Source organism: Paenibacillus sp. JT31N11, from assembly GCF_056269285.1.
In genome coordinates, this window is sequence record NZ_JBWDNQ010000010.1 from 229,061 (window position 1) to 286,731 (window position 57,671).

Below are 57,671 nucleotides of genomic sequence, written 5' to 3' on the forward strand. Positions count from 1 at the left end.
ATAGCGGATTAAGCGGCTGCTTGCGGCCAAAGCTGTATACATCCTTCAAGTCGGAGTCAAATGCGATGGAAGCGTGATTGCGGGGCGCCTTCGTGACGAATTTAATCATTCTTGTAAAAAGTGTTCCAGTGTCCGTCATCAGGACATAAATCGTTTTCTGATCATTCATAATCCATTTTCCCCCGTACCCTTATATGTTTCATTTCTGTTATCTTAAGAGTACGGGAGAACGCCGTATGACGAAACATGCTCGAGGTTGGTTTCTTACTGGACCTGCGGCGGGGATGTTAATAATTGGATGTCCCGTTCAGGCGCTTACTGGAGGTTGAACCGGTTCAATTGTGACAGCGGGTAAAGGGCAGCAGTTTGAGAACGGTATCCGTGGATGTTATCATATTGATATGTTCGGCGACTGCCAAAACGAAACGCCTGCTTTCTGTGCTTTCTGATCATTTTTTTTGGATGAAACCCGCCTCAGCCGCCCAATTGGCGGCCTTTTTCCGTTTTCCTAACTTATTGATTGATCGCGCTTCACATGGCTTATATTTATATAAGTTCAAAGGGAGGAACGCTGCCAAAAGGATGGCGAAGCCGTTTCTTCTTATCAAACCGTCTTCTGTCCGAAGCCGCGCTTGAACAAAAGCCCTGTCGACCCTCTGGCGCAGAGCAGCGAGAAGGCCATAAACAGGAGCGCCCAGACGATTGTCGGGATAAATGTTACTCTGCCGAGGCTGGCTGCATCCCCGGCAGTTCCCCATGCCATAAAAGCGTTTGACAGAATGGTGAAAGGGCTGATGATGGATTCCACCAGCACAATGAAGGCAATGAGCAGATAATAGCCATGCCGCAGCCATGCCGGGGCTATCGCGGCGATGACGAAAGTTGCGGCGGCAAAGACGGCGCACCATGCCATCCCGTAGCCATTGCGGACAAACAGCGCCAAGCCGATAAGGGCAAGCGCCGCGGCAATGTTCAGACCGGTCCGCTCTTTGCGGCTGGCATACAGCCGAAATAAGAACAGGGCGAAAAGGGCGGAGCCCATATAGCCGGCAAGGGCGATTGGAATCGCCGCCCACGTATCCGCATAGGAGGAGAAGGTAACGCCGCCGCCATTGGAGAACAAATGAATCGATCTCACCTTGCCTGACAGCACCAGCGTGACCAAAGCATGAGACAACTCGTGGACCAGCGTATCCACATTGCGGAAGTAAGCGGAGAACGGAATAAAGCGTGTAAGAAATATCGTAATAAGCATGAAGATTCCCATTTGCAGCCAGGCTTTAATAATAATCCCCCACTTTCTTTGTATTGCGAGTATAGCCGTTACTGCGCGATATTTTTATACTAACCTGTACGTTTCTATTTCGCAAAAGGATTCCAATATCAAGTAATTCCGCCAAACCACAGCGCTGGATGCGAAAGCGGCGACCGGCATTATTTTGCCTGGAGGCATAATTTGGTAGATAATAGAGGGGCATAGGCTTTGATATGAGATTCTATTCAGCAGAATGACAGGAAGGGAGCCGGGGAGCTAATGGGTGATCTGAGCAAGCAGTCGTTTTCCTTTTCATTAGGTGAGAATTTATATTTGCGCGGCGATGTGAGAGTGATCGAGGATGGTCGGAGGAAGCCGGTCATCATTGCCGTTCATGGGTTCAAGGGGTTCAAGGATTGGGGCTTCTTCCCGTATCTGTGCGAACAATTGGCAGGGAGGGGCTACGCGGTCATTTCCTTCAATTTCTCCTGCAACGGGGTAGGGGAAACGGATTTCGACGAACTGGACAAGTACCCGTTGAACACCTACTCCAGAGAGCAATCCGACCTGAAAGCGCTGCTCGACTATCTGATGAATGGCAAGCTGCCCTTCTCCCAGGATATCGATCTTTCGCGGATCAGTCTGATTGGACACAGCAGAGGCGGAGGCAACAGCATTATTTATGCCGCTCAGGATCAACGGATCGGAGCAGTTGTCACCTGGAACGGCGTCGCCAAGGCGGATTTGTTCGATGCGGCTTTTCGTTCAGAGGTTATGGAGCGGGGTATAGGTTATGTGATCAATGCGAGGACGAATCAGGAGATGCCGGTCAGCGCTGATTTTTTTCACGATCTCGATGCCAACCGGGAGCGCTTTAATATTCCTTCAGCATTGGCTGGACTCCCGATTCCCGTACTGGTGCTGCAGGGAGATCAGGATGCGGCTCGCCTGCTCACTGGTTTCAGGAAGCTTCAGACAGCCGCGCCTAATCAGCATTATGCCACCGTTGCAGGCGGGACGCATACCTTCGGAGCAGTCCATCCGTTTGCCGGGACGACAGAGGAGCTGGAGCAGGCCATAGCCATAACCGATCATTTTCTTGCCCGGCATCTGCCGGGTGTACGATCTGAATAATCGGCAGTGCCATCTGTAAAATAAAGCCGTGAACCTTCAACACCCGTTGAAATTCACGGCTTTATTTGTTTGCGGTACTGCCTGCGCGCTGCCGATGAAGGTTCATATCGGGCAACGCTTGCTCCATAGTGGATTTTATTTACGCCTGCTGCTCGAACTTGCTGATAATCGAGGTAATCACCTGAACGGACTTCTCCATATTGTCCACGGAGATGTATTCATACTTGCTGTGAAAATTTTCGCCGCCGGTAAAAATATTCGGTGTGGGCAGTCCCATGTAAGACAGCTGGGAACCGTCGGTCCCGCCGCGGATAGGTTTGATAATAGGTTCGATATCAAGCCCAAGCATAGCCTGGCGGGCGATTTCCACGATCTCCATGACCGGCTCGATTTTGGTTCTCATATTGAAATACTGGTCTTTCAGAGTGAGGGCGATGCTGTCTTCGCCGTATATTTCGCGAAGCTCGCTCACAATGTTGATCAGATTTGTTTTTCTGGCTTCGAACGCGGCGGAGTCGAAGTCGCGGATAATGTAATGAAGCTTCGTCTGCTCGACGCTGCCGCTGATGGAGATCAGATGGTAGAAGCCTTCATAGCCTTCCGTGTATTCCGGCGCTTCCTCCTTCGGAAGCCGGCTTTGAATCGCCATGGCGATTTTGGCGGAGTTGACCATTTTTCCTTTGGCCGTCCCGGGATGAACATTGGTTCCTTTGCAAATAATGGTGGCTGCTGCGGCGTTGAAGCTTTCGTATTCCAGCTCGCCCAGCGGGCCACCATCCACCGTATAGGCATATTGGGCACCGAAGGCAGCCACATCGAACCGGTGCGGGCCTCTGCCGATCTCCTCATCGGGCGTGAAGGCTACCCGGACGCGTCCATGCTTGATCTCGGGATGCCCGATCAGATAGGCCATCGCGGTCATGATTTCGGTAATGCCCGCCTTGTTGTCCGCGCCAAGCAGCGTCGTTCCATCTGTTGTAATCAGGGTGTGTCCCTTATAAGTGCTGATTTCCGGAAAATCCCTGGTGGTCAGAATGACAGGACCGGCTTCATTCAGTACAATATCGCCGCCTTGATAGGATTCAATCACCTGTGGTTTGACATTCGTTCCCGTAAAGTCCGTGGCTGTGTCCACGTGAGCCAGAAACCCGATGGTGGGCACCTGCTTATCGGTATTGGCAGGCAGTGTTGCCATGACATAACCGTTATCATCGATGGTAACCTCGCTCATGCCGATCCGTTTAAGCTCGGCGACCAGCTGGTTGGCTAATATGAGCTGCCCCGGCGTCGAAGGGCATGTCTCATTGGCGTCGTTCGATTGCGTGTCGACTATGGCGTAAGAGATAAAACGGTCGATTATTTCCTTTTTCACTATTCTCAAATCCCTTCATCCATCGATATTGGTAAAGACATAACGTACATTTGCTTCCATTATATACTGCCTGGGAGTGTTTTGAAAAATTCCTTAATTGCAAGCCGACTTGAGCATGACTTATATATTACATGTAATGTTAGGTATAAGAAAGCCCTGGTCAAGAAAAATGAGCTAACAAATAAAGTGTGTTATCATGGATTGAAGATTGTTAGCTACCTATTTTATGCGACGGGGTTGAGTGTTGATTATGACCAAAAAAATCACCATGCAGGATATAGCCGATCATGTGGGCGTTTCCAAATTCGCCGTCTCGAAGGCATTGTCGGGCAAGAGCGGCATCAAGCCGGAGACAAGAGACAGAATCGTTCAGGCGGCTGCCCAGCTGGGTTACCGCTTCATCACGAAGGAAGAGCCGGCAGCGGAGGAGCAGCCCAAGGCGGCTGCATTCGGGGAGACGGACCACCGGCAGGTCATTGTGCTGGTCCCGAACGTACGGTACCAGACCAGGCATTCCTATTATTGGGGACGCATTATTGAAGGAGTCCAGCTGGAGCTGGAGGAGCGCGGCATCGGCATGATTCTGGTGACCGAGCAAATACGAAGCCAGTTCGCCAATATGATCAATCCGAGGGGGGTCATGGGCATTATCGGGGTCGGTGTCGTATCGTACCAGATTCTGCTGGAAATCCGCAATCTAGGGATTCCATTCGTGCTCATCGACCACGAGGACCCTTTGATCCCGTCGGATGTGCTGTCCATGAACAATTTCGAATGGATGCGCAGAATTACGCATTATCTGGTCGGTATGGGCCACCGAAATCTGCAGTTTGTGGGCAATCTCCGCTATTCCCGAAGCTTCTACGACCGCTGGTTCGGCTACCGCTCCATGACGGAGGAGCATGGACTTGGGGTCAACCAGCATGAGGGGCTGCTGACCATCAGGGGAGATAACCGCTCGGAGATGACCGAGGCGCTGGAGACAATTCTCCAGGAGCTTTCGCGTGAATCCAGAATGCCGACTGCTTTTGCCTGCGCCAATGATTCCATCGCCATGTGCGTCATGACCATTCTGGCGAGGATGAATATCCGCGTTCCCGAGGAGGTATCGGTGACCGGCTTTGACGATATCAAGGATGCGGCATTATCCAGCCCTACGCTGACAACGGTGCATGTGCATAAGAGGGGTATGGGCGTTCGCGCAGTAGAGGCGCTTCTGCGCCGGCTGGAGCATCCGAACAGTCCGAAGGAGAAGATTCTGCTGACCGGGGAACTTGTCGTGCGGCAATCGACTGGGCCCAAGACGGCCAAAGCCTGATATACATTAAGATAGGAGAGATTACGTTGATGCGAATAGCAGTTATTGATGACGAAGAGCTCATCCGGCTCGGCCTCGCAAAAATCATCGGACGGATCGATCCGTCCTATCAGGTGGTCGGCATCTGGAGCAGCGGACGGGAAGCGCTGGGTCATCTGGAGGAGATGGAGGCGGATCTGATCATCACCGACATTCGTATGCCGCAGATGGACGGACTGGAAATGATCGCAGAGCTGAGAAGGCGCGGCAGTACGGCGCGGATCGCCATTCTCAGCGGCTACAATGATTTCGGCTATGCCCGCGAGGCGCTGCGTCACGGCGTGGAGGATTATTTGCTGAAGCCGGTCAATCAGGATGAGCTGATCCGGCTGCTTGCCCGCGTTGCGGAAAAAGTGGAGGAGGAGCAGAGCCGTCAGCCCTTCGGCCTGGAGTCGCTGATCGAGCTGATGCTGGGAGTGGATGCTGCGCATATTGCCAAGCCCGTTTGGCAGGGAGCTTGCGATCAGCTTGACGAGCTGCCTTTGTTCCGTAACCTGTACACCGTTATGCTGGTCCACAGCGAACCGGAATGCGGTGAGGAAAGGCTCAGGGGCATTGTCGCCGATTGGAAGCGGGAGCACCGCATTCTTATCCGCGAAGGGAAGCTGGCGGCGGTCGTTCTGGCTATACGACCGGGCGATCATGCGGATACGGCAAGGGAGCTTGCGCTGACCATGCTGGGCAAGCTGCCCATCGCAACGCGTGTGCGCATCGGCACAAGCGGTGTATACGCCGGCGGCGAGCAGCTGGCGCAAGCGTACGGAGAGGCATCGGCTGCCTGCCAGCATGCCTGGTATGAACCGGACGGTCATCCGGTTATGGTTTATTCAACGGATTTTGCACAGCTGCAGCATGAGAAGAAAAGCCTTCACCGCCTGCTGCTGAACGAGCTTGGCCCGGCAATTGCGGGCGGCGATTCCGATCGCGCCGAGGCGGCACTGCAGCGGTGGCTTGGAGAAGCGCAGCAGCTTCGCCTCGCATGGAGTGCCCTGGAATCGGCTGCCGTGGAGCTCTTGCGTGCAGTGGATGAAGGCTTGGAGGATCAGCCGGAGCCATTTCGCAAAGGAAGTGTTCCCAAGCCGGATCAATTTGGGGACTATCGTACATATGCGGCGGAGCTGTCGCGGACGGTGATGGACCGTTTGCAGCTTGTCAAGGAATCCCGTCACGCCAGCCGTGCGGTGGAACGAATCAAAATGTACCTCCATGAACAATATAAAGAAGAATTGGACCTGCAGCGGCTGGCGGAGCATGTTCATTTGACCCCGAGCTATTTGAGCAAGCTGTTCAAGGGAGAGACGGGAGAGACAATTACCGACTTTGCGATTTCTGTGCGGATTCATCATGCCAAGCGTTTGCTTCGCGAAGAGCATGGGCTGAAGACTTATGAGGTGGGAGAACGGGTCGGCTATCCCGATCCCGCTTATTTTACCAAGGTGTTCAAGCGCATGACCGGAAAGACGCCCAAGGAGTACCGCGATTCTGTTAGGTGACCGTTAGCATAATACAGGACAACAAAAAGAAACACGGTCCATTATCCGCTTCCTTGACCGGCGTTATAATGATGGTATTGATAAAGGTCCATTCATCAGCAGCGCAGAAAGGGAGGGAGGCCTCTTGCAACGATTTAATTACAAAACGCAGCGTATGATTATTCTCTTCGGTTTCTTGACGATCCCCGTGCTCTTATCCTTGACCTTTTCCTATTATCCGGCCCTGTCTCTGTTTTATTACAGCTTCACGGACTGGTCGGGCCTGGGATGGGATATGAACTGGATCGGCCTTGATAACTACAAGGAGATCTTCACCAAGCCCGATGTCTTTATGTCCCTGAAGAATAATGCTTATTATTTCGTTGGCGGCCTCCTTCAGACGGCATTTTCATTGTGGTTCGCCGTTATTCTCACGAGCCGGTTGAAAGGACGGAATATTTTCCGCTCGGCCTTGTTTCTGCCTTATGTCCTTCACAGCGTCGCGACGGTGATTATGTTCAAGAATGTGTACCATCTGGACTATGGCTCGCTTAATGCGCTCCTGCGTGAAATCGGGCTCGCTTCCTGGCAGCAGAAATGGCTCGGCAATCCGCATCTGGTGAACATCTCGCTTGCCTTCATCTCGATGTGGAAGTACATGGGCCTGAACATGGTTATCTTCATTGGCGCGCTTCAATCCATCCCCGGTGATATATATGAAGCCGCTTCCATTGACGGGGCTACGGCCTGGCAGAAATTCCGCTACATCACCATGCCAAGCATCAAAAGCGTTCTGTCGCTCATGCTCATCCTGACGCTTACGGGAGCGCTGGAGGCATTCGATATTCCGTATGTCATGCTGCTGGGGGCTAACGGAACCTCAACCTTTGTTATTAAAACGGTCGACACCGCATTCAAATACCAGAACTTCGGTCTGGCCTCCGCTATGGCGGTTGTGCTGCTGGTCATTGTGCTGATCTTCATCGTCATACAGCGCAAAGTTCTGTTCCGGGAGGAGAAATAAGCGATGGATAATGAGAAACAGTCACCGCTGTTTACCACCCTGAAATATGTCACCATTGCACTCGCCCTGTTCGTCGTGTTCTTCCCGATCTATTCGGTGGTGATTGGCGCGTTCAAGACGCAGGTTGAATATTATCAGTCCTCCGTCCTCTCGCTGCCAAGCAATTTTCTGAACTTCGACAATTTCAAGAAAGTGTACGACGTTGGAGATTTGGGGCTCGGCTTCCGCAATACGCTGATCATCCTGGTGAGCGCGGTGGCAGGCAATGTGCTGATCGGCACGATGGTTGCCTATGCGCTGGGCCGGTTCGATTTTGCCCTGAAAAAGCCGATTATGGGGATGTACCTGGTCGCCCAGGTCATTCCGATGGTCACAACGCAGGTTGCTACTTTCTCCGTTATTCAGCATTTGGGGCTTTACAACACGATGGGGGCTCCTATCCTGATCTACCTGGGCGCCGATGTGCTGCAAATCGTCATTTATCTGCAGTTCGTCAACAGCATTCCCAAGGATCTGGACGAGAGCGCCATGATGGAAGGGGCATCGCTGTTCCGGATTTACCGCTCCATCATATTCCCGCTGCTGCAGCCGGCGACGGCGACGTTGATTATTCTGAAAACCATCTCCATCTATAATGATTTTTACACGCCTTACCTGTATATGCCGAGCCAGAAACTGAAGGTCGTGTCCACGGCGATATATTCCTTCGTCGGACCGAATGCGGCCCAGGTTAACGTTATCTCGGCAGGCATCCTGATTATTTTCATCCCGACCGTTCTCCTGTTCCTGTTCTTGCAGCGGTATATTTTCGCAGGGGTCACGAATGGGGCGGTCAAATAAGATGGCGGCGCAAGCCGCCTTCCTTCTTATCTTCATCATTTCATGTCCGGAGAGGGGTTAGACAAGCGATGAATATCGAGCAGTTCAACAAGGAAACGGTAAATGGCATGACCTGGGGCTGGACAGGCGTGCGGGGCACCTGGGAAGGATCCGATGCGGAATTCTCGATGAAAGCAATGACGGCTCTGAACGTCAATTGGGCTGCTCTGAGCCTGGGAGCGCTGCAGGCGACTGCCCAATCCACGACGATTTCTTATAAGGAAGAACCGACGGTCACGGACAGCGAGGTGCGGAGCGCTATCCGCCGTGCCAAGGAGCTGGGGCTTAAGGTTTGCCTGAAGCCTGTTGTCAACTGTGCGGACGGAACCTGGCGCGCCCATATTAATTTTTTCGATCATGAGGTTCCCGGAGAGCCAAGCTGGTCCGAGTGGTTTGCTTCCTATGAGGAATTTATCCTGCATTATGCGGTGATTGCCGAAGAGGAAGGCTGCGAGATGCTGTGCATCGGCTGCGAAATGGTGCAGACGGACAAACGCGAAGCGCATTGGCGTGCGCTTATTGCCAAGGTCCGTGCGGTGTACAGCGGACTTATTACGTACAATTGCGACAAATATCAGGAGGGCAATGTGGCCTGGTGGGATGCGGTGGACATTATATCTTCCAGCGGCTATTACCCTATTGACGAGTGGGAGCAGCAGCTGGACAGAGTTGAGGCAAGTATAGCGGGCTATAAGAAGCCGTTCTTCTTCATGGAGGCCGGATGTCCGAGCCGTGAGGGTTCACCGCAGCGTCCCAATGACTGGTCGCTGCCTGGCGCTCCCTCGGGAGTGGAGCAGGATCGTTACTATAAGGCGATGTTCGAGGCTTGCTCCCGTCGCCCGTGGATGCAGGGATTCATGCTGTGGGACTGGCCTGCCCGGCTGTATGCGCCGCAGGATGCACCGCAGAATGATGATTACTGCATGTACGCCAAGCCTGCTGAAACCACCGTCAGTGAGTATTATGGCAGAGGAGGCGCCATATGACACTGACATTATCGCAGTGGAGTGATGAGCTGGAGAGGGAGGTCAAGGATAATATCCTGAGCTTCTGGAAGCGCCATTCGGTTGATGAAGAAAGAGGCGGCTTCATCGGGCGGATGGACAGCGACGGCAGCATTGACCCGGATGCCGATAAAGGGCTCGTCCTCAACGCGCGGATACTCTGGACCTTCGCGGCGGCCTACCGGATTTACGGAGCAGAGGAAGATCTGATCATGGCGAGGCGTGCGCTGGACGCTCTGGAAACGACCTTTCTGGACCATGAGCATGGCGGCTTTTATTGGATGATTACCGCGCAGGGAGCTCCCTCTCAGGATAAAAAGCAGGTATACGGGCAGGCTTTCGTGATCTATGCGCTGGCGGAATATGTCCGGGCTACGGGCGACCACAAACCGCTCAAGCTGGCTGAGCAGGTGTACCGTCTGCTGGAGAAGCATGCATACGATCCGGTTCACCGCGGTTATGTGGAGGCGCTCGCCCGGGATTGGGGCGAGACAAGCGACATGAGCCTGAGCGGCAAGGATCTGAATGAACGCAAATCCATGAATACCCATCTTCACATACTTGAGGCCTATACGAATCTGTACCGGGTATGGAGGCAGGACGGGCTTCGCGGCAAGCTGCAGGAGCTCATCGAAGTTCATCTGGAGCGGATTATCGATCCGCAGAGCCATCACTTCCTGCTGTTCTTCAATGATGAATGGGAATCTAAATCCGGCGACGTATCCTACGGTCATGATATTGAAGGCAGCTGGCTGCTGTACGAAGCAGCCGAGGTGCTGGGCAATCATGAGCTTACGGCGCGGGTGAAGGCCGAAGCGCTTGAAATGGCCAAGGCGACGCTTGCCGAGGGCGTGGATGCGGATGGAGCGTTATTCAATGAGCTGGATGAAAACGGGCATTTGGATGATGCTAAGGATTGGTGGCCGCAAGCCGAAGCGATGGTTGGTTTTCTGAACGCATATCAGCTCTCCAGTAATGTGGATTATATGGAAGCGGCCAAGCGCACCTGGGCTTTTATCAGTTCCAAGGTAAGCGACCGCAAGGGCGGGGAATGGCATTGGCGGGTATCCCGGGAGGGTGTGCCCGATCCAAGCCAATCCAAGATTAATGCCTGGAAATGTCCTTATCATAACAGCAGAGCCTGCTTCGAAGTGCTGGAGCGGCTGCAATCGCTAACAAAATTGTCTTCGTTAGCATAACTGATGACAACAAAAACAAACGCAGTTCATATTTTTTGACTCCGGCAGACGATAAAATGGTACATGTAAGCGATAACAGGACTGCTTTCCAGGATCATCATCTGGTACAAAGCAGAAATTAAACAAAAGGGGTAAAGTGAAATATGAAAAAAATGGCGCTTGTTCTCATTACTGTTCTGTTGTCCATCTCTATGCTGGCTGCCTGCGGCAGCAATAACACCGCGAACAACGGGGGCAATACAGGCACGAACACACCGAATGACTCGACCGGCAGCACTCCCGATGAAACGGCTGGCAATGCAGGCGGAGATGCGAATCTCAGCGGTACGATCAAGGTTCTGACGCACCGTACCGATTTCATCAGTGACGGCACGATGGACAAATACGTGAAGAAATTCCAGGAGAAATATCCGGATGCCAAGGTGGAGTTTGAAGGCCTGACCAACTATGCCACCGACATTCTGACCCGTTTGACAACAGGCGAAACAGGAGATGTGCTGATGATACCAACCAGCATTGCATCCTCCGATTACAGCAAATATTTCGAGCCGCTTCCTGATACGATGTTTGACAATGTATACTTTCCGGACCAAGCCGCTTTCGAAGGCAAACGCTATGGAATTTCCAGCGGTGTGAACACAGCCGGTCTGGTATACAACAAAGCGGCCTTCAAGAAAGCCGGCATCGACAAAGCCCCAACTACGCTTGATGAACTGTATGCCGATGCGCAGAAGCTCAAAGACGCCGGAATTATTCCGCTTTACATGAACTATGGCGCACAATGGCCTATGGGCAACTGGGGAGACGGTTCGGCATTCTACGTAGCCGGGCAAGCGGATCTGACAACCAAAATGGCTGCCGATGAAGCTCCGTTCCAAATGGATAATGCCTGGGGCACACTGCTGACCATCGCCCGTACCTTCGTGGAGAAGGGCTGGGTCGAGAATGATCTGAACACGAACAACTGGGAAATGTCCAAAGGCGAAGTAGCCGCAGGCAAAGCCGGCATGTATTTCCTGGGCAACTGGGTTATCCCGCAGCTGGTGACAGCGGGCGCAGCTCCGGAAGATATCGGATTCGTTCCGTTTCCTTATGACAACAGCGGCAAATACAACGCTCCGCTGGGCTCCGACTACATGGTGGCTGTAAGCAAAAACAGCAAAAATAAAGAATTGGCGACGGCATGGGTGGATTTCTTCGTTAAAGAATCCGGTTATGTGGCTGATTCCGGCTTCATGCCTATCGACAAATCGGAGAAAGCGGACTCGCCGCAGCTGTCCGAGTTCCAGGCGACTAATCCTACCTTTATCGAAGGTCTGCCAACGGACACCAAGTTCAGTGAAATCGCCAATAAAGCTCAAATCGGCATCGGATCAGGCAACTATGTTCAGGAGCTCGTTACCGCCAAAGATCTGAAGACCGCATTGGACGGACTGAACAAAAAATGGGCGGAAGCCAAAAAAGCATTGGGCTACTAAAAATTGAAACAACGAATATCTGACCTATAAAAAATAAAGGCAGATAGGCAACAAAAGGAACGGACGCCGATGAGGCGTCCGTTCCTTTTTGGCAGTTGCGCTTCCTTTAGTCAGCAGCTTTTTCCGCTGTCCTTGCCGGGCTTCATTGGCTTTGTTCCTTCATCCTCCGTCAGCTTCTCGCCGAACTGATCGAGCCGCGAAGGGGACGAGGCAGGTCCGTCGTTCTTCGGGTTATTGTTTCTTCCTGTCATGACGTTCACCTCCCAGTCATAACATGAACTCCCGGCCTGATTTTCATGCACATTACGCGTATATAACCTGGATTTCAATATTCACATAATCTAAATCTTCCGTTGATACGGAGTTGATGCGTGAATGTTAACTTGGTAAGAATCAACAACGGCAGGAAAGAGGTGACGGGAATGCTCCAGGTGATCGGGTTGAAAGCGGATTCCTCCAGCCAAAGTATTTCATTCAGCGCGGAAGAGAGCATGCTGGTGGGGATCAAGGGAAGCAGCGGAGCCTTGCAGCTCCTGAATTGTTTGTACCGGACCGTCATTCCCGAAGCGGGTCAAATATGGTATAAATCCTCCCTGCTCGGAAGATTGGACTTGATAAAGGCCACAGTCAGTGAAATCGTGAAATTACGCGTACATGAGATGGGATTATTGAATCCCTTGACGGCAATGATTCCCAAATACAGCCTATCCGTAACCGACATTATAGCTGAGCGCTTACTGCAGCAAGGATGCTCTGTCCGGCAGGCAAGAACCGACTCGCAGAACCTGCTGGAGCGGCTTCGAGTCGATGAGAAGCTGTGGTATACCTCGTCTGCGGTATGCAGCAGTGAGCAACGGCAGTGCATCGATTGGGCAAGAGCATTAGTTGCCCGCCCCCGGCTTTTTATCCTGAATGAGTCCGCCGCCGATCTGTTGGATGGAATAACAAAGCAGGAGATTTTGTCCGTTTTGAAGGAAATGGCATTGAGTGGGACGACAGTAATCGGGATATTCGAGGAGCATGGCTTGTGGGAGAGAGAAGCCGACCAACTGCTTGACATCAGCTGCGGGCCGGCATTGTCAGCTAAGAGGGACAAGCTCGCATTCACGTTCTAGCCCCCCCCGCACCTTGAATGATCTTCATTTTAAACTGTTTGAGCTGATCCGGATTCCGGAGGCTGACCGATTCTGATGATGTCGACCGTGCCCTCGTATCCGTGAGGAAGATGAACGGCAGCCTCAACATCATACGGCAGCCACACCTGTAACTTCATATGACCCCCCGCATCCAGTGACCAGCTCACATCAATCCGGCCCCGTTCCGGCAGCGGTACGCTGCCTCTGGCCCAGGAAAGTCCGCAGGGCTGCGGTTCAATGATGACAGCACTCCATCCCGGAGCTGCTTCCTTCACGCCGAGCACCCCGATGCCAAGAAAATATGCGGGAGCTGCCGACCAGGCGTGGCAGTGACTGCGCGTCAGCTCCGTCGGGATCGCCCGCCCGTCCTTCTGCTTGGGATACATCTCCCAACAGGTCGTTGCCCCGTATTCGATCATCTGGCCGTATTGCTGTCTCATATCCTCCAGCATAGGGGAGAACTGTCCCATTCCGGCCAGCGCTTCATAATAGAAAAAAGACATGAACGGACTGCCGATCTGCACAAAATGAGGCGGAGGCGACAGGAGATAGCTCTTGAGCTGTGATTTTCGGTCATGATCTGCGATGTCGCACAGATAGGCAACAACCTGAGTCTGCATGCTTATAATGTCCGACTTCCGGCCATCGGCATGAATGCAATCCATATACGCCCGGTGTTCCTCCGACCATAAATAGGAATTGATGGCTTCGGATAGCGCCTTCGCTTCTGCTCTATAAGTTAAAGCCTCTTGGGAGGCTCCTGCCAACTCTGCCAATTCCGCCGCGCTCCGAAGCGCTTTGACAAGGAACATGTTCTGATGCGTAACCGCACCCTCCCGGGGCTGATCTATGGGTGCCCAATCCAGAAGATTCCAGCCGTCCATATAGAGAAGTCCGCGCTCATCGATGAGATCCAGATAACGGTCCAGTGTGAATGCGACATGCGGCCATGCCGACTCAGCGAAAGCCTTGTCTCCCGTGCGGGTATAATATTCCCGGCAAGCGATGACCCAAAAGAAGGTCCAGTTCGGAATAACACTGTTCCAGCCGCTTGGCACCTGGTCTGCGTACAGCGGGGTTTGTCCTTTCGAACCGGGTACGAGTTCAAGGGAACGTTTGACCATCTCCTCGCTGCCGAACAAATAGTAAGCGATCAACGCTTCGTTGCGGGCATCCCCTACCCAAAACACCTGTTCATAAGCGGGGCAATCCACGAAGGTATCCTCCATGCAAAGCCTTGTGGTCGTCTGGCTGATCCGCCAAATATCGTTGATAAGAGAATCGGAGCACTGGAATTGTCCGATCTCGGCAACGGGGTAATGGCTCTGCTGCAGCTGTACGCCGTACAGCTTGACCGGCTTGATAGCCCCGCGGACGGTTACGGCCAAATAGCGGAATCCGCGCCTTACATACGAGGTGAACCGCTGTCTTCCCTGACGGCAAATATACCGCAGTGAATTGTCGAGATAGTTCATATGCTGGATCCAGCCGTCCCGCATATGCTCGAAGCCGTAGAAATCGATAACAGTGCCTGCATCCGCATCAACCTCGAATGAAATATAGCCTACAGCCTGGGTGCCGAAGTCCACAATAATCTCGGTATCCGCAAGCTCATAGATCGGGACAACGCCAGGTACGGAATTGGCTGCAACCACCTGCTGCAAAGCAGCGGGGACCGGTTCAGGGAAGGAGCCCTTCTTCCATACCGATAACGCGAGTATGGATTCCTTGCTGACCAGCCGATTGGGCACAGGCCGTATCCAGGTGTTCCACTGAGCCAGCTGTTCCGCTGAAGCTGCGGCCCCTGCTTCCCGGAACGCGGATACTTTGCGGGCCGCTTGCTCATCCAGGGCAGCGCTAACCTGCTCATTTGAGCTTCCGCAGGCATCGATTGTCCGCTGCCTGCTCCGATCCTCCTGGCTGTATCGATGGTCGATATATTCATAGCATTCGAAAGGACCAATGGTTATAAAGGGGGAATTACCCGCGAGAGAAGTTGTCCCTGAACTTGAATCGATATCGATCAGGGCGCTAATATCGAAATCCGTTGCACTCTCCACAATAGGCGAATGCAGCTCGAATGCGCTATCGCAATCGATTCCCATGAATAAACCGCGGCCGTGATCCTTGCCGGCCAGCTCGATGAGCAGCAGATTATCGCCTTCGCGTAATTTGATTTCCAGATACTTTTCCGACTTGAACGCGATAAAATCCTGCTTGGCGTACCGTTCTCCGTTGATGATCAAGCCGTTGAAGTGGGGAGGAGCATAAGGGAACCCTACGGTTGCTTTACCCGCAGCCTCGACCTGTATGACCGTGGCAGCATACCCGGCATACATATATTCATTGGCATTGTCTTCGCAGCCGGGTATCATCTGGCTGCGCAGATCAATATTGGTTGTCCAGGATACCGGAACAACCCGAGTCATTGCCTCCACCTTGACCGGATATACCGTTTCCTCGGTGAGCGGCAGAATATCCCGTGGCTTCAGGTTCTCCCATGGTTCTATTCCGGCCTTCCCAATAACAGCCGCATACGGCCATTCCGAATCCTCATAATCGGACAGGAGCCATTCATCGTCCCAAGCCCCCGCATCGATCCGTTCTGTGAAGGCATGCTGGCAGGACATCCTGGAAGCTCTCCTGTCTTGCCCCAGGCAGTGGGCGGTCCTCCACGAGCCGTCGGATACAATGCGCTCGGAAGCTCCATCTCCGCTCGCGGACAGGTCCAATTGGACAAGCAGGCCTCCTCTTCCGCGGATATAGTAAAAGGTGGATACCCCAAAATGCTGTACCAGGACGGATAAGGTGTTAAGCTGATCCGGCTTCAGCAGGTGGGCGATGTCATAGGTATCGTATGACTGCTCGGAGGGCCAGCTTCGCATCGGCCCCCGGCCGACCTTCACGCCGTTCACATACAGCACGTAACGGGAATCTGCCGTTATCGCTAGATTCCCTGAATCCCATGCATCCGGCGGGGTATAAAATGTTTTACGGAAACAGCGCCATTCATTGCGGGGACTGACTTCCGTTCCTCCCCAAATCCACTGGGCATCTCCTGCGAACCAATCCTTCATGCAGCCTTCTCTCCTTCTTTTATGCTTCTCATCTACAGGCGATCCCTGTACTCTTGGGGGGTGACAAGCATTTCTTTCTTGAATACTTTGGTGAAATAGTGAGCGGATTCAAATCCGACAAGCACCGCTACCTCATGTATTTTCATTCTCTGGTTGGCCAGAAGCTCCTTGGCCTTTGTCAGACGCATATCCTTAAGGTAATCGGAAATGCGCACGCCTGTAATCTGCTTGTAAAGACGGGACAAATAGGTGGGATGCAGGTATACGTGAGAGGCAAGCGCTTCAAGGGACAGGTCATCCGACAGATGGTTTTCAATATATTGATTGACGGCCATTAATACCTTCTGGGTACGGTTCTTCTGATCGTCCGTTCTTTGCTTGAACAAAATGTCGGACAATTCTCTGTAATAAGCGTCCGCTTGTTCCCAGGAACGGAAAGAGCCGCCCTGGAGCAGGAGCCTTATATCCATAGCTTCGGATACGGGGCCCAGAAAGCCCCAATGGTTGATGTAAGCCAGATACATCGCAGCCAAGGCGTATTGGATTTCCACGACAAATGAATAATGAGCGGGTGATGTCTGCAGGATCCGGGCGGTTTCAGAAATATCCTTGTATACCTCTGTGAATTTATCCTTCTGGCCGCTGAGCAGCCCGGTTTCCAAATGCCTGATCGAGCTGAGCTTGAGCGCGATATCCTGCCTGGACATGCCTTGCAGCATGGCAGCGGAAGGCTCTTGCGGTTTCAGATCGGTCAGCAGCATCTCCTGGCCATGGCCTAATCCTTGCTGAAACAATCGTTCCAGCTTCAGATTCTGTGCCGCCGTCGCAGTCCAGGAGCAAAAATGGCTGCTGATTGCAAGCGACACTGGCAGCTGCAGATGCGTCCTGCAGGTCTCCTGAATATCGGACATCATCCCCTGAACGAAGGCCAGACATTTATCGCAGTCCTCTCTGCCCAGCTTCCGGCTGGCCGCGATTGGCTGTATCAGGAGGATCAGGTGGGAGGGCTTCATCGAGAACGAAATAGATGCGAGCGTGCTTAAATATTCACTGGCGACATTTTGAATGGCATACATGAACAAGGGCTGGTCCGATTGACTGATATGATCAGGCCAACGGTCCACTCTGCCAATAACCAGCAGGACGTCTTCCTCGGCGGCGAGTGGAATCTGCATGTCGTTGAAGCGATCCTGACTGATTGACTTGGCGGACAGCTCACCCTGCAGCAGGCTGGTCAGATATTCTTTCTGGATTAATGAATTAGCAGCTTGAAGCTGCTGCCGGGCTCTGTCAAGAAGCTGCCCGGATACCAGGTCTTCCTGAAGGAGCTTAATCGCTTTGCTGACGGCCGCCAGGATGGGCTCATCGCCCTCAATCTTGAGAATATAATCCAATCCACCATCCCGCATGGCAGATTGCACATATTCAAAATCACTGTATCCGGTCAGAAAAATAACGTGGCAGCGGGGCCACAGCTTGATGATCTCCTTCTGCATCTCAATGCCGCTCATCCCGGGCATATGAATATCGGTTACGACGATATCCATCTTGGTTGTGCCCAATATCCGCAATGCTTCCATTGAAGAGTACGCACGGTAAACGCCAAGCTCCCCTTGCTTCCAATCCTGAAACTGCTCGTATAGCCCGTTAACGATTCTCGGTTCGTCGTCGACAACCAGCAGGTTGTACATGAGGTATGGACCATCTCCCTTCCATATGGGTTTATTATAAACGCTAACTTCCTCATGGAAATGGCTTTCCGGCAAGAAGTTGACCAATGACATACGATGTCAAAATATTACCGTAGTTGGTGAACCTCCCCGTTTACTATAATGTGAGTGGGAAGCAGCGGCCAACCATTTTCAAATTTTATGAGGAGGAATACATGTGACACGGAAACAAATGACAGCGTCCATATTGGTCCTGATGACAATCCTCACGGCTTGTTCGAGCAATTCCGGGACGACAGCGCAAACGGAACCAGGCAAGACCAATGAATCTTCGGGTGCAGCTCCAGGTATGTCTGCCAAATACGATCCCCCGGTTACAGTCACGACTGTACGGGCCCAAGCCGATATCACCGAATTTGCGGAAGGCGACTCGATGGACAGCAACATCTGGACCAAGTATCTGCTGGATACATACGGTTTCGAGCTCAAGAATACCTGGGTTACGGATTCCGCCGGTTACAAGGATAAATTGAACGTAACCATCGCTTCAGGGGATCTGCCGGATTTCTTCAAGGTTGACGCGACTCAATTCAAGCAGTTGGCCGATGCCGGATCTCTTGCGGATTTGACGGATGTCTATGATCAATACGCCTCTGACCTGCTCAAGAGCCGCTTGAATGAAGATGGCGGGATTACACTTAAAGCCGCTAAGATCGACGGTAAACTAATGGCGCTTCCCTATGTAACGGCCACGATGGATGGAGCAGGCATGATCTGGATCCGCAAGGATTGGCTCGACAACGTGGGACTGCCCGCTCCCAAAACGATGGACGACGTACTGGCGATATCCCAAGCATTTACGAAGAACGACCCGGATAAGAACGGGAAGGACGACACCGTGGGTCTGGGCCTCACGAAAGACATTTTCACCGGATTCGGCGGTCTCAACTACTTTTTGAACAGCTTCCATTCCTACGGGAAAATGTGGATCGAAGATCCCAAGGACAAGAGCAAGCTGGTATACGGCGCCATTCAACCGGAAGCCAAGCAGGCACTCAGCAAGCTGCAGGAGATGTATAAAGCCGGTGAAATCGACAAAGAGTTCTCCGTCAAGACGACGACGCAGCTGACTGACGATATCGTAGCGGGAAAAGTGGGAATGACGTACGGAATCATGGCGAATCCGATCAACTATTTGAGCAAATCGGTGGCCAAGGATCCGAATGCCAAGTGGGAAATGTATCAGCTGGCTTCCGTGGACGACCAGCCCGCCAAATCCCAGATCAGCTCGGGAATCGGAACTTTCTGGGTAGCCAGCAAGAAAAGCAAGTATCCGGATGCGCTGGTGAAGACGATGGATGCGTTCGTACAGAAGCTGTTCAGCGATAAAGCCGAATTTAAATACATGTATGACGGTCCCAATCTGGAATTCCACACGTTCAAATACATGGATGTCCAGGCATGGGGCGCGAGAAAGAATCTGGATGCCTACCTGGCGGTCAACTCAGCCTTGCAGTCCAATGACACCAGCAAGCTGAATCCGGAGCAAAAAGGCTACTATGATCAGGTGAAAGCGTACCAGGGCGGCGATGCGTCGCAGTGGGGAACATATAAGGTGTTTGGACCTGAAGGGTCGCTCAGTCTCCTCGAGAAAATTGTGAAGGACAATCTGATGTATCCGGATCAATACTTCAGCACCCCTACCGATCTTATGGTTCAGCGTCAAAGCACGCTTTCGGATCTGCTTGACGAGACTTATATGGGAATTATATTAGGGGATCCCGTCGATACATTTGATGCCATGATACCGAAGTGGAATCAGCTCGGCGGAGAGGAAATGACGAAGCAGGTTAATGACTGGAAAGCCACACAATAATTGAAGAACGTACAATCGTTTCGGAGGGGCGTCGGTTCCCCTCCGATGCTTATTTCAGAAGGATTGGCAAATTGGCAAGCGAGGAAGATGAACTATGAAAACAACAATCGCAAAGCCGGGAACCGGCTTGAATAAGGCCGCTTTGGGAAAGCGATCCCGTTACAGCCGCTGGCCCCTGCATATGATGATGATTCCCGGCATCATACTGGTGCTTATTTATCATTACGCGCCCATGTTTGGACTTGTCATTGCGTTTCAGAACTTCAAGCCCGCATTCGGCATCTTCCGCTCGGAATGGGTCGGATGGGATAATTTTGAGTATATGCTGCAGCTGCCGAACATGGCCCAGGTGATCTGGAATACATTATATATCGCATCCATGAAAGTCATAACCGGCTTAACGTTCCCCATCGTTATCGCAATCCTGCTCAATGAAATCCGGATAGCCGCCATCAAGCGGAGTATCCAGACGCTGATCTATTTGCCGCATTTTCTTTCCTGGATTATTCTGGGTGGGATCCTGATTGATGTCCTTTCTCCCTCCAAGGGAATCGTCAATCAGCTGCTCCAATGGTTCGGGATCGAGCCCATCTTTTTTCTCGGGGATGCGAAGCATTTCCCTTATGTACTCATAACAACGGATCTGTGGAAGGACTTCGGATTTTCGACCATTGTATATTTGGCAGCGCTAACAGGCATTAATCCTAGCCTGTATGAAGCTGCTGTTATAGACGGCGCAAGCCGCTTGAGACAAGCCTGGCATGTGTCGCTGCCCGGCATGACACCCATTATCGTACTGCTCGCCACGCTCAGTCTGGGACAAATCCTCAATGCGGGCTTTGACCAGGTCTTCAACCTGTACAGTCCAACCGTGTATGATACAGGCGATATTCTGGACACATTTGTCTACCGGCTGGGTTTGCAGCAAGCGCAGTACTCGCTGGCTACAGCGGTAGGATTATTCAAATCCGCGGTATCCTTTATATTGATTTCAGTTTCCTATTTTCTGGCTTACCGGATAGCCAATTATAGAATTTTTTAGATTTTTAAACGATTTCAGAGGGGAGAGCAAGAATTGGTACAAGACCGCTCATGGTTTGGACGCTTCTTTGACATCATGAACCATACGTTTCTTATCGGACTATCTTTGCTGTGCATTTTTCCGCTTCTGCATGTACTGGCTATTTCATTCAGCAGCAGCCTGTCGGTGGGGGAAGTTTTCCTATGGCCCGTTGATTTCACGACAGACGCTTATAAATATGTCCTGGATAAACCGGATTTTCTGAAATCCGTGCTTGTAACGATAAAACGGGTATTGCTGGGTGTCCCCTTCAATATGCTCATGGTGATTCTGCTCGCCTATCCGCTATCCAAGGACAGCAGGGCTTTTCCTATGCGGACCTTGTATGCCTGGTTTCTGGTCTTTACGATTTTATTCAATGGAGGGCTTATCCCGAATTATCTTGCCGTTCGATATACCGGCCTGCTCGATTCGGTCTGGGCATTGGTGCTGCCAAGCGCAGTACCTGTTTTCAACGTCCTTCTGCTGCTCAACTTTTTCCGAAATTTGCCGAAGGAGCTGGAGGAGGCTGCCTTGATAGATGGAGCGGGACACTTTGCTACGCTCATCCGGGTTTATTTGCCCCTATCGCTGCCCGCGCTTGCCACAATCACGTTATTCAGCACGGTGAATCACTGGAACGCCTGGTTCGACGGAATGATTTATATGAACTCGCCTTTACACTTTCCGCTCCAGACCTACCTGCGTACCATCGTGATCGAGTTGGACTTTACATCGCTTGGCTCGGAAGATGTTCTGAACCTGATGAACAGCGTGTCGGAGCGCACGACAAGAGCTGCCCAAATATTCCTCGGCGCACTCCCGATCCTGCTCGTATATCCGTTTCTGCAGCGCTTTTTTATCAAAGGCATTGTACTGGGAAGCGTGAAGGAATAATAACGGCTGCTCCGATGCTTGCATTCTTGGAAATCGGAGCAGACCGCCAGGATGGCAAGCTCCGTTCCCAAACGCATCATCAACCATTGGAGGTCTCGCATGTCCTGCTGTCCCTAGCAGGACATTTTTCCTGTTTTGTCGAAAAGGTCCTACTACACAAGGAGGTCGAGACTTAAAATGTGTTGGCGGGTCAAGCTTTCGAGTATTTATCCCAAGCTGCTGTTGTCTTTTCTTGTCGTGATAACACCGATTTATGTCCTGAGCCTGAAGATGAATGAGTATGGGGAGCGGAATGTCAGGCAGGAAATCGAAAATTCGATTCAATCGAGGGTCTCCTTCTACATTCATTTGCTGGACAGCGAATTCACCCGTATTATCAGCATGCAGGAGGAATATGTGAACGACAGGAATCTGCGGACGCTCAGCATCGCCGATCCGATTATTAGCGACAAGGAACGCCGCGAGGCCATTATATCCATCAACAATCAGCTTAACCGGATGATCAACACAAGCCCGTATATTCTGAACGCAGCCGCCTTTTTGCCAAATACACATAGATGGATTACGGATTCAACCCAATACAGCGCTCTTCCGGAGGGCGAATATACCGCGCTGAAATCGATTAACAACCGTTATGAGAATCCGTTTATCCATTGGCAGAACCGTCTATTCATCAGCTTCCCTTATTCGAATCTGGCGCTGATCAACGGGCAGGAGCCCCAATTTCTGATCGGGGTTGAAATCAATCAGGAGCGGTTGAAGGAGGTACTCAATCGTTTCGAAATAGGCGGCAAAGGAGGGTCCATGCTTATCGATCCCGGGGGAGAGTGGGCCGTAACCAGCGACAATGCGCCTATTCCATGGTTCGAGATCAAGCCGATTATGGCCGGCTTTCCCAAGGATAGCCCCTCTTACGTGAAAGAGACTACCATCGACGGGGAAAAATACTGGTTCATCGTGGAACGCTCCGCATCCCACGGAGTTACGCTGCTGTCCTATATGCCCGAGTCTGCCATATTGGGCTCACTCAGCGAGTATCGCAACTGGTATTGGGCGTTATCGGCCATTTCCATCATCGTAATCGTATTATTCGCTTATTGGATTTTCCGGCAAATTCATCAACCCATGAGGCGATTATTGCGGGCATTTCAACGGGTGGAGAACGGCAATTGGGGGACGATACTGACACATCGCAGATCAGACGAATTTGGCTACCTGTACAGTCAATTCAACTCCATGGTGGCGAATATGACGGAAATGATTCAAGAGGTGTACGAGCAAAAGTACCGGGCCAACCTGTCTGAGCTGAGGCAGCTTCAGTCCCAAATCAATCCGCATTTTCTCTATAACTGCTTCTTCAACCTCTACCGGATGGCCAAGAATGAGGAGAACGAGAATATCGCCTTGTTTTCTCATCATTTGGGTCATTATTTTCACTACATAACAAGGACGCAGCAGGATGATGTGCCGCTGGAGGAAGAGATTAAGTTTGCCCAAAATTATATCGCCATTCAGACTTTCCGTTTTGAGGATCGCATTGCTGTGCATCTGGAGGCCGTTCCGGATTCGTACCGCGCATTTCGGGTTCCCAAGCTCATTATCCAGCCCTTGCTGGAAAATGCCTATCAATACGGATTTCGCAATACGATCGCAGATGGAAGATTAGAGGTTTGCTTCAAATATGAGAAGGGATATTTGATCATTCTTGTAGATAACAATGGGGAGCATATACCTGAGCCTCAATTCCAGGAGCTGCTGCTGAAGCTGAAGACGAACAGCCTGAATGTAGAAACCACCGGCCTCGTCAATGTACACCGCAGGCTGAAATTAAAGTATGGCCCTGACAGCGGGCTGCAAATCGTGAATGAACCAGGGCGGTTTCAAGTCCGATTGTCGATTCCGGTGGAAGAAGTGAAGAATGGCAGCAACCAGGGACATAACCTGGAATCTATTTAACCGTAATAAAATGAAAAGGAGAGGGCGGCCTTATGCTCCAATATGCCATGACCGCACCTCTAGACAAGTCCGTTATTAACCAGCAAAAATATTTATCGTCATTTCTTCCTTAAAGCCCACTTTGAGATAGCGAACCTTTAGTTGGTGCGGTGCAGCAGCTTGAATTTGTTCTTTGCCTGGTATCCTCGAAGCAGCAGGCATAATATGCGGTTAATCCTCCCTTGTTTCTCTATCAATGGTTTCCGCAGCTTTGTCCCAGTGCAGCCGCATGATCTCTCTCATATAGAGATCCTCCAGCTTCTCCTGGTGGAAGCTGATCGTTGTCTTCCGCGCAGACGGGGATAACCAATAAATCTGCAGCGACGAGGGCTTGTCCCAATCCTTTCGCTGCCAGCTCATCCGCAGCTTCTCATACGGTTTGACCAGCCAAGCCTGCCGGAGGTTCCGTCCCGGGACTCGAATACGCTTCCGGCCTCCAGCGTCAGGGAGGGGATTTCACCGATCCACAGCTTCAGACCCTCAGGGGAGAGCATATGGGACCAGACCCGTTCTCGGGGAGCCGCAACGGTTTTTCGGACGCCGATATTGAATCCCACTGCGGCCGTCTGCCCGACAGGCTTGCGTCCAAGGCTCTGACCATACATAGCAGCGATGATAGGCGCCCATTTGGCGCTGACCTCGCGTACTTCCAGCAAATAGGCAATCAGCTGATCATGGGAATATGCCGCGCCGCAATCCTCCTGGAGAAGCTGCGTCCACTTTTCCCAGCTTATGCTGGTTTCGGTTATAATATCATGCCTGAATATGATGCCTGCCATAGAGGTAACCTCCCGTTTTAATAAACTGCTGTTAGTTAATATATAACACAAAGGCTGACAGCCATGGTCAGCCTTTAATTTTTGATGGGAAAAAAATCAGGTTAGGGTTTGTTTAAGGGGAAGGAGAGCGGTAAACATCATATAAAGCAAAGGCTATCTCGGCCAAGCATTCCCGCAGCTCAGGCGGCTCCTGGACCTGTATCCGGCCTCCGTATGACAGCAGCAGGTAAGGAGCTTGCGTATATAAATTCCATTCATCCAGCTCAAAATCAACATGATGGGCGGATCGTTCGATCAGAGTGTGCGAGACCAGCCAATGCCTGCTCAAATCGTCCAGGGCTTCGGCATTCCCGGTAACATGCACCGATACCCGGTTCGATTCAGGTCCTGAATCCGGAAGCAGGCTCCCGAGCAGAAAATCCCGGGCAGAGAACCCTTCCGGACGTTGAAAGATAAAGTCCGTACCGGATACGGCTTTTATACGGTCAACGCGGAAGCTGCGGATTTCTTCGCGAAGATGGCAGAAGCCGATCAAATACCATTTGCTTTTCCAGTGTACGAGACCGTAAGGATCGATCCGGCGTACTTGCGGTAAGCCTTCAAGCCCGGTCTGGTACGTAATGGACACGGAATGACGGGCGTCCAGGGAGGACTCCAGCTGCTGCAGCATGCGCGACTCACCATCCGGAACAGGCGGTTCAATGATCTCAACATCCGCTTCATGCCGTTCCAGACGCTCTAACTGCTGCGGATTGGTGTACCGCTTTATTTTGCCGACAGCACGCTCCAATACATCCCCTTGGGGGTAGCCCGCTTCCTGAGCGAACAGAGCTGCATGAACGAGGGCCTTCTGCTCCTGTTCATCGAAGAACAGCGGGGCATCTGTAAAATGGTCCGGGATGTAGTAGCCGCCAGCCCGGCCCTTGTCGGAAAGAATGGGAACGCCGCTGGCGCATAATGCGTCGATATACCGGTAAACGCTGCGGACATGGATTTCCAGCTCATCGGCGAGCGCGAAGGCGCTCATTTTCCTGCGGGTCTTCAGCAGCCATAGAATAGACAGCATATGATCAGCTTTGGACATGAGAGGGCACATCCTTTATGGATTAGAATAGGAAGGGGTGTAAATCCTATCCTTTATGGTACCTGTATTTATGTTCAGCAGCAATAAATGCTCCAAGGAGCACGAATTCCCGCACAATACAAAGAAAGTGCCGTCCGAATTTGTTCGGCGGCACTCTCTTTAAGAGTTTTTCTTTCCGTTGGGAAAATAAACTTTATGTCTCTTCAGCTTCATCCGGCTGCTGTGGTGGCAGCGGCCGTTTCATACGCCCCGCCCTGCGCAGGGCATCGCGCAGCAGAAACTCGATATGCGCGTTCACGCTGCGGAACTCGTCTGCAGCCCATTTCTCCAGCGCCTGGTGCAGCTCGACGTCGAGACGAAGCGGGAACGCCTTGCGTTCTTTGGCCATATAGATGATTCAGCCTTCAGGTGTAAAGTGTGCCCGTATTGATGACCGGGGTCGTTCCGCGTTCGGAAACGATGGCCACCATCAGATTGTTGATCATTGCCGCACGGCGTTCGTCATCGAGTACGATGCCGCGTTGCTCCAGCTGCTGCAGGGCTGAATCCACCATACCAACGGCACCGTCAACGATCATTTGCCTGGCCGATACGATAGCTGCCGCCTGCTGGCGCTGCAGCATTGCATTGGCAATCTCGGGAGCATAGGCCAGATGGGAGAGCCGGGTCTCCATAACCTGAACGCCAGCTACCATAAGTCGGCTTTGGAGCTCCGCCATCAACCTGGAGGATACCTCATCCGCATTGCCGCGAAGGGAGAAGGTTCCATCCTCGTCATAGGAGTCGTAAGGATATTGTGCGGCGATATGCCGTACTGCCGTCTCGCTCTGGATTTCGACGAATTTCTCGTAATTGTCGACGTCGAATGAAGCCTTTGCCGTATCGGTCACCTTGAAAACCACGACGGCCGCAATTTCTACCGGGTTCCCGGAATGATCATTGACCTTCAGCTTCTGGGAGTTGAAATTGCGGACTTTCAGAGACACCCGTGCCTTGTTGGTGAATGGAAATACAAGCCATAAGCCGCTGTCGGTCACCGTTCCTTTGTATTTGCCGAAGAAAGTGATGACCTTGGCCTGATTGGGCTGGACGACGCTGAGCGACGTCATGAGCACAAAACCAAGCAGCAGCATCACCACCCCAAGAATGATCAGTCCTGAACCCGGCTCATCCTTCGTTCCGACTGCGATAAACAGAACCACTGCGCCAACGACCAGAACGAGCGATAACAGCAAGGCAAGAAAGCCATTCACGTGCCAAGCTTTGCGTTCCTGCATATTGAATCCTCCCTAATATCAATGTGATATTTATATGATATCACTTTTTTCAATAATTTCAATCCGCTTAATGTTGCAAACGGGAAACTGCCGCGCATCTTTTTTTAACGGGGATTTCCTTTTGTTGAGGATTGTCCTTTCTCTGGGGTATAATACAGAGGATATCAGAACATTCAAACATTCAATTATTTATGCTGCCTATAATAGAAATGGAGTGGATGCGAATGTCCGGATTCACCATCAACAGCAGCAAATCGCAGCCTCAACCCGAGCTGAAGCTGGTAACCAGACAGAAGGTCATCGACAACGGTTTGCAGGTCATGCAGGAAATCGGAACGAATCATATTTGCAAAGTTTGTATCGATCATGGCGGTTCCTGCTGCAGCGGCTGCAGACATCTGTCCGACCGGGTGGGCTGCCAGCTTCGAAATACGAGCTGTACGGCCTGGTTGTGCGGATTCCTCAAATATATGCTGTTCAAAACCGATCTGCTGCAGACGTGGAATGATTACTGGGAACAAATTCCCGGACAGGATTTTCGCGAGGATTTCACACCGGAGATGTTCTTTATACAGCAGCAGCTGGCTCTGCCGAATTTGCAGGATCTGAGCGAAGCGCTGGCCGCTGATTTGAATGAGCTGGCGGAGCAGCAGGCATCTCCCGATTTCATTCTCACTCTCAGAGATAAACTGGACAAGAATGTGGATCAATTCCTCTATTACAAAAACGTATCCACGAAGAAGCACTTGAAAAGGAACATCGATGTGCTGTCCGGTTCCTTTTTCCGGTTCCATCAAGCGCTGGACAGCTATCTGATGGCAGCGGAAGGCGCAGATAACAGGCTATAACCTCTTGCTGTGCCGCCCAAGGATGGAGAGAGCCGTTTCTTCTTAATGGCCGCTTCAATAAGTATGGTCAAACCGGAAGGCAGACACTTTGAAGAAAAGTGCCCGCCTTCTTTTTTTGGCAAATGCAAGCATTGTCAAAGCCGGAAAAGCCGGGAGCGCAGCGCCAATGCCGCTGTTTGCACATCTGCAATAATTATCCCCCTCGCACTCCTATTTAATAAGCTTGTCAAACTAGTCCGCATAATTGTCCAAGTCCCCTCATAGACATGTACAAGTCAAGCGTAAACGGCCTTGTCCCGTACGAGCCAGTGTGAATCAGCGCTCGCTCTGGTCACGTACAGCTCCGGATACGTTTAAAAAAACTTGTGATGAGGGGTTGATCTCATGCGTCGTCGAATCAGTTTCATCGCAGCCATCTTGCTGTGCGCCACGGCGGTGCTCGCCGGCTGCGGGACTAAGGACGCGAATTCAGTTGTCAAGGATTTGGACCAGACGGTTAACAAAATGGAAAGCTATCACGGAACAGGCACGATGACTCTGCATACCGGACAGCAGCCTCTGGAGTACCAGGTTGACGTCTCTTACCAGAAGCCGCAGTATTACAGAATTGAACTGACCAATGCCAAGAAGGACATTACTCAAATTGTGCTCCGTAACGATGAAGGCGTGTTTGTCCTGACGCCCCGTCTGAACAAGGTGTTCCGGTTCCAGAGCGACTGGCCGGCCAACCAAGGTCAGGTCTACCTGTACCAGACGCTGGTATCCAGTATTTTGCTGGATAATTCCCGTCAATTTGCCGTCGATAAGGACAACTACGTCTTCGATGTCATGGCGAATTATCAGAACGGTTCACTGGCACGCCAGAAAATATGGCTCAATAAATCGGATTATGCGCCAAGCAAGGTGGAAGTGAGCGATACCAATGCCGCCGTCATGGTTGAGGTGGAATTCAACAAATTCGAGTTCGGCTCCAAGCTCGATAAGAGCGTCTTCGATACCCAGCGCAATATGGAGAGCAGCACGAGCAATCAACCGACGACAGCGCAGCCGGATAATGAATCAAATGCTTCGGCAAATGACGAGCCCGTACTTACACCTGAAGCAAACTCACCGCAAAATACAGGCGACAATCAGACGGAAGAAACGCCAACTACGGACGATAACGCCAATGCCAATCCGGATAATGCAGAAGACACCGCTACGAATGCGGATAATACCGGCGCCAATAGTGATACTTCAACTCAGGACGAGAATGCGGATGACGCTCTGGCGCCGGCTGCGGAATCCGACGGGACTGAAGGTCAAATCTTTACCGCGATGGAGCCTTCCTACCTGCCTGAAGGGGTATCGGAGATGGATCAGCAGGAGATTGTGTTTGGCGGCAATCCGGGCTTTATGATCCGCTATACGGGCGATTACGACTATACGCTGATTGAAACTCAGCCTCGTGACCAGGCTGTCTCCATGATGAAAGGGGATATGGTCGATCTGGGCTTCACACTCGGTCAAATGAGCGGCGACGAGCAGAAAACGCTGACCTGGACCTACAATGGAATTGAATACCGGATCACCAGCGCTACGCTGCCGGATTACGAGATGGTCAAGGTTGCGCAGTCGGTGCAGGGAGAAATCAGTAAATAAAGGAATGGTTCCCCGTTTCATTGACAGCCTCAAGGCTCAACGTATAACATAAGGTTATGGGTTATAAAAGCAAACGCCCGTGCGTAGGGGATACTCCCCATACGAACGGGCGTTTGAGCGTTTAGATGAGGAGAAGGTGGACGTAAGTTGAACGTGTATTACCGCCCCACCAGGGCTGAAATATCTTTGGACGCGCTTGCGCATAATCTGCAGTCCTTTCGCAGTGCGATACCGGAGGGTATGCGGCTGATGGCCTCGGTCAAAGCCAACGCATACGGACACGGTGCCGTAGAAATTGCCAGAGAGGCGGAAGCCTGCGGTGTCGATTATCTGGGCGTCGCTTTTCTGGATGAAGCGATAGAGCTTCGCGAGGCTGGAATTCAAATCCCTGTTCTCGTTCTCGGCTATGTACCGCCGGAAGGGCTCGCTGCGGCCAGGGACCTTAATATTGCCATCACGTTGTTCCGTGAAGATGTTCTGGATGCGGCAGCCGGCCTGCCCGATAACGGCAAACGGCTCACCGTTCATGTGAAAGTGGATACCGGCATGGGCCGTCTGGGCCTGCTTCCGGGAGCGGAGGGGCTGGCTTTCATAGCTCGTGCGTTAGGGGAGCCGCGGCTGTTTGTGGAGGGCCTGTTCACCCATTATGCCCGGGCGGATGAAGCGGATAAGGCTTATACGCAGCTGCAGTTTGAACGGTTCACCGCTTTTGTTCGGGATATGAAGCAGGCTGGACACGAGATACCCCTTATACATGCGGCCAACAGCGCTACGGGGATGGATACGCCCGAGCTTGGCTGCGGAATGCTGAGACTTGGCATCGGCATGTATGGATTGTATCCCTCTGCTGAAGTGAACCGGAGCCGGATTGCTCTTAAGCCTGTATTGTCGCTCAAGACGCAGGTCGTGATGGTAAAGGAAGTTCCGTCAGGCTGGGGAATCAGCTACGGTTCACGTTATGTAACAAGCGCAGAAGGCGAGCGGATCGGGACGCTCCCCATCGGTTATGCCGATGGCTACAGCAGGATGATGACTGGCAAGGCTTCGGCGCTTGTGCGCGGACGCCGTGTGCCGATTCTGGGTGCAATCTGCATGGACCAATGCATGATTGCGCTGGAAGCGGCTGAAGCAGAAGCATCCGGCAGCGGCCCGGTGATGGCTGGCGAGGAGGTTGTTCTGATCGGCTCCCAGGGCGGTGAGACGATTACAGCCGACGAAGTGGCCGATATTCTCGGAACGATCAACTATGAAGTGACATGCATGATCGCTTCGCGGGTGCCGCGTATTTATATGCGCGGGGGCAAGCCCGCGGCGGTAGAGAATCCGCTGCTCAAACCGGTTTAAATATTTCCTTTCAAAAAAGGAGTAAGTTTAAGCAGGATATTGGCGATTTACCTCGAATAAGAGTAGGACGAGGGTAAATGGCATACTCCGCATCTGCTAATAGATGCAGCATACTTGATATATCACGCGCATAGATATGATGGTGTATAATACGATCACAACAATGAAATACTGATAGTGCGCTTTTGCTGGAAATGTTTTGGGGGTGCGAGTTTGGTGGCCAATTTGCAAAACACCAAGAGGATAATGATCAGTTTGCCCGATCATTTGTTAGAAGAAGTCGACGGGATCGTTGCCAAAGAAAACTCAAACCGCAGCGAATTTATTCGTCAGGCGATGAAGCTGTATTTAGTTGAACGTAAAAAGCGTCAGATCCGCGAGTCGATGCAGCGCGGTTATTTGGAAATGGCGAAAATCAACCTGGTTATGGCATCGGAAGCTTTTCAAGCGGAGGAAGATGCCGGCGATACGCTTGGCCGACTCGTAAGCGGGGTGTAGAGGTTGATTGTTAAACGCGGCGATGTGTTTTTTGCAGATTTGTCACCTGTAGTCGGATCGGAGCAGGGTGGAGTCCGTCCGGTTCTTGTCATTCAGAATGATATCGGCAACCGTTTCAGCCCAACGGTCATTGTGGCTGCCATTACGGCACAAATTCAAAAGGCGAAGCTGCCTACGCACGTTGAAATTGATGCGGCATCACATGGCTTTGACCGGGATTCGGTCATTTTGCTGGAACAGATCCGGACGATCGACAAGCAAAGATTGACGGATAAGATTACGCATCTGGACGATGAAACGATGCGTAAAGTCGATGAATCCTTGCAAATCAGCGTCGGCCTGATCGATTTTTAAGCTAGTATCGTCTTATATCGGCAGGTTACGAAACAGGGCGATGGCGCCCTGTTTTTTAATTATATTGGAAATGGACAAACCTGAAGGAGGAATACTTAAGATGAAAATTATAAGAGTCAGCACACCGGAAGAACGGGATAAAGCCTATGAAGTCCGCAGAGCGGTTTTCGTGGAAGAGCAGGGCGTTCCGGTCGAGGTGGAAATCGATGAGTTCGAGGATGCGGCGGAGCATTTTGTCATTATCGACGGGGACCGGCCTGTCGGCGCAGCCAGGCTCAGACTGCTCGGCGATACAGCCAAGCTGGAGCGCATCTGCGTATTGATGTCTCACCGCAAATATGGACTGGGCAGAGACATGGTTATCGCAATGGAAGAGGTCTCAAAGGAGCTGGGAGCGGTTCGCGCCAAGCTGCACGGCCAGACGCATGCGGAGCCTTTTTATACGAAATTGGGCTATCAGCCGGCTTCCGAGATCTTCATGGAAGAGGGGATTCCTCATCTGTTAATGGTCAAGACATACTAATCGTTAGAATCATAAGGGAGTCGGCAGGCGGCTTGTCAGGGGAAGCAGAAACCCGGGCAAGCCGCCTGTCGGTCTGCAGACGGAGATGTTTTTCGGTCCTGCGACGCTTTGTGCCGGCTCTGGGGTCGGATAAAATAAGGGAGCAGTCGAGAAGAATTTGCGGCTTCACAACGTAACAATGTTATGTTACGCTGTTGGAAGAGGTGAAGAAATGGAACGTGAATTGATTTCGAAGAAGGAGCTGCTTGAGCTTACTGGGATTTCTTACGGGCAGCTTTACAGATGGAAAAGAAAGCAGCTCATTCCGGAGGAATGGTTTATCCGCAAAGCCGTGTTTACGGGACAGGAAACCTTTTTCCCCAGGGATCTGATATTGCCGCGAATTGAGAAAATCCTCCATCTGAAGGACGATGTGTCATTGGATGAGCTGGTGGGGAAGCTTTCCCCGGAACTGAATGACATTCGTATCAGTAAAAGCGACTGCTGGAAACGAAACATTGTTTCGGAGTTGGTCATACGACGCTTTGCAGGGGATTCTCCCGATAACACACTGCTTTCTTTTCAAAGCCTATTATTTCTGTTTATTGCCGACAAGCTGCTGCAGACCGGTGAGATGAGTCTGGAAGAAGGGGCACTGCTCATCCCAACGCTGGAGGAGCATTTCAAGGCTTTTGAGGACAAAGGCTGCGATGTGGTTTTCATCCGGAAGATGGGTGTTGCGATATTTTTACTGCTTGGGCGTTCCGAGAAAATCGGCTTTGACCGCGGGGTTAAGCAGGTGCTGCGGCTTTCGGTAACAGACTGTATAGAAGAGCTGAGAATGAAGCTTACTTAAGTTAAGGAGGGAACAGGGAATGGATGAGAGCAAGCGCAGGGATCTGAATCTTTCCGGTTTTGGCAGCGCGGCGGGAGGCGATTACCGTTCTGTAAAGATTGACGGTATAGGTAAAGTGGAAGGAGACCTCATCAGCGAAAGCTTTCAGCTTAACGGGGTCGCAACCATAAGAGGCGCCATCCGGTCCCGGCAGCTACGTGTGAAGGGAAAAATGTCCGTGGAGGGCGACGTCTATTCGCCTGACTTCCAGATGGAAGGGGATATAAAAGTTCATGGGCGGATGGCCTGTGATGAGATTCAGCTGGAAGGCTTGCTGCAGCTTCATGGCGATTGCGAGGCAGAGCAGTTTGTCTCCCGCGGGGGGTTCACTATGGACGGCATGCTCAATGCCGAGAGGATTGACATACTGTTGTACGGCCGCTGTCAGGTGAAGGAGATAGGCGGAGAGAGCATTCTGGTCAAGAGGTCCGAGCGCAGCTTGTGGTCTAAGCTGTTTCAATGGCTGATTCCCGTATTCGATCCGCGTTTGGCAACAGGGGCGATTGAAGGGGATAACATTCATCTGGAAGGAACAATAGCGCAGGTTGTCCGCGGCAATCGGATATCTATCGGTCCAGGCTGCATCATCGAGCGGGTGGAGTATCGTACTGAGCTTGCTGTTCATCCGGATGCGAAGGTCAATCAGCGCATTCAGGGATAAAGGGGGAAGCAAAATGAATCAGAATAAGCAGCGTAAATTAACGATTACGGGCACAGGCTCTACATCGGGCGGTGTTTTCCAGAGTGTCCGGATTACCGGAGAAGCTGAAATACACGGGGATACAGAGAGCGATTCGCTGTCCTGTACCGGAAATTGCTCCGTCAGCGGCTCCGTTATATCCCGCACCGCCCGAATCGTGGGGGAGTTTGAGATTGATGGCGATCTCAAGGCCGGCAAGCTGACCGCGCTTGGACAATTGAAAATATCGGGCAGCGCCAAGGGCGGCGTTTTTAAAATCAAGGGCCAGCTGGATACAGGCGGTGAATGCGAAGCGGAACGTTTCGAGAATAATGGTGCTTTCCAGATTCACGGGCTGCTGTCTGCCGACCGGGTGGATATCGGCATGTACGGACCTTGCTATGCAAGGGAAATCGGGGGTGCGGCAATCAGGGTGAAGCGCGGCAGATGGCAGGGAATCAAGGAGCTTTTCACCCGGGCCGGAGCAGCGCAGCTGAAGGCTGAATCGATTGAAGGCGACAGCATATATGTCGAGCATACCAAGGCGGATGTGATCCGGGGCAATACCGTTATCATTGGCCCTGCGTGCGACATCGGGCTGGTGGAATACCGGGGCTCGCTGGAACTTAACAAAGGCAGCGTCGTCCATGCTCAGAAACAGACCAAGTAACAAAGACGCGAAATAAGGAGATGAAAGAAAGATGACACAGCAGCGAAGCAGAATGGGCCTGGTTGTCGTCGGGCTGCTGCTCGGCATCCTTGTGGCGGCCATTGATAATACGATCGTCGCCACGGCGATGGGCACGATTGTCGCTGACCTTGGGGGCGTCGACAAATTCGTCTGGGTGACCTCCGCCTACTTGGTCACGGAAATGGCCGCCATGCCGATTTTCGGCAAGCTATCGGATATGTATGGGCGCAAACGTTTCTTTGTGCTGGGCATTTTCCTGTTTTTATTGGGCTCGGTTCTGTGCGGCACAGCCCACAATATTGTAGAGCTGAGCATATACCGCGCCATTCAGGGGATTGGCGGCGGCGCCCTGGTGCCGATTGCTTTCACTATTATGTTCGATATTTTTCCTGCCGAAAAAAGAGGCAGCATGGGTGGACTTTTTGGAGCCGTATTCGGCACATCCAGTCTGTTTGGCCCGCTGCTCGGGGCTTACATTACCGACCATATTAATTGGCGCTGGATATTCTACATTAACCTGCCGGTGGGGATTGTTGCACTTGCGTTAATCCTGCTATTCTACCGGGAGTCTATGGAGCATTCCAGACAGCGGATTGACTGGTGGGGCGCAGCAACACTGGTGGGCTCGATCGTTGCCTTGATGTTTGGGCTTGAGCTGGGCGGTCAGGAATTCGCCTGGGACTCCCCGACGATCCTTGCTTTATTCGGGGCCGCCGCCGCTTTGCTTGCCGTATTTCTGTTCGTTGAAACCAAAGCGGCTGAGCCGATTATTTCCTACTCCATGTTCCGCAAGCGGCTGTTTGCAGCCAGTACCTTGACCAGTTTATTTTACGGGGCAGTATTTATCACCTTTGCCATGTATATTCCAATTTATGTGCAGGGAGTAACGGGAGGAACGGCAACGAATTCAGGATTAATTCTGCTTCCGATGACGCTCGGATCCGTTGTGTCTGCCCAGATAGGGGGCTACGGAGCAAGCAAGACCACCTACCGAAACATCATGATTTTCTCCGCTGTCTTGTTCGTCCTCGGCACCTTTCTGATGAGCACCATTACGCCGGAAACGTCCAAATTCCTGCTATCGGTGTATATGGTTGTGGCCGGCTTGGGCGTCGGCTTCTCCTTCTCGGTTCTGGGTATGGCCGGCATTCATGACTTTGACATGCGTCAAAGGGGCTCTGCCAATTCGACGCTTGCTTTCATACGCTCACTCGGCATGACTGTAGGCTTAACCGTTTTCGGTATTCTCCAGCGCAATCTGCTGACAGGCGATATGAAGAATGCCTTTGCCGGCACGCAAGGAAGCACAGAATCCCTCGGCAATATCCGCGAGCTGCTGTCACCGGAGAAGCGGGCTGCGATTCCTCAGGATATTATGGATAAAATCGTCGATTCGCTGTCAAGCTCCATCTCCAGGATGTTCATGTGGGGGCTTATTCCGGCAGGCTTGGCCCTGATGACGGTTTTTTTTATGGGCAGCTCGCGACTGGTGATCCCAAACCAGAGCAAAGGCAGGGATAAGGAACGCAAGCCGGTAGAATTTGGTGGTCACTGAGTCCGTGCGAGAATGTGTAGAATCGACAAAAGTGGGCAATTACCGACAATTTTCCAATTTTGTATAGACAGCTTTAAGCTTGTTTGCTATTATGATGTCATCATATAACAGCAGATCAATAGCAACGACTATGCGAAGAACGCATGCTTGGGCATTATGCCCATGCTGCGTTCTTTTTTATTTTCGCTGTCAGGCTGCGGGAAGGAAAAGGCGATGAACAGAAGACGGAATGTGATCATTAGTATTGCTGCGGCTGTGTTATCCGGGTTGCTTGTGTATGGCGTGTATTTGCTGCAGCTGCGGCAGGTGGAGTTTCAGGAGACGGTGAGTGTCGTGGTCCCGAACAGATTCGTACCGGCGGGGGAGCGGATCACTCCAGATATGCTTGAAGTGAAGCAGGTTGCCAAAGCTTCTTACATCTCCGAAATGGTGCTCGATGCGGAATCGGTGGCGGGTATGGAGGCTGTTGTCCCTCTCGGGCTGGGAGAACCTTTGCTCAACTGGAAGGTGGACAAGTTCAGGCTTCTGCCCAGCCGCACCCAGTCGACTTTTCAAATCCCGCGCGATTATGTGCTATCCGTCTCCAACGGAATACGGGCGGGCGACAAAGTCATCTTGTATGTGACAGGCGAGGAAGTCGCCTCCGGACGGCTGTTCGACCAGCCGGTGACGGTCGCATCGGTCAAAACCTCGGCCAATATCGAAATTGACGACACGGACAACCCCAATCTATTATCGCTGGCAAGCGGAGATAAAGAGAAAATGTACGCCTCCAGACGGGACGCCAACGGCATGATCGATTACATAAACCTGAATCTCCAGGAGGAGCAGTGGCTTGAGCTCGATTCGCTGTGCAAGTCCGGAAAAGCCCGGATCGTTATCGCCTATTCCTCTCAATCGCTTGATATTGCGGATGCGGCAGCTGCACGAACGGAGGCGGGATCGTGAGAATGCCATCACCGCTTATCACTTTTGTGGGAACAACCCCCAATATCGGAACGTCGATAGCGGCGCTTGCAGCCGCCTGCCGGATAGCCGAGGATACCAAGACCTCAGTAGGCTTCTTGTGTCTGAATTTGAAAAGCGCCAAGTCCCATCGCTACCTGGGTGTGGACAATCCGGTAGAAACTCTGGATTCTCTGAGGCCGGAGCTTAGGTCTTCATCCCTTCTTTCGGAGAAGCTCCTGCTAGCAACGCATTCTGTCATGGAGGGGCTGCACGTCCTGTTCGGCAATGTTCTTCGGGATCAGGCGGAGTTCTTTACCTCGGAGGAAGTGGATCATTTGCTCGATGTGGCTCAGCAAACCTTCGATATCGTCATTGCAGATGTGGGGGCTTACTGGGACAATGCGGCTACCTTGTGCGCGCTGCGCCGTGCCAATACGAGGCTCGTGGCAACAACCGGGGCGCTTTCCCATTTTCAGGAGGACGGACATCGATGGCTGAAGCAGCTTTCCCCGCTTTATGGTATTTCAGCTGATCAATATGAAGCAGTCATCATTCATGCACCAGGAAGAATCGGAGGGTTTCACGTGAAGGAGATTTGTAATGAGCTTGGCGTGCCTTTATTCGGCGAGTTGAAATTGTCTGGACCTATGCTCTCACAGCTCGATAGCGGAACGCTTGATCAGTGGTTAATCTCGGATGAGCAGGGCAAGCAGGCGATGGCGCAGCCGGCGAAACATATTATCCAGCGTTACGGGCTCACCCGGCGGCCGGGCCTGAATTCACAGCCATGGTACAGGAAGCTCCTGACCCATCGGGACGGGGTGAGCACGTGATGAGTGAAGGGCGCTTCTCTCCGGCAGCTTTTTCTTCTCAATTAAGAGCGCTTGAACAGGATCAATCCGGTGTGAGCGAGGAGAAGCAGGGCGGTGAGCAGGATTTTGTCCGGCTCGCCGAGGATATCCGCAGCTACCTGGCCATGCCGCGCGGTGTTACGGAGGATGAGCGCCGGCAGTACAATGAAAAACTGAATCGGGCTGTCATTGGCTACACGGAAGAGCGTGAGCAGATATTGGCGGTCATCGCCGAACGTCTGCTGCGCCAGCGCATTCATGAGCTGCCGGGGTATCAACACCCTTACTCTTCGCTTGCCGAGGCTTTATTCGCGGAGGTCATCGGGCTTAGCGTTCTTGAGCTTGTCCTGCTCAATCGTGAAGGACTCGAGGAAATCCAGGTCGTCGGCACCCGGATATTCGAGGTCAGGGATGGCAGCAGTCGGCCATCGGCCTATGCCTTCGAGTCGGAACGGGAGGTAGAGCGGATCCAGCAGAATCTTGTGCTCTATAACAATGACCGCTTCAGTCCGCGCAAACGATGGGCGGAGGTTATGCTCCGGGACGGCACTCGCGTCACGATGACCGGTTACGGTTATACCTCGCAGCCCACATTAACCTTGCGGTTCTACACCGTGCGGAAATTCCATTTGGATGCTTTATGCGAGCCGCAGTATGGAACAATGAGCCGCGAGATCCTCGATATGGTGCTTGCTGTACTGAAGGCGAGATTCAATGTGGTGGTTATCGGACCGACCAACTCCGGTAAAACCCATTTCATCAAGGCCATGATCGGGGAACTGCCGGATGAGGAACGGATTATCACGATTGAAGGCCGTCATGAAATGATGCTCAGACGTGATTTTCCAAGCAAAAATACGGTGGAATACGAGGCTGACGAAGAGGATCACCTGCACCATGCAACACAGGCCTTCAAGCTGGCGCTCCGGCAATCCCCGCAGCGGATTATTCATGCGGAGATCCGTGATGAGGATGCGAATATCTATGTAAGAGCCTGCACCCGCGGGCATTCCGGGAGTATGACGACCGTGCATGCCAACGCACTGGAGGATGTGCCTGAAGCAATCGCGGATATGTGCATGCTGGATGGGCGGGGAATGAATTCCGAGCGTCTCACCAAACGGATTGCCGAATATGTCACGCAAATCGGGATAGAGATGCGCTTTGTTGCGGGCAAGCGGCGGGTAGTCCGGCTTGCTGAGCTTGGCTGGGCAGATGGCGAGGTACGGGTGCGGGAATGGGCAGTCTTTAATGAGACTGCGGGTGCTTGGGAATATCCGCATATTCCTTCTCCCAAGGCTGCTGCAAGGATAGCCGCTGCCGAAGGCGCTTTGGGAGCAGGGTATGGGGAGTCCCCTAAGGATGGTGCTGCTGCGCCATGATGAAGTTTGCTTTAATTGCCTTTGTGATCACTTTGTTTGTTATGATGTTTATTTGCTTCAGACAGCTGCTGCAGGTGTGGTTTGTCCGTCACCGGCAGCAAAGCCGGCTGCAATACCGGCAGCAGCAGCAGTTCAGACAGCGGTTGGCCCGTTTTCTCGCCCGTTATGAACGGTTGTACCGGCATATGTGCGAGCTGCTGGAATCGCTTCGGCTGCGTGTCGATCCCGGAACCATCTTTATCCTGACGCTGCTCCTGCTGCTTGGGGGTTCAACTGCCGGTATTATGCTCTTTCAGAGTATTAAAGGTACGATTCTGCTGGGAACTGTGATGGGGGCACTGCCATACACGCTGCTGCGGATGCTGCTTATTCATCAACAGATGAAGACGCGCATTGATTTCCTTCCGGCTGTGGAGCTCTTCTATCAATGCTGCCTGATCAGCGGCGGCAAGCAAATCCGCACCGCGCTGCAGCGAACGGTGGATGAGAAGCGGCTTCTTGGTCCTATGCAGGCGGTCTTTGAGCAGCTGTACCGGAATGTCTCGGTACGCGGTGACGATGAGGCCAGCCTGCGGATTTTCGCAGCCTCGCTGGGGCATGTGTGGGCTGATTATTTCGTTAATATTGTACGCGCCGGTCTGGCCGAAGGCCATCCGATTGCCGATAATCTGAAGGATTTAATAACGGATATGCGCAAAGCGCGCAGAGCCAATCAACAGGAACGGAACAAGCTGCTGGAGATTCGGTTGGCGAACTTTTCGCCGGTGCTGTTTTTGGCCTTGTTTCTGGGCATCAATTTTCATTATACGCCTGAAACCGCTTATCTCTATTATATTGTCGACCCGAAAGGGCGGGATTTGCTGCTGAACGCCATCGTTCTCATCTTTATTTCCTTTGTAATGGGATTATGGCTTTCCCGCAAGAAGATGTAAGCGGAGCCCTGGGTTTGCCTAACGCAAAACGTTAAAAATAAACGCCTGTGAATCTGCTTTTTCTTATGCAGTGCCATTAATGAATGATTACCAAGCTGAGTTTGCTCAAGCAGAGCGCTAAGTGAAAGCTTGCGTAACTAAGATTTGTCTTGGCATAACACTAAGGACCGGTGTTACGGAGCTGCATTTCAGCCTAAGTTAAAATGTGTTTTTAGGAGATGAAAAAATGGATCGCTTGGTTATTTGGGGAGCACTGACCGGGCAGTATGTGCTGGGATTTATTTTCATATACACGCTGTTCAGAGCGCTGATTGTGCGAAGACCGAGGTTCGCCTACATCGCAGCTTTTCGGTGGCAGCACAAACGGATCTCCGAGCGGTGGCTGGAGGCCGTCCGCCTCAGCCGCACATCACCTTCCTTCAAGGAACGGGAGCGTGTACTTGCGGGATGCGGCTATACAGGTGATCCTGCACTGTACATGCTGGCAAGACGGATCTTTCTGATTGCGCTGCCAGTGTGGGCTGCTGCCGCTTACGGGATTTCCTGCTTGCCCTTGGAGGTTTTGCCGCGTTATTTGGCTCCGCTGATGCTGTTTGCAGCTGTGATTCTTGTGCTTTGGGATCTGCCCTGGCTGGAGGCTTTTTGTAAAGCGCGTTCGGAGCGGATGACCGGAGAAATCTATGTCATCAGCAATCAGCTGCTGTATTTGGCAGGATCCTCGCTGCATATTCATACCAAGCTGATGCGCTGCCTGCCGTTTACCCGGACTATGCGCTCTGATCTTCAGGTGATGCTGGGCGAGTGGTATCACGATGCCGAAGGTGCGCTCAGGCGGTTCAAGCTGCGGCTCGGCACGGAGGAGGGCTTAAGCTTTGTCGAAACGATCGACTCCCTTCGGCTGCATGAGAGTGAGCATTATTACGACCTGCTCCGGGACCGGATCAACGATTACAAGGAGAAGCTGGAGCTTGCCAAGGAGAGCCGCAAGGAATCGACCTCTTATTTTCTGTTTGTGCTCGCAGGTATTCCGATTCTGTATACGTTTCAAATCTTCATTTATCCCTGGGTCAGAGAGGGGCAGAACCTCTTCAGTACGTTAAACCAATGACAATAATACCGGCCGACTATTTGGAGGAGGTGAGAGGATGCGTAATATTCTAATGACGGTTATGATGCTGGTTGTCGTTATTCTGCTGTTCAATGCCATCATCGCAAAAGACACGACAGGAACCCAGGCTCAAATCAATACACAAGGCAATGCCGCAAATGTGAAAATCGGAGCGATCAATCCTCAATAAATTTGCTGCTATAAGCGGTCATTTCGCTCTTCATGCTGTTATGTTAAGGAGGTGGCTGGCATACGGGCAATATTGATGTCGGTGCTGCTGATTATCGTGGTCGTTGTTTTATATACAAGCATTACGGGAGGCGAGCAGGGAACCAATGCTCAGCTTGACCAGACAGGCCGTCATATGAGCGATTCGATCCGGAGGCTGAGTCCGTGAAAAGCTTGCTTGTATTTATTTTGTTTGCCGTCATGCTGTGCTGGTTCATGTTCTCGCCGATCTATAAACATGTTCTGATTGTCCGGCAGGCCGTTCTGCAGCAGGAGGTTGATTATATGCTCGAGGTCGCGGCCAATGGCGACCATGGCTATATTGACAGCACGATGATGCAGCAATCACGCCTGCGTCTGGCAAGCTATGGCCTGCAGTCCTCGGATATTACCTTTGAAGTAAGCTCAACGAACGGTTACGACGCCACCAATGCGGGAACCCCTTTGCCACGAGGGGTTGGACTGTCGCTGGCAATCAGCTATCCGGTGGAAGGGCTGTTCGAGATTGATCGCCTTATCGGACTTGCTCCACCTTCAGCATCGACGAGGTTAAGAGCTGTCGGAATGAAAATGAGTGAATACGTGCCTTAACGAAGCAGGTTCTTTGCCGCTTCATTCGTATACCCGTGAAGGAGCGGTGAAGCTTACATGTACAAAATGGTGCTGATTATGCTTATGATGACGGTGTGGATCGTCATGCAGGCCTTGCAGACGGATGAGGAAGTAGCGATGGCCGCCTTGTTTCAAGGGAAGCACGCGGTTAACCGGGCAGCCCATGCTGCCGCGCAGCAGGTAGACCGCGCAGCTCTGGCTGATGGCAGGCTGCATATCGATGAATCGGCAGCTTACAGGAATGCCGGTTTTTATTTGCAGACCAATCTTCAATTGAACGCAAATGGAGAGCCGCTGCCGGAGAGCTTTCTACGGGATCGGGTTGAAGTGCTCATTTTTGAGATTATTAATGATGATCATTCGTTTCCGTACACATACCGCAATGCGCTCTACAATTATGAGGTAACCTTGAAGCGTCCGGGCGTTGTTATCATTGCCAAAATGGTATACCCCCGCATTTTCAACATTATTGAACCGATTGAATGGACCATTAAAGGAACGGCTGAACTCGTTGCGCGCTGATGGGCAGGCCGTTCCTCTTTTAATCCGGCTTTGCCGCAAAAGGATAGCCTGAGCCGATTCTCCTTGTTTGCAAACCATGCTTTTCATATTTAGTTACCCGTGTTGCCGGGTTCTTCTTTGCAGCATAGCGTTTGCCTGCGTTTCTTCTTATAATAAAGGGAGAATCACTAATAGCAGGGAGAGATAGGAATGAAGGCGGAAGCGTTTCTAGGACCGGAAGAATTCCATGAACGGATAACACGGCTGCAGCAGCGTATGCAGGCACAGGACATTTCGGGCTTTCTTGTGACGCAGCATGTGGATTTATATTACTTGACCGGTTCCATGCAGGCTGGCATGGCCTTTATTCCAGCTGACGGCCCGGCAACCTTCTTTGTCAGGAGGAGTATCGCACGGGCACAGTTGGAATCCGCTGTTCAAGTGGAGCCAATGCCTTCCATGCGTGTATTCGGGGCAGCTTTGAGGCAGCGGTATCCATCGGTATTCGAAGCAGCTGATTCCCGGCGGATCGCCACAGAAATGGATGTTCTTCCTGCACAGGCCTATGTCCGGCTTGCAGCACAGCTGGAAGCTGAAGGTAACCATATGTCACTGATTGATGGCTCATCGCTCATCCGGCAGGTCCGGATGATCAAATCGGCATGGGAGGTCGGCCGGATTGAAGCGGCTGCGCAAGCGGTCGCGGAAGCTCTCCATAGCGCTGTAGGCGATCTGAAAGAAGGGATGAGCGAGCTTGAACTGATGGCCCGGATCGAATATCAAATCCGTCTCCGCGGACATATGGGCATGATGCGTACGCGCAGCTATAATATGGAAATTATGACAGGGATGCTTGGCGCCGGAGAAGCGGCGGCTGAACCCAGCGCCTTCGACGGGCCAGCCGGCGGACGGGGGCTCGGCCCAGCCGCCCCGCAGAGTGTCAGCTTAAGGGCTATCAGACGCAATGAGCCGATTCTGATAGATGTCGGCTGCTGCATCGATGGTTACATTATCGACCAGACACGAACAGCGGTGATCGGTTCGCTGCCGGATGATATGGCTGCTGCATATAACCATTCGGAATCCATTATCCGGGAAACGGAACGTCTGATGGTACCCGGTACGATCTGTGAAGCCCTCTATATCAGGGCATTGGAACAAGCTGACGAATGCGGTTTATCCGCTCATTTTATGGGCTACGGTTCTGATCAGGTGAAATTTCTGGGGCATGGGATTGGGCTGGAGGTCGATGAATGGCCTGTGTTGGCCCGCGGTTTTACCGATCCATTGAAAGCAGGAATGATCTTGGCGGTCGAACCGAAATTCACCTTTCCAGGACGTGGAGTCGTTGGAATTGAGAATAGCTACCTCGTTACAGAGAACGGTCCGCGTGCACTCACCAAGTCTCCTGAAGGGCTGATTATACTGTGATGGCGCTGAGAGAGAATTAATTAATTCTGAAGGAGTCTTGAAGGTTCTGACCTTTAAGGCTCTTTAGTTACCCTATAGGATCTAAAAATTTCGCTGTTATATATTTTTTTTGCCGCCAGTGGGCAGCGAAGCCATTATCTTCTTGTCTCATCTAGTGCTGCCGCAGTATACATGTTAACTGAGATATCTGACTTCACTTGATCGTTTGACTGTAGTTAATGCAGTTGACATTAGAACGTTCGTGCCGCTCTCCATGTGCTACAATGGGTTCTGAATTTGAATGTTTCAAAGGTATGAAAACCTTTACTTTTTCAAGGAGTGCAGATGCAGCACACTATTTTAGAATCATGCAATTCAGCTGCCTGCCGGACGGAAAACATGCATGAGAGGGTGGTCAGGTACCGATCTGCCTGTTTATCAAGTTTCAAAGTCAAAAACCACAGTCAACAGGGATCACGAAAGTGGAGGATGAGTGCATGTGATCAAACTTTCCGTGTTTACAGTTGCTACTCCGGATGTTACCCCTGAGGAGCTCTGCAAGGAAGCGGCGGCGGCGGGAATCGATGGAATAGAGTGGCGCTGCAAGGAAACTTCAGCTGAAATAGCTCTGGAGGAGCCCTCCTTTTGGGGCAATAACCGGTCGACCCTTTCGCCTGCCGCATCAGAAGCGGAGATTAGCCGCTTCAACGAGGCAGTGAAAAATCACGGGCGTACAACGCTTGCTCTTGCCCCCTATATCGGCTGCGGCGATCTGGCAGGCACGGAGCAGGTATTCAGGCTGGCCAAGCAGCTGGATGCATCAATGGTGCGAGTGGGAGTTCCCTCTTATAACCGCACGCTCAGCTATAACGAGCTGTTTATTCAAGCCACCGCTTATTTGCAGGAGGTTGAGGTGCTGGCAAGGGAGCATAACATCAAAGCTTTGGTAGAAACACATCATCATACGATCGTACCCAGCGCATCGCTCACACACCGGCTTGTCAGCGGCTTCAATCCGGATCAAATCGGAGTTATCTACGATCCGGGGAATATGGTTTACGAAGGCTACGAGAACTATCGGCTCGGGCTTGAGCTGCTTGGCCCCTATCTTGCGCATGTCCATGTCAAGAATGCAGGCTGGCTTCCATCCGGCGGGAATCATCCCAATTCTGCGGCTGCGGCCGGGACGAAGGAAGCCGAGGGAGACCCGCTGCGTCCCATCGACTGGTCCTGCAGCTGGAGGCCGGTCGCAAGCGGCGTTGTCCCTTGGAAGCAGGTGCTCGCCGACCTGCGGTTTGTGGGATATGACGGGTGGTTTGGTCTTGAGGATTTTAGCGGTACTTACGATACCAGAACTATGCTAGGCAAATACGCACTGCAAATGAATCAATGGATGGAGGAAATCAGATGAGCAAGCTTCGTTATGGAATTATCGGGATCGGGAACATGGGGTCGGGGCACGCCAATTTGCTGCAGGCCGGTAAAATTAAAGACGCCGTACTGACAGCTGTTTGCGACGGATTCGAGTCCAAACGCGACTGGGCCAGAGAGCATCTGCAAGGTGTGAGCGTTTTTGAAGATTCAACGGCAATGATCGATTCCGGTCTTGTGGATGCGGTTATCGTGGCCACTCCGCATTACGATCATCCTTCGGAAGCGATCAAGGCTTTTGGCAAAGGCATGCATGTTCTGATCGAGAAGCCTGCAGGCGTCTATGTCAAACAGGTGCGTGAAATGAATGAAACTGCCGCGAAGAGCGGCAAAAAATTCGGTATCGTCTACAACCAGCGGATGAATCCGCTCTATCAGAAGCTCCGCGAATTGATCTCCTCCGGAGAGCTCGGGGAAATCCGCCGGACCAACTGGATCATTACGAACTGGTACCGCTCGCAGGCTTATTACGATTCCGGAACCTGGCGTGCGACCTGGGGCGGCGAGGGCGGCGGCGTTCTGATCAATCAATGCCCCCATCAGCTTGATCTGTGGCAGTGGACCATCGGCATGATGCCGACAAGGATTCGCGCATTCTGCCAGATGGGCAAGCACCGCGATATCGAGGTGGAGAATGATGTGACGGCCTACGCGGAATATGAGAACGGCGCTACAGGCGTCTTTATTACGGCAACGTCGGAGGCTCCGGGCACCAACCGGCTGGAGGTGTCGGGCGACCGCGGCAAAATCGTCATCGAGGACGGAAAAATGACCTTCTGGCGGCTTCGTGAATCGGAGACCGAATTCAATAAACGCAATACCAGCTCCTTCGGTTCGCCGGAAGTATGGAAGTTCGAAATCCCCGCTCAAGGTCCGAGCCCGGAGCATGCCGGCATCCTCCAGAATTTCACGGATGCGGTGCTGCATGGAGCGCAGCTGGTTGCCCCCGGCGAGGAAGGAATTGACGGGCTGACGATTTCCAATGCCATGCATCTATCCACCTGGCTGGACGGCTGGGTCGATCTTCCATTTGACGAGAATCTGCATGAGGCCGAGCTGAATAAGCGTATCGCGGAGTCCAGCTTCCAGAAGCAGGCCAGTGCGGAGACAGCCAAGCCTGCCGATCTCAGCGGAACATTTTAATCCATCTACCGTAATCCGCCGTATTTAATCTCGCTTTACGTTCCATCCCATTGGACAAAATCAAGCTGAGGAGTGTTTGCCATTATGAAGAAAAGCCAAATAGCCGCTCAATTATATACACTGCGTGATTTTGCAAAAACCGCCGAGGATCTGGATGCATCGCTCAAAAAGGTCAAGGAGATCGGGTATCAGGCCGTGCAGGTATCCGGTATTGGCCCCATTGATCCGGAAGCTGTCCGGGAAATGTGCCAACGTTATGGTTTGACGATTTGTGCGACTCATGTTTCCTATGATCGTCTGCTCAATGATATCGACGCCGTTATTAAAGAGCATCAGGCCTGGAACTGCCGTTATGTCGGACTTGGATCAATGCCTTCCGAGTTCAGAACCGGCCTGACAGGCTATCAGGATATGGCCCGTACTCTGTCCGGTATCGGTGCGAAGCTGTCCGAGGCGGGTCTTGAGCTGATTTATCATAATCATAAGTTTGAATTTGAGAAGTTTGAGGGCAAGCCCGGTCTTGGCTGGCTGCTGGATTCAACAGACGCTGCGCATGTCGGCTTTGAACTGGACACGTACTGGGTTCAAGCAGGAGGCGCCGATCCGGTGAAATGGGTCCGCAAGGTTGAGGGACGGATGAAGGTCGTTCATTTGAAGGATATGGCGATCGTGAATGACAAGCAGGTGTTTGCTGAGATTGGTGAGGGCAATATGGATTGGCCGGCCGTTATTGAGGCTTGCAGAGAGACCGGCGTAGAGTGGTATGTGGTGGAACAGGATACATGTCCGGGGGATCCGTTTGAAAGCCTGGCGATCAGCTATCGAGCACTCAGCAATTGGGCCAACTAAGAAAAGGAGTGAGCAGCCATGTCTTCCGCTAACCGACAAGATGGAATGAATTATGCCCCGGTATCGGCCGTGAAGCCGAAGCCGGTTTGCCAGGCGGGGGAATTTGTGTTTGCCGCCATGGCACTGGATCACGGACATATATACGGTCAAACGAACGGTCTGCTCGAAGCCGGCGGGACACTGAAATGGGTCTATGATGCCGATCCTGCCAAGGTGGAACAGTTCATCAAGACCTACCCGCAGGCACAGGCCGCTTCTTCTCCGGAAGTTATTTTGGAAGATCCGGAAGTAAGACTTGTCGCAGCTGCTGCAATCCCATCTGAGCGCGCTGCGCTTGGCATGCGGGTGATGGATCACGGCAAGGACTATTTTACGGATAAGACACCCTTCACCACCCTGGAGCAAATTGCTGCAGCAAGGGACAAGGTGGCCACAACGGGGCGCAAATATATGGTTTATTACAGTGAGCGGCTGCATGTCGAAAGTGCGGTCTATGCCGGCAAGCTGATTCAGGAAGGGGCCATCGGACGCGTGCTGCAGGTAATTGGAACCGGACCGCACAGGCTGAACAAGCCGTCCCGGCCGGACTGGTTTTTCCGCAAGCAGCAGTATGGCGGCATTCTGTGCGATATCGGAAGCCATCAGATTGAGCAGTTTTTGTTTTTTGCCGGCTGCAAGGATGCCAAGGTGGTCCACAGCAAGGTAGCCAACTATAATAATCCGGATGTTCCGGAGCTTGAGGATTTTGGCGATGCCACATTAATTGGCGATAACGGGGCAACCAATTATTTTCGTGTAGACTGGTTTACGCCGGATGGTCTTGGGACATGGGGAGATGGAAGAACGATCATCCTCGGTACAAACGGCTTTATCGAGCTTCGCAAATATATCGATATCGCACGTGACAAGCAGGGGGATCATGTTTATCTGGTCAATGGAGAAGGGGAACGCCATTATGCGGTTTCAGGACAGGTTGGTTTTCCATTCTTCGGCGAGCTTATTCTTGACTGCCTGAACCGGACGGAAAATGCCATGACGCAGGAGCATGCGTTCAAGGCGGCCGAGCTTTGCGTTGCTGCTCAAAATATGGCTGTGCGCATAGAGTAGCGGTTCGTGATACACTCTTCATATAAGATGCTGCAACAGGTCTTATATGAAGGGGGTTTTTTTGTGTTGGCACTCTCATCAACGCCTTGGCTGCTGCCGATTGATTTTGGCTATCGGGTGGATAACCCTATACCGGATGTGCAGTTTCATTCTCATAGTTATTTTGAAATTTACTATTTTCTGGAGGGGGATTGCAATTACCTGATCGGTGATAAAATCATGAGGCTTCAGCCTGGTGATCTTATTCTGCTGCATGGGATGACGCTGCATCGCCCTAATCCTGCTCCCGATAAGCCTTATATCCGTACCATTATCCATTTTGATCCCGCTTACGTGCATAAATTGCTGCAGCCTGAACTTGCGTCCTTACTGCTGAAGCCCTTTGAAGAGCTGGGAAATATTCGAATTTCACTTTCAGCGCAGGAACAGAGGGAGATGGAGCGCTTGTATGCGGATATGTATGCCTTGTATGAAATCAAGGGCCATCAACGTTCTATTACAGCGTATGACCGGTTTGTCATGCGGTTCCTGGAGTTGCTGCATATGATTCGCGGCTGGTGCAGCCAGCCGGTGAAGGATTATGAGCATCGGTCATACAAGGAGCATCACGTTCAGGGCGTTATCTCCTATTTGGAGAGCTGCTACATGAATGTTGATTTGACGCTTGACGATATTGCCGGCGCCCTGCATTTAACCAAGCCCTACCTGTCCAACTTGTTCAAGGAAGTCACAGGGACAACGGTGTTTAAATACTTATATAACAGGCGGATTAATCAGGCTAAAATTCTCTTCCGGCTGGAGCCCGGGCATTCGGTATCCGAGGTATGCCATTCGGTCGGGTTTACTCATTTGGCGCATTTCAGCCGGTTATTCAAGGCCGCTGTCGGCAGCAGCCCGGAGTCGTACCGCAAAGAAATCGCCATGAGCGTGCGGGCTTGAAGGCATTTTTGAAAGTTCAATAAAGTTAAAAACCTGGCCCATCCTTTTTATGAATATCCTTAATGTTCCCATGGGTGCAGTCTCTATTGGACTTCTCTTCTTTTTTTTAGTAGGATAGATATTAAATTGAAGGTTACTAGAGACTGAGGTGGAGCAGATGCATAAGCTTGGGATTAGAATTGTAATCGTATCGGACTCATTTGAACAGAGCCTCCCAGTCGGGGAGTATGGATATATAATTGCTTATGACCGGAATGCGGATAATGCGTTTGACTATATTATTCGTGTGCCCAAGGCCAATCGTAACTTTTTTGTTCCTGCTGCCGACATCGAGCTGGAAGAAGTGCTTTACCAGCAGGAGGCTGAGCGTGTCGAACGCGAGGCGCTGATTGATTTCGCACTGGCAACCCATAACGAAAGCCTGTTCCGGCGGTTGATGAATGGCGAAGAGGCCGAAGCAGAGGAAGAGACCACTGCGAATGAAGTCCAAAGCCGTGATGATTTTATCCGCCAGGTTAATTTGAAAGCTTGGATATAAGAACAAAGAGAGCCTCCGGCTGAAGGAGGCTCTTTTTGCAGCTTTTCGGGTTTTTTTGAACAAAAGCAAACACTGCATGTCTGAATAGATTTAATCCATCTCAACCGGCTGCTGCACTGTCTGTTGCGGTCTCGCTTGTTTTGGCGTTATCGTGTTTAGCCTTTTCGGTTTTGGCCTTGTCGGCTCCATGGCCATCCGGCCGGGGGCCTTTGTCGCCTCTGCCAAAGCCTTTGCCGTTTACGATATCTTCGGCTCTGGCCGCCGCGTTCGCAATCATTTTATCAGCCTGCTCCTGGGTGATTTTGCCCTCTGTCAGCCCTTTGTTGATTTTCTCAACGAACGCGGCTTTTTGCGCATCGACCAAGGTCTGCACATCCACGCTTTTTTCTGCCGCCAGATCAGTGATCGATTTTCCGCCTTTTAACGAGGTCATCAGCTCTTCATTGGTCAGGCCCAGCGCTGTCGCGATAGGGCTAAGATCCCGCTCTAGGCCGAACTTGCTACCAGGATGGATTCCGCTTCCGGGTTGGTCCTTCAGTTTGCTGTCAATGACCTTGTCCAGGTTTTCAGTGAATTTCTGCTTTTGTTCTTCCTGCTTCTTCGTAAAAGCGTCCGTGAGCGCTTCTTTTAGCGCGTCCCGCGTTACACCTTGCTCCTCGGCAATCTCATTAAGCGTTTTGCCTTCCTTAATTTTCGTTAGCAGCGCCGTTTTATCGAGCTTCAGCTGATCAAGCACGGATTGGTCGAGCATTCCGCCCATCCCGCCTTTGAATTCCGGCCTTGGACCTTTCCCGAAATCACCGTCGGCCGGTCTTGTTTGTGCTGCAGTATCTGTGCCTGTTGATGAGGCTCCTGTGTTAGTTGTGGCAGCATAAGCGCTGAGCGGTATCATAACCGCCAGGGCAGCCGTAATTCCGACTGCTTTCATGACTTTCTTCATTTTGCTTCCTCCTTACAGTTTTTGGTTCATGCCCAGCCAAGTCAGTAACCGGCTGCAGAGTTCATTATGTACATCTAACCTTAATTGGAAATGAAATCAATGTAAAAACAACCTTAACGCAATATGAAGCTTTCTTCATACTGGTATCCTGGCAAGGCAATTGCGGCGAAGGAGTCAAGCATCAGCGAATCCATTGAGTTTGGGCTGTGTCATACGCTATAATAGAAAGAATGTGAGCAATAGGACCATAAAAGGAGGGGCGCTCCCCATGAGCATTACGCTTAAAGATGTCGAGCATGTCGCCAATTTGGCCAGGCTGGAGCTGTCTGCGCAGGAGAAGGAGCAGTTCACCGGGCAAATGAACGCGATTTTAAAATACGCGGAAAAGCTGAATGAACTCAATACCGACAATGTTGAACCGACCAGCCATGTGCTTCCTGTCATTAATGTAATGAGGGAAGATGTAGTGAAGCCATCCGTTAGCGTAGAGACCGCATTGAAAAACGCGCCGGACGATGAAGATGGACAATTTAAAGTGCCGGCGGTACTCGAATAAAATGACCAGGGCGCCGCATGTGCGTACGGCAAGAGAATGCGGCCAATGATGAGGGGAGGAACGACTGTTGGCACTTTTTGATCAACGCCTACAGGAAATACATAATCAACTAACCGGAAAAGAGCTGTCTGTCCGCGAGCTGGTGGATGCGTCCTACCAGAGGATCGCACAGACGGATGCTTCCATACAGGCATTCCTGACCCTTAATGAGGAAGAAGCGCGCAGGTCTGCTGATGAGATGGACAAGCAGCTGCAGGGCGGCGGAGAACGCGGACTCCTGTTCGGGCTGCCGGCAGGAATTAAGGATAATATCGTAACCGAAGGATTGCTCACGACGTGCGCCAGTCAATTTCTGAGCAATTATGATCCCATTTACGATGCGACGGCTGTGAAGAAGCTTAAAGCTGCGCAATCCGTTACGATCGGCAAGCTGAATATGGATGAATTCGCCATGGGAGGCTCGAATGAAAATTCCAGCTTCTATCCGACGAGAAATCCATGGAATACGGACCATGTTCCCGGAGGATCCAGCGGCGGCTCCGCAGCTTCGGTTGCCTCGGGACAGGTATACTTCTCACTGGGCTCCGATACAGGCGGATCAATCCGTCAGCCAGCCGCCTATTGCGGGATTGTCGGTCTTAAGCCGACTTATGGACTGGTTTCGCGTTTCGGGCTTGTTGCCTTTGCTTCGTCATTGGATCAAATCGGGCCGCTGACGAAGAACGTCGAGGATTCGGCGTATGTCCTGCAGGCTATCGCAGGCTACGATCCGTCTGACTCAACCTCGGCCAAGGTGGATATACCGGATTACGTAGGCCAGTTGAGCGGAGACGTAAAAGGGCTGCGCATCGGTGTTCCCAAGGAATATTTGGGAGCAGGCATTGATCCGAAGGTGAAGGAAGCCGTTCTGGCGGCCCTCAAGCAGTTCGAGAGCCTTGGCGCAACGTGGGAGGAAGTTTCCCTTCCGCATACGGAATACGCTGTGGCAACCTACTATCTGCTGGCTTCATCGGAGGCTTCATCCAACCTGGCCCGCTTTGACGGCGTTCGCTATGGGGTACGGACCGATAATCCGGACAATCTGGTGGATTTGTACCGCAAGTCGCGCAGCCAAGGCTTCGGGCCTGAAGTAAAGCGCCGCATCATGCTTGGAACCTATGCGCTCAGCTCCGGCTATTATGACGCCTATTATTTGAAGGCGCAGAAGGTGCGTACGTTGATCAAGCAGGATTTTGACAAGGTGTTTGAGAACTATGATCTCATTATCGGACCAACAGCTCCAACGCCTGCATTCCGCATCGGCGAGCAGGTTGGCGATCCGCTAACGATGTATTTGAACGATATATGTACGATCCCGGTCAGCTTGGCCGGCATTCCGGCTATCAGCGTGCCATGCGGCTTCGCTGACGGGCTGCCGATCGGGCTGCAAATCATAGGAAAAGCTTTCGATGAGAGCACGGTGCTCCGCGCCGCGCATGCCTACGAGCAGCATACGGATCATCACAAACAGCGTCCGCCGCTATAAAGCAGCGTAGTATAGAAAGCAGGAGGGGCTTAGGAATGTACGAACCAAACAAATATGAAACAGTAGTTGGGCTGGAGGTGCACGTCGAGCTGCATACGAAGACGAAAATCTTCTGCGGCTGCTCCACATCATTCGGCGCCCCGCCGAATACCCATACCTGTCCGGTCTGTCTCGGACATCCCGGTGTGCTGCCGGTGCTCAACCGCCAGGCACTGGAATATGCGATGAAAGCAGCGATGGCGCTCAACTGCCGGATTGCCGACATAAGCAAATTCGACCGCAAGAACTATTTCTACCCGGATTCGCCAAAAGCATATCAAATCTCCCAGTTCGACCAGCCGGTCGGCGAACATGGATGGATTGATATTGAAGTGAATGGCAAGACCAAGCGCATCGGCATTACCCGTCTTCATTTGGAAGAGGATGCCGGCAAGCTGACTCACGTCGATGGCGGGTTTGCCTCTTTGGTAGACTTCAACCGTGTCGGTACGCCGCTTGTAGAGATCGTCTCCGAGCCGGATATCCGCACGCCTGAGGAAGCGAAAGCTTATTTGGAGAAGCTGAAGGCCATTATGCTCTACTGCGATGTATCCGACGTGAAGATGGAGGAAGGCTCGCTGCGCTGCGATGCCAACATCAGTATCCGTCCTTACGACCAGGAGGAATTCGGCACGAGAGCGGAGCTGAAGAACATGAACTCGTTCCGCGGCGTTCAGCGCGGGCTGGAATATGAGCAGATGCGCCAGGCCGATGTGCTGGACAGCGGCGGCAAAGTCGTCCAGGAGACGCGGCGCTGGGACGAAGCACAGGGGAAAACCTTCACCATGCGGAGCAAAGAAGAAGCGCATGATTACCGGTATTTTCCGGATCCCGACCTGGTCCAAATGCATATCGACGAAGAGTGGAAAGAGCGCGTCCGCGCTTCGATTCCGGAGCTTCCGGATGCCCGGAAGGCACGGTACACAGCGGAGTACGGACTACCGTCCTACGATGCCGAGGTGATTACTTCCTCCAAGAAGGTTGCCGATTTCTTTGAGGAGAGCCTGGTTTATACCAAGGATGCCAAAGCGGTCGCAAACTGGATTATGGGGGATCTGCTTGGGTACCTGAATGCCAATGGACTGGAGCTGGACGGGGTGAAAATCACAGGCCAAGGGCTTGGCGAGATGATCGGGCTTATGGAAAAGGGTACGATCAGCAGCAAAATCGCCAAAACCGTCTTCAAAGCAATGCTGGAGAGCGGAAAACGCCCGCAGCAGATCGTTGAGGAGCAGGGACTCGTCCAAATCAGCGACGAAGGCGCGATTGCCGAAGTGGTTAACCGGATCGTTGAAGCGAATCCGCAATCTGTCGAGGATTTCAAGGCAGGCAAGGATAAAGCAATCGGCTTCCTTGTTGGTCAAGTCATGAAAGAAACCAAAGGTAAAGCGAACCCGGCGCTTGTCAACAAGCTGCTGCAGGAGCGGTTAAATCAATAGTGTGTTAAGGCAGGGCCGAAGGGGTCCTGCTTTTTTATTTAAGATTTTGAAATAAATGCGCTGGAATAGCCCTCTGTTTGAATTCAAATTGCCGGGAGGGATGGCAGTTGTTACTTCGTGACTGGGCAATTGTTTCAAATCTCACCAAATAGAATATGTTACAATATAGGTTATTATAAGAAAGAGGAAAGTTTGAGATGCTCTTAAGGAAAGCCATGAGCCAAGGACAGGAGGCGGTGCCAAGATGCTGCAAACAGATAATAAAAACCCTTATCGAAAACTGGCGCCGTTGTTCGCATTTCTCATCCCGGGAGCGGGACATCTGGCACTTGGCCTGCATTTGAGAGGGCTGCTGCTGCTGACTGGCACGCTGACAGACATAGTGGCCATGATTCGATTCGCGGATGACAGCGGAGGCAAATTTGCGCTGCTGCTTGTGTATCTGGGCATGGCGCTTCCATTATTTTGGTTTTTCAGCGTATTTGACACCCTTCAGCAATCGGTCAAGCTGCGTAACCCGGTTGAGGGGCAGCTTCAGGAGCCGCAGCGTTCAGGGGCGTTAGCCTGGTTTCAGGGCGTTGCGATCATTGCAGTGGGCACGCTTTTGCTGGGGCTGGTACGTGCTCCTTCGATGCTGATTCCATGGGTTGATGCGGTTGGGACCTTTGCGCCGGGCATTGGTCTTATTGTGCTTGCAGCCGTGCTGGCGCTCAGGAAACGGCAAGAGATGTTCAAAATGGGCCGGATTACCGCAGCGATTGTTATTATTGTCGTAGGCGGCATGCTTTTGTCCGATCAATTCCGCGGAAGAAACGATATTGAACTGCTTGGACAATGGTGGCCGGCCGTTTTTATTTTATTGGGGATCGAAGTCGTGATTTTGAGCCTGGTTCCCCGAACAGGCGGCAGGCGTCTGTCCTTTGACATTGGCGGTACCTTTCTGGCCTTGATCATTGCGGTCACAGCCTATGGCATCACGCATTATTCCGCCATGCCGTTCAGCTGGCTGGATAATTTCAAGGTCAATATATCAGGGATGAACGGTTACGGCGAAGAAAAAGGCTTCAAATACGAGAAGGAAATACTCGCAGTTCCCATAAACGAGGAAACCTCGTCCATCTCCATTAATAATCACAACGGGAAGGTTTTGCTTAAAAAAGGAAAGGTCAGTGAATTAACCCTTGAGACTGTAGTTTGGGTTGATATGGAGGATAAGCAGCAAGCCGATCAAGTGGCGGAGAATTCCAATGTGGAGATAAGCGGTGACAGCAAGCTGAAAATTGACGCAAAAGGCCAGAAGTTCGGAGATAATGGGGCGCTTGCGCCAAGAATGAATCTAACAATAACGATACCGGAGGATTCTCATATTGGTCAACTGCCGATACAAACCGTAGAACCGACTTCTGACGAAAATTTTGAAACTTCAGCGCTTGATGACTCGTCTATAATAGAAAGCAATGAGCAGCAATCATTGAATAACATTATAGGAGATATCCCTCCTTTTTCTGAAATGGATGGCACCCAGAGTAATGCAGCAGTCCTACCGGATAGTGCGATATTGGAAAATCAGCAATCTGCTGATCCGCCGAATGATGAGCAAAACCAGAACGATAATGGAGCAGATTCAGACACCAAAGCGGTTCAAACCGAGATCAGCATTCAAGTCGATAATGGTTCGGTCGATGTTACCGGGCTGGTTCTTTCGGGCGGATTGGTCGTCAAACTGACGATTGGTGAAATCGTGATTGCAGATGTAACGGGTCCAATCAATGCCGAGACGAGGAATGGCGGCATAAATGTAACGGACAGCTATGGGCTCCTTCAACTACAAACCTACAACGGCGCTGTCAAAGCAGAGCGGATTCATGGAGATGTGGAAAGCTCCACCCTCAGCGGTAATATCGATCTTGGCCATATTACAGGCTATATCGATGCCGGAACCAAAAATGGAGGAATCACCATCAATGAAGCCGAAGCCGCGGTCAAAGCCGATACGCTTAATGGCGATATACTGATACACAGTTCGACCGTTGGTGGAAATTGGAATATTGACAGTTCCATTGGCATTATTAATATTTTTATTCCGGCTGACGGCGACTATTCAGTGAACGGCTCGGTTACCTTCGGGAATGTTTCCACAGATCTGCCGCTGGATGCCAAGGAAAAAACAATAACCGGCGACATCGGCGAAGCGACCTATCGGATTAATATTGATGCAAACAGCAGCATAGAAATAAACCACTATACCCCTTAATTTGATCCCCTGTTCATTGACAAAATGAAAAGCAAGCACGTACAATGGTTCTAACGAAGCAGAAAGGACGTGAAGGGCATGGGCACGACCGTTGAGCAAGCACTGGAACAGCTGAAAAGTACCGGCGTACGTATGACCCCCCAGCGTCATGCGATCTTGAGTTTTCTGATGGCTTCCATTACACATCCGACAGCTGATGAGATTTACAAATCACTCTCACCCGCTTATCCGAGTATGAGCGTAGCGACGATATACAACAATTTGCGTTTATTTGTTGATGCCGGGCTCGTGCGGGAGCTGACCTACGGCGACGACTCAAGTCGGTTTGACGCTGATTTATCCGAACATTATCATGCCATTTGCCGTTCCTGCGGAAAAATTGTTGATTTTGATTACCCGCCATTGACCGAAGTAGAGGAAGCAGCCTCCAGGGAAACGGGTTTTCGGGTTGAGGGGCATCGTATGGAAATTTACGGACAATGCGCCGATTGCTGCAAGCCTGCGAATTAGTCCATTTTATTTGGAAATAAAGTCTTCATCATAACATGCGGCTCTTCAGCCGATTATTAATTATGTCATAACGTGCAGGGGTAGAGACAACTCGCCTTACTGCACGTTTTTATTTGATTTTTATAAATACCGGCAGGAGGGAATCATAAACGTGGAAACGGTTAGGATCCGCACTCGAAGGCGGCGTGAAGGCGGTTCGCTGAGATGGCTTGTACTCATTAGCGGAATATTGGCAGCAGGGATTGGCATGTGGTTCGGATGGCAGCGTTTTGTGCCAAACAGCGAGGAAATCAAGCCGGATTACGGTTCACCTAATCCGATTATATATAAGGGGCAGGTCATGGGGGCGGGTGCTGTTGTCGATGGAGATGCCGTCAAATTGCCATTGCCCTTCATT

At 51.8% G+C, this 57,671-nt stretch carries 58 protein-coding genes (2 of these 58 running past the window's edge); 45 read left to right on the forward strand and 13 right to left on the reverse strand.

Features of this window, described 5'->3' with window-relative positions:
- Together AC0YNV_RS28470 and AC0YNV_RS28475 are read right to left on the reverse strand one after the other, a co-directional pair.
- On the reverse strand, positions 1-169 hold the beginning of the coding sequence (locus tag AC0YNV_RS28470; RefSeq protein ID WP_210046082.1) for a hypothetical protein. Its footprint begins 395 nt before the window's first position; 169 of the gene's 564 nt are visible here — the first part of the coding sequence; it begins with the start codon at positions 167-169; its stop codon lies beyond the left edge, outside the window.
- Positions 170-604: 435 nt separating this feature from the next.
- Positions 605-1,255, reverse strand: coding sequence for a M50 family metallopeptidase (locus AC0YNV_RS28475; protein WP_475771054.1), 651 nt, complete (start codon positions 1,253-1,255; stop codon positions 605-607).
- 279 nt (positions 1,256-1,534) lie between these two features.
- On the opposite strand from AC0YNV_RS28475, the gene AC0YNV_RS28480 reads away from it, so the two are divergent.
- A complete protein-coding gene (locus AC0YNV_RS28480; RefSeq protein WP_475771055.1) occupies positions 1,535-2,389 on the forward strand; it encodes an alpha/beta hydrolase family protein in 855 nt (284 codons plus the stop codon).
- Between the two features lie 139 nt (positions 2,390-2,528).
- On the opposite strand, the gene pepT is transcribed toward AC0YNV_RS28480, so the two are convergent.
- Positions 2,529-3,761, reverse strand: a complete 1,233-nt coding sequence (gene pepT, locus AC0YNV_RS28485) for a peptidase T (RefSeq protein ID WP_475771107.1) — start codon at positions 3,759-3,761, stop codon at positions 2,529-2,531.
- A 250-nt stretch (positions 3,762-4,011) separates the two neighbouring features.
- On the opposite strand from pepT, the gene AC0YNV_RS28490 reads away from it, so the two are divergent.
- The 7 genes from AC0YNV_RS28490 (at position 4,012) to AC0YNV_RS28520 (ending at position 12,174) form a co-directional block, all read left to right on the forward strand.
- Entirely contained in the window at positions 4,012-5,079 is a 1,068-nt protein-coding gene (locus AC0YNV_RS28490) for a LacI family DNA-binding transcriptional regulator (protein ID WP_475771056.1), read from the forward strand.
- A 29-nt stretch (positions 5,080-5,108) separates the two neighbouring features.
- A complete protein-coding gene (locus AC0YNV_RS28495) occupies positions 5,109-6,611 on the forward strand; it encodes a response regulator (RefSeq protein ID WP_475771108.1) in 1,503 nt (500 codons plus the stop codon).
- A gap of 124 nt (positions 6,612-6,735) precedes the next feature.
- Positions 6,736-7,614 (forward strand): carbohydrate ABC transporter permease, encoded by an 879-nt coding sequence (locus tag AC0YNV_RS28500; protein ID WP_210046088.1) that lies wholly within the window; start codon positions 6,736-6,738, stop codon positions 7,612-7,614.
- A 3-nt stretch (positions 7,615-7,617) separates the two neighbouring features.
- Positions 7,618-8,454, forward strand: coding sequence for a carbohydrate ABC transporter permease (locus AC0YNV_RS28505; RefSeq protein ID WP_210046089.1), 837 nt, complete (start codon positions 7,618-7,620; stop codon positions 8,452-8,454).
- 68 nt (positions 8,455-8,522) lie between these two features.
- Complete coding sequence (locus AC0YNV_RS28510; protein ID WP_475771057.1) at positions 8,523-9,479, forward strand: glycoside hydrolase family 113; 957 nt, start codon at positions 8,523-8,525, stop codon at positions 9,477-9,479.
- Positions 9,476-10,696: an AGE family epimerase/isomerase gene (locus AC0YNV_RS28515; protein WP_475771058.1), complete on the forward strand. Its 1,221-nt coding sequence runs from the start codon at positions 9,476-9,478 to the stop codon at positions 10,694-10,696. The genes AC0YNV_RS28510 and AC0YNV_RS28515 overlap by 4 nt, the downstream gene beginning before the upstream one ends.
- Positions 10,697-10,839: 143 nt before the next feature.
- Entirely contained in the window at positions 10,840-12,174 is a 1,335-nt protein-coding gene (locus AC0YNV_RS28520) for an ABC transporter substrate-binding protein (protein ID WP_475771059.1), read from the forward strand.
- Positions 12,175-12,284: 110 nt separating this feature from the next.
- Here AC0YNV_RS28520 and AC0YNV_RS28525 read toward each other — a convergent pair whose 3' ends face one another.
- Positions 12,285-12,425, reverse strand: coding sequence for a hypothetical protein (locus tag AC0YNV_RS28525; protein WP_475771060.1), 141 nt, complete (start codon positions 12,423-12,425; stop codon positions 12,285-12,287).
- A 120-nt stretch (positions 12,426-12,545) separates the two neighbouring features.
- Between AC0YNV_RS28525 and AC0YNV_RS28530 the strand changes: the two genes are divergently transcribed.
- Positions 12,546-13,289 (forward strand): ATP-binding cassette domain-containing protein, encoded by a 744-nt coding sequence (locus AC0YNV_RS28530; RefSeq protein ID WP_475771061.1) that lies wholly within the window; start codon positions 12,546-12,548, stop codon positions 13,287-13,289.
- Between the two features lie 29 nt (positions 13,290-13,318).
- Here the strand turns inward: AC0YNV_RS28530 and AC0YNV_RS28535 are convergent, their stop codons facing one another.
- Positions 13,319-16,387 carry a family 78 glycoside hydrolase catalytic domain gene (locus tag AC0YNV_RS28535; protein ID WP_475771062.1) on the reverse strand — a complete coding sequence of 1,023 codons (3,069 nt, stop codon included), beginning with the start codon at positions 16,385-16,387 and terminating at the stop codon, positions 13,319-13,321.
- Positions 16,388-16,419: 32 nt separating this feature from the next.
- The gene (locus tag AC0YNV_RS28540; RefSeq protein WP_475771063.1) at positions 16,420-18,078 is read right to left on the reverse strand and encodes a response regulator; all 1,659 of its coding nucleotides are present in this window, start codon (positions 18,076-18,078) and stop codon (positions 16,420-16,422) included.
- 196 nt (positions 18,079-18,274) lie between these two features.
- Here AC0YNV_RS28540 and AC0YNV_RS28545 point away from each other — a divergent pair, with 196 nt between their 5' ends.
- From AC0YNV_RS28545 to AC0YNV_RS28560, 4 genes are all read left to right on the forward strand, one after another.
- Complete coding sequence (locus AC0YNV_RS28545; protein ID WP_475771064.1) at positions 18,275-19,933, forward strand: type 2 periplasmic-binding domain-containing protein; 1,659 nt, start codon at positions 18,275-18,277, stop codon at positions 19,931-19,933.
- A 94-nt stretch (positions 19,934-20,027) separates the two neighbouring features.
- Positions 20,028-20,975: an ABC transporter permease gene (locus AC0YNV_RS28550; protein WP_475771065.1), complete on the forward strand. Its 948-nt coding sequence runs from the start codon at positions 20,028-20,030 to the stop codon at positions 20,973-20,975.
- A 33-nt stretch (positions 20,976-21,008) separates the two neighbouring features.
- On the forward strand, positions 21,009-21,890 hold the full coding sequence (locus AC0YNV_RS28555) for a carbohydrate ABC transporter permease (RefSeq protein ID WP_379114272.1): 882 nt from the start codon (positions 21,009-21,011) through the stop codon (positions 21,888-21,890).
- A 177-nt stretch (positions 21,891-22,067) separates the two neighbouring features.
- A complete protein-coding gene (locus AC0YNV_RS28560) occupies positions 22,068-23,846 on the forward strand; it encodes a sensor histidine kinase (RefSeq protein WP_475771066.1) in 1,779 nt (592 codons plus the stop codon).
- 75 nt (positions 23,847-23,921) lie between these two features.
- On the opposite strand, the gene AC0YNV_RS28565 is transcribed toward AC0YNV_RS28560, so the two are convergent.
- The 6 genes from AC0YNV_RS28565 to AC0YNV_RS28590 form a co-directional block, all read right to left on the reverse strand.
- On the reverse strand, positions 23,922-24,047 hold the full coding sequence (locus AC0YNV_RS28565) for a hypothetical protein (RefSeq protein ID WP_475771067.1): 126 nt from the start codon (positions 24,045-24,047) through the stop codon (positions 23,922-23,924).
- 9 nt (positions 24,048-24,056) lie between these two features.
- Entirely contained in the window at positions 24,057-24,245 is a 189-nt protein-coding gene (locus AC0YNV_RS28570) for a hypothetical protein (RefSeq protein ID WP_475771068.1), read from the reverse strand.
- Positions 24,242-24,664 (reverse strand): hypothetical protein, encoded by a 423-nt coding sequence (locus tag AC0YNV_RS28575; protein WP_475771069.1) that lies wholly within the window; start codon positions 24,662-24,664, stop codon positions 24,242-24,244. Before AC0YNV_RS28575 ends, AC0YNV_RS28570 begins: the two co-directional genes overlap by 4 nt.
- Positions 24,665-24,776: 112 nt before the next feature.
- Complete coding sequence (locus AC0YNV_RS28580) at positions 24,777-25,748, reverse strand: helix-turn-helix transcriptional regulator (protein ID WP_475771070.1); 972 nt, start codon at positions 25,746-25,748, stop codon at positions 24,777-24,779.
- 193 nt (positions 25,749-25,941) lie between these two features.
- Positions 25,942-26,136 (reverse strand): type II toxin-antitoxin system antitoxin, encoded by a 195-nt coding sequence (locus tag AC0YNV_RS28585; protein WP_210046102.1) that lies wholly within the window; start codon positions 26,134-26,136, stop codon positions 25,942-25,944.
- Between the two features lie 16 nt (positions 26,137-26,152).
- Positions 26,153-27,025, reverse strand: coding sequence for an SPFH domain-containing protein (locus AC0YNV_RS28590; RefSeq protein WP_475771071.1), 873 nt, complete (start codon positions 27,023-27,025; stop codon positions 26,153-26,155).
- Positions 27,026-27,249: 224 nt separating this feature from the next.
- On the opposite strand from AC0YNV_RS28590, the gene AC0YNV_RS28595 reads away from it, so the two are divergent.
- The 26 genes from AC0YNV_RS28595 to AC0YNV_RS28720 all read left to right on the forward strand — a co-directional run bounded on the left by AC0YNV_RS28595 (position 27,250) and on the right by AC0YNV_RS28720 (position 50,011).
- Positions 27,250-27,873, forward strand: a complete 624-nt coding sequence (locus tag AC0YNV_RS28595) for a hypothetical protein (RefSeq protein ID WP_475771072.1) — start codon at positions 27,250-27,252, stop codon at positions 27,871-27,873.
- Between the two features lie 384 nt (positions 27,874-28,257).
- Complete coding sequence (locus AC0YNV_RS28600) at positions 28,258-29,514, forward strand: outer membrane lipoprotein-sorting protein (protein ID WP_475771073.1); 1,257 nt, start codon at positions 28,258-28,260, stop codon at positions 29,512-29,514.
- A 147-nt stretch (positions 29,515-29,661) separates the two neighbouring features.
- Entirely contained in the window at positions 29,662-30,858 is a 1,197-nt protein-coding gene (gene alr, locus AC0YNV_RS28605; RefSeq protein ID WP_475771074.1) for an alanine racemase, read from the forward strand.
- 216 nt (positions 30,859-31,074) lie between these two features.
- Positions 31,075-31,356, forward strand: coding sequence for a CopG family ribbon-helix-helix protein (locus tag AC0YNV_RS28610; protein ID WP_189000792.1), 282 nt, complete (start codon positions 31,075-31,077; stop codon positions 31,354-31,356).
- Between the two features lie 3 nt (positions 31,357-31,359).
- On the forward strand, positions 31,360-31,710 hold the full coding sequence (locus tag AC0YNV_RS28615; protein WP_189000789.1) for a type II toxin-antitoxin system PemK/MazF family toxin: 351 nt from the start codon (positions 31,360-31,362) through the stop codon (positions 31,708-31,710).
- Positions 31,711-31,810: 100 nt separating this feature from the next.
- The gene (locus AC0YNV_RS28620; protein WP_210046107.1) at positions 31,811-32,233 is read left to right on the forward strand and encodes a GNAT family N-acetyltransferase; all 423 of its coding nucleotides are present in this window, start codon (positions 31,811-31,813) and stop codon (positions 32,231-32,233) included.
- A gap of 211 nt (positions 32,234-32,444) precedes the next feature.
- The gene (locus tag AC0YNV_RS28625; RefSeq protein WP_475771075.1) at positions 32,445-33,068 is read left to right on the forward strand and encodes a YhbD family protein; all 624 of its coding nucleotides are present in this window, start codon (positions 32,445-32,447) and stop codon (positions 33,066-33,068) included.
- Between the two features lie 19 nt (positions 33,069-33,087).
- A complete protein-coding gene (locus AC0YNV_RS28630; protein ID WP_475771076.1) occupies positions 33,088-33,768 on the forward strand; it encodes a polymer-forming cytoskeletal protein in 681 nt (226 codons plus the stop codon).
- A 13-nt stretch (positions 33,769-33,781) separates the two neighbouring features.
- A complete protein-coding gene (locus tag AC0YNV_RS28635; RefSeq protein ID WP_475771077.1) occupies positions 33,782-34,456 on the forward strand; it encodes a hypothetical protein in 675 nt (224 codons plus the stop codon).
- Positions 34,457-34,487: 31 nt separating this feature from the next.
- The gene (locus tag AC0YNV_RS28640; RefSeq protein ID WP_475771078.1) at positions 34,488-36,032 is read left to right on the forward strand and encodes an MDR family MFS transporter; all 1,545 of its coding nucleotides are present in this window, start codon (positions 34,488-34,490) and stop codon (positions 36,030-36,032) included.
- A gap of 213 nt (positions 36,033-36,245) precedes the next feature.
- On the forward strand, positions 36,246-36,980 hold the full coding sequence (locus AC0YNV_RS28645) for an SAF domain-containing protein (RefSeq protein ID WP_475771079.1): 735 nt from the start codon (positions 36,246-36,248) through the stop codon (positions 36,978-36,980).
- A gap of 2 nt (positions 36,981-36,982) precedes the next feature.
- On the forward strand, positions 36,983-37,813 hold the full coding sequence (locus AC0YNV_RS28650; protein WP_475771109.1) for a P-loop NTPase family protein: 831 nt from the start codon (positions 36,983-36,985) through the stop codon (positions 37,811-37,813).
- On the forward strand, positions 37,813-39,213 hold the full coding sequence (locus tag AC0YNV_RS28655; RefSeq protein WP_475771080.1) for an ATPase, T2SS/T4P/T4SS family: 1,401 nt from the start codon (positions 37,813-37,815) through the stop codon (positions 39,211-39,213). Before AC0YNV_RS28650 ends, AC0YNV_RS28655 begins: the two co-directional genes overlap by 1 nt.
- Positions 39,210-40,145 carry a type II secretion system F family protein gene (locus tag AC0YNV_RS28660; RefSeq protein ID WP_210046114.1) on the forward strand — a complete coding sequence of 312 codons (936 nt, stop codon included), beginning with the start codon at positions 39,210-39,212 and terminating at the stop codon, positions 40,143-40,145. The genes AC0YNV_RS28655 and AC0YNV_RS28660 overlap by 4 nt, the downstream gene beginning before the upstream one ends.
- Before the next feature lie 226 nt (positions 40,146-40,371).
- Positions 40,372-41,253 (forward strand): hypothetical protein, encoded by an 882-nt coding sequence (locus tag AC0YNV_RS28665; RefSeq protein ID WP_475771081.1) that lies wholly within the window; start codon positions 40,372-40,374, stop codon positions 41,251-41,253.
- Positions 41,254-41,290: 37 nt separating this feature from the next.
- On the forward strand, positions 41,291-41,443 hold the full coding sequence (locus AC0YNV_RS28670; protein WP_210046116.1) for a hypothetical protein: 153 nt from the start codon (positions 41,291-41,293) through the stop codon (positions 41,441-41,443).
- Between the two features lie 75 nt (positions 41,444-41,518).
- Positions 41,519-41,650, forward strand: coding sequence for a hypothetical protein (locus AC0YNV_RS28675; RefSeq protein WP_475771082.1), 132 nt, complete (start codon positions 41,519-41,521; stop codon positions 41,648-41,650).
- A complete protein-coding gene (locus tag AC0YNV_RS28680) occupies positions 41,647-42,072 on the forward strand; it encodes a hypothetical protein (RefSeq protein ID WP_475771083.1) in 426 nt (141 codons plus the stop codon). The genes AC0YNV_RS28675 and AC0YNV_RS28680 overlap by 4 nt, the downstream gene beginning before the upstream one ends.
- Before the next feature lie 57 nt (positions 42,073-42,129).
- On the forward strand, positions 42,130-42,615 hold the full coding sequence (locus AC0YNV_RS28685) for a hypothetical protein (RefSeq protein WP_475771084.1): 486 nt from the start codon (positions 42,130-42,132) through the stop codon (positions 42,613-42,615).
- Between the two features lie 189 nt (positions 42,616-42,804).
- Positions 42,805-44,025 carry a M24 family metallopeptidase gene (locus AC0YNV_RS28690; RefSeq protein ID WP_475771085.1) on the forward strand — a complete coding sequence of 407 codons (1,221 nt, stop codon included), beginning with the start codon at positions 42,805-42,807 and terminating at the stop codon, positions 44,023-44,025.
- 481 nt (positions 44,026-44,506) lie between these two features.
- A complete protein-coding gene (locus tag AC0YNV_RS28695) occupies positions 44,507-45,415 on the forward strand; it encodes a sugar phosphate isomerase/epimerase family protein (protein ID WP_475771110.1) in 909 nt (302 codons plus the stop codon).
- Complete coding sequence (locus AC0YNV_RS28700; protein WP_210046120.1) at positions 45,412-46,578, forward strand: Gfo/Idh/MocA family protein; 1,167 nt, start codon at positions 45,412-45,414, stop codon at positions 46,576-46,578. The genes AC0YNV_RS28695 and AC0YNV_RS28700 overlap by 4 nt, the downstream gene beginning before the upstream one ends.
- 84 nt (positions 46,579-46,662) lie before the next feature.
- Complete coding sequence (locus AC0YNV_RS28705; RefSeq protein WP_475771086.1) at positions 46,663-47,427, forward strand: sugar phosphate isomerase/epimerase family protein; 765 nt, start codon at positions 46,663-46,665, stop codon at positions 47,425-47,427.
- 18 nt (positions 47,428-47,445) lie between these two features.
- On the forward strand, positions 47,446-48,534 hold the full coding sequence (locus tag AC0YNV_RS28710; protein ID WP_475771087.1) for a Gfo/Idh/MocA family protein: 1,089 nt from the start codon (positions 47,446-47,448) through the stop codon (positions 48,532-48,534).
- A 66-nt stretch (positions 48,535-48,600) separates the two neighbouring features.
- A complete protein-coding gene (locus AC0YNV_RS28715; RefSeq protein ID WP_475771088.1) occupies positions 48,601-49,473 on the forward strand; it encodes an AraC family transcriptional regulator in 873 nt (290 codons plus the stop codon).
- 157 nt (positions 49,474-49,630) lie between these two features.
- The gene (locus tag AC0YNV_RS28720) at positions 49,631-50,011 is read left to right on the forward strand and encodes an ATPase (RefSeq protein WP_210046123.1); all 381 of its coding nucleotides are present in this window, start codon (positions 49,631-49,633) and stop codon (positions 50,009-50,011) included.
- 100 nt (positions 50,012-50,111) lie between these two features.
- Here AC0YNV_RS28720 and AC0YNV_RS28725 read toward each other — a convergent pair whose 3' ends face one another.
- On the reverse strand, positions 50,112-50,951 hold the full coding sequence (locus AC0YNV_RS28725; protein WP_475771089.1) for a hypothetical protein: 840 nt from the start codon (positions 50,949-50,951) through the stop codon (positions 50,112-50,114).
- A 268-nt stretch (positions 50,952-51,219) separates the two neighbouring features.
- Between AC0YNV_RS28725 and gatC the strand changes: the two genes are divergently transcribed.
- From gatC to AC0YNV_RS28755, 6 genes are all read left to right on the forward strand, one after another.
- The gene (gene gatC / locus AC0YNV_RS28730; RefSeq protein WP_210046125.1) at positions 51,220-51,507 is read left to right on the forward strand and encodes an Asp-tRNA(Asn)/Glu-tRNA(Gln) amidotransferase subunit GatC; all 288 of its coding nucleotides are present in this window, start codon (positions 51,220-51,222) and stop codon (positions 51,505-51,507) included.
- Positions 51,508-51,574: 67 nt separating this feature from the next.
- Positions 51,575-53,032: an Asp-tRNA(Asn)/Glu-tRNA(Gln) amidotransferase subunit GatA gene (gene gatA / locus AC0YNV_RS28735; RefSeq protein ID WP_475771090.1), complete on the forward strand. Its 1,458-nt coding sequence runs from the start codon at positions 51,575-51,577 to the stop codon at positions 53,030-53,032.
- A gap of 35 nt (positions 53,033-53,067) precedes the next feature.
- Positions 53,068-54,510, forward strand: a complete 1,443-nt coding sequence (gene gatB / locus AC0YNV_RS28740) for an Asp-tRNA(Asn)/Glu-tRNA(Gln) amidotransferase subunit GatB (protein WP_210046127.1) — start codon at positions 53,068-53,070, stop codon at positions 54,508-54,510.
- A gap of 244 nt (positions 54,511-54,754) precedes the next feature.
- Positions 54,755-56,764: a DUF4097 family beta strand repeat-containing protein gene (locus AC0YNV_RS28745; RefSeq protein WP_475771091.1), complete on the forward strand. Its 2,010-nt coding sequence runs from the start codon at positions 54,755-54,757 to the stop codon at positions 56,762-56,764.
- A gap of 78 nt (positions 56,765-56,842) precedes the next feature.
- Positions 56,843-57,274: a Fur family transcriptional regulator gene (locus tag AC0YNV_RS28750; RefSeq protein ID WP_210046129.1), complete on the forward strand. Its 432-nt coding sequence runs from the start codon at positions 56,843-56,845 to the stop codon at positions 57,272-57,274.
- 151 nt (positions 57,275-57,425) lie between these two features.
- A protein-coding gene (locus AC0YNV_RS28755; protein WP_475771092.1) for a glycosyl hydrolase family 18 protein crosses the window boundary here: on the forward strand, positions 57,426-57,671 show its 5' portion. It continues 1,482 nt past the right edge of the window; the window shows 246 of its 1,728 coding nt (coding positions 1-246); the start codon lies at positions 57,426-57,428; the stop codon falls past the right edge of the window.

What these genes read in the sequence shown, in the direction of transcription:
- AC0YNV_RS28685 (WP_475771084.1), top strand. Translation starts at nt 42,130, where the DNA reads ATGTACAAAATGGTGCTGATTATGCTTATGATGACGGTGTGGATCGTC.
- AC0YNV_RS28625 (WP_475771075.1), top strand. Translation starts at nt 32,445, where the DNA reads ATGGAACGTGAATTGATTTCGAAGAAGGAGCTGCTTGAGCTTACTGGG.
- AC0YNV_RS28630 (WP_475771076.1), top strand. Translation starts at nt 33,088, where the DNA reads ATGGATGAGAGCAAGCGCAGGGATCTGAATCTTTCCGGTTTTGGCAGC.
- AC0YNV_RS28750 (WP_210046129.1), top strand. Translation starts at nt 56,843, where the DNA reads ATGGGCACGACCGTTGAGCAAGCACTGGAACAGCTGAAAAGTACCGGC.
- AC0YNV_RS28720 (WP_210046123.1), top strand. Translation starts at nt 49,631, where the DNA reads ATGCATAAGCTTGGGATTAGAATTGTAATCGTATCGGACTCATTTGAA.
- AC0YNV_RS28480 (WP_475771055.1), top strand. Translation starts at nt 1,535, where the DNA reads ATGGGTGATCTGAGCAAGCAGTCGTTTTCCTTTTCATTAGGTGAGAAT.
- AC0YNV_RS28675 (WP_475771082.1), top strand. Translation starts at nt 41,519, where the DNA reads ATGTCGGTGCTGCTGATTATCGTGGTCGTTGTTTTATATACAAGCATT.
- AC0YNV_RS28540 (WP_475771063.1), bottom strand. Translation starts at nt 18,078, where the DNA reads ATGTACAACCTGCTGGTTGTCGACGACGAACCGAGAATCGTTAACGGG.
- AC0YNV_RS28655 (WP_475771080.1), top strand. Translation starts at nt 37,813, where the DNA reads ATGAGTGAAGGGCGCTTCTCTCCGGCAGCTTTTTCTTCTCAATTAAGA.
- AC0YNV_RS28700 (WP_210046120.1), top strand. Translation starts at nt 45,412, where the DNA reads ATGAGCAAGCTTCGTTATGGAATTATCGGGATCGGGAACATGGGGTCG.
- AC0YNV_RS28590 (WP_475771071.1), bottom strand. Translation starts at nt 27,025, where the DNA reads ATGCAGGAACGCAAAGCTTGGCACGTGAATGGCTTTCTTGCCTTGCTG.
- AC0YNV_RS28620 (WP_210046107.1), top strand. Translation starts at nt 31,811, where the DNA reads ATGAAAATTATAAGAGTCAGCACACCGGAAGAACGGGATAAAGCCTAT.
- AC0YNV_RS28475 (WP_475771054.1), bottom strand. Translation starts at nt 1,255, where the DNA reads ATGCTTATTACGATATTTCTTACACGCTTTATTCCGTTCTCCGCTTAC.
- AC0YNV_RS28650 (WP_475771109.1), top strand. Translation starts at nt 36,983, where the DNA reads ATGCCATCACCGCTTATCACTTTTGTGGGAACAACCCCCAATATCGGA.
- AC0YNV_RS28600 (WP_475771073.1), top strand. Translation starts at nt 28,258, where the DNA reads ATGCGTCGTCGAATCAGTTTCATCGCAGCCATCTTGCTGTGCGCCACG.
- AC0YNV_RS28705 (WP_475771086.1), top strand. Translation starts at nt 46,663, where the DNA reads ATGAAGAAAAGCCAAATAGCCGCTCAATTATATACACTGCGTGATTTT.
- AC0YNV_RS28560 (WP_475771066.1), top strand. Translation starts at nt 22,068, where the DNA reads ATGTGTTGGCGGGTCAAGCTTTCGAGTATTTATCCCAAGCTGCTGTTG.
- AC0YNV_RS28525 (WP_475771060.1), bottom strand. Translation starts at nt 12,425, where the DNA reads ATGACAGGAAGAAACAATAACCCGAAGAACGACGGACCTGCCTCGTCC.
- AC0YNV_RS28580 (WP_475771070.1), bottom strand. Translation starts at nt 25,748, where the DNA reads ATGTCCAAAGCTGATCATATGCTGTCTATTCTATGGCTGCTGAAGACC.
- AC0YNV_RS28515 (WP_475771058.1), top strand. Translation starts at nt 9,476, where the DNA reads ATGACACTGACATTATCGCAGTGGAGTGATGAGCTGGAGAGGGAGGTC.
- AC0YNV_RS28660 (WP_210046114.1), top strand. Translation starts at nt 39,210, where the DNA reads ATGATGAAGTTTGCTTTAATTGCCTTTGTGATCACTTTGTTTGTTATG.
- AC0YNV_RS28495 (WP_475771108.1), top strand. Translation starts at nt 5,109, where the DNA reads ATGCGAATAGCAGTTATTGATGACGAAGAGCTCATCCGGCTCGGCCTC.
- gatB (WP_210046127.1), top strand. Translation starts at nt 53,068, where the DNA reads ATGTACGAACCAAACAAATATGAAACAGTAGTTGGGCTGGAGGTGCAC.
- gatC (WP_210046125.1), top strand. Translation starts at nt 51,220, where the DNA reads ATGAGCATTACGCTTAAAGATGTCGAGCATGTCGCCAATTTGGCCAGG.
- AC0YNV_RS28575 (WP_475771069.1), bottom strand. Translation starts at nt 24,664, where the DNA reads ATGGCAGGCATCATATTCAGGCATGATATTATAACCGAAACCAGCATA.
- AC0YNV_RS28645 (WP_475771079.1), top strand. Translation starts at nt 36,246, where the DNA reads ATGAACAGAAGACGGAATGTGATCATTAGTATTGCTGCGGCTGTGTTA.
- AC0YNV_RS28670 (WP_210046116.1), top strand. Translation starts at nt 41,291, where the DNA reads ATGCGTAATATTCTAATGACGGTTATGATGCTGGTTGTCGTTATTCTG.
- AC0YNV_RS28570 (WP_475771068.1), bottom strand. Translation starts at nt 24,245, where the DNA reads ATGAGCTGGCAGCGAAAGGATTGGGACAAGCCCTCGTCGCTGCAGATT.
- AC0YNV_RS28505 (WP_210046089.1), top strand. Translation starts at nt 7,618, where the DNA reads ATGGATAATGAGAAACAGTCACCGCTGTTTACCACCCTGAAATATGTC.
- AC0YNV_RS28510 (WP_475771057.1), top strand. Translation starts at nt 8,523, where the DNA reads ATGAATATCGAGCAGTTCAACAAGGAAACGGTAAATGGCATGACCTGG.
- AC0YNV_RS28550 (WP_475771065.1), top strand. Translation starts at nt 20,028, where the DNA reads ATGAAAACAACAATCGCAAAGCCGGGAACCGGCTTGAATAAGGCCGCT.
- AC0YNV_RS28635 (WP_475771077.1), top strand. Translation starts at nt 33,782, where the DNA reads ATGAATCAGAATAAGCAGCGTAAATTAACGATTACGGGCACAGGCTCT.
- AC0YNV_RS28640 (WP_475771078.1), top strand. Translation starts at nt 34,488, where the DNA reads ATGACACAGCAGCGAAGCAGAATGGGCCTGGTTGTCGTCGGGCTGCTG.
- AC0YNV_RS28595 (WP_475771072.1), top strand. Translation starts at nt 27,250, where the DNA reads ATGTCCGGATTCACCATCAACAGCAGCAAATCGCAGCCTCAACCCGAG.
- AC0YNV_RS28585 (WP_210046102.1), bottom strand. Translation starts at nt 26,136, where the DNA reads ATGGCCAAAGAACGCAAGGCGTTCCCGCTTCGTCTCGACGTCGAGCTG.
- AC0YNV_RS28565 (WP_475771067.1), bottom strand. Translation starts at nt 24,047, where the DNA reads ATGCCTGCTGCTTCGAGGATACCAGGCAAAGAACAAATTCAAGCTGCT.
- AC0YNV_RS28490 (WP_475771056.1), top strand. Translation starts at nt 4,012, where the DNA reads ATGACCAAAAAAATCACCATGCAGGATATAGCCGATCATGTGGGCGTT.
- AC0YNV_RS28665 (WP_475771081.1), top strand. Translation starts at nt 40,372, where the DNA reads ATGGATCGCTTGGTTATTTGGGGAGCACTGACCGGGCAGTATGTGCTG.
- AC0YNV_RS28535 (WP_475771062.1), bottom strand. Translation starts at nt 16,387, where the DNA reads ATGAAGGATTGGTTCGCAGGAGATGCCCAGTGGATTTGGGGAGGAACG.
- AC0YNV_RS28710 (WP_475771087.1), top strand. Translation starts at nt 47,446, where the DNA reads ATGTCTTCCGCTAACCGACAAGATGGAATGAATTATGCCCCGGTATCG.
- AC0YNV_RS28725 (WP_475771089.1), bottom strand. Translation starts at nt 50,951, where the DNA reads ATGAAGAAAGTCATGAAAGCAGTCGGAATTACGGCTGCCCTGGCGGTT.
- AC0YNV_RS28745 (WP_475771091.1), top strand. Translation starts at nt 54,755, where the DNA reads ATGCTGCAAACAGATAATAAAAACCCTTATCGAAAACTGGCGCCGTTG.
- AC0YNV_RS28520 (WP_475771059.1), top strand. Translation starts at nt 10,840, where the DNA reads ATGAAAAAAATGGCGCTTGTTCTCATTACTGTTCTGTTGTCCATCTCT.
- AC0YNV_RS28690 (WP_475771085.1), top strand. Translation starts at nt 42,805, where the DNA reads ATGAAGGCGGAAGCGTTTCTAGGACCGGAAGAATTCCATGAACGGATA.